We start from the raw sequence: 54,898 nt of genomic DNA on the forward strand, positions 1-54,898 counted from the left end.
GCACGCTCCCGCGCGGCGACGTGCCGGCCGGTCCCGCCGGCCGACGGCTCGCACCGGGCGCCATCTCGTGGTGGCGCCCGGTGCGGCGGCATCCGAGCACGAGCCCGAGCACGACCAGCAGCCCTCCGCCGCCGAGGACGAGCGGGAACAGCACGCCGGAGTCGCGGTCGTCCTGCTGCGCGGCCGGCCGCGGCGTCGCGGCCGGGGGCGGCGGCGTCTCCACCGGCCCGCTGGAGGTCTTGTTGATCTGGTTGGCGGCGACGAGGGTGCGGACCGCGTCGACCGTCCCGCGGCATTCGGGCGACCCGGTGGGGTGGGCGGCGCGGGCCGGCGAGCCCTGGATGAGCGCCCGCCGGACCTCCTCGGGGCTCAGCCTCGGGTAGCGGGAGCGGACGAGCGCGGCGACCCCGGCGACGATCGCGGACGAGGCGCTGGTCCCCGTCCCGACGACGTAGCCGTTGCTGGCGTCCGCGCTGACGATCTCGACGCCCGGCGCGCAGACCGCGGCGCCCGAGCGCCGGTTGCTGTCCTTCCAGAGGCGCAGGCGGCGGTCGAGCGCGCCGACGGCGATCACGCCCGGGTAGGCGGCGGGGAAGTTCTTGCGGTTCGCTCCGGAGCCGTCGTTGCCGGCGGAGGCGATGAGCACGACGCCCTTGGAGAGCGCGTACCGGATCGCCCTCTCCTGCGAGGGCGTGCCGTTGTAGGACTGGCGGCCGCCGCCGAGCGACATGTTGATGATCCCCGCGCCGTGGTCGACGGCGTACCGGATGCCCTGGGCCACCGCGTCGCGGTCGCCGCCGCCGTCCGGCTGCTGCCCGTTGTCGCGGCGCAGCGGGTCGTCGTTCTCCAGCGTGACGCGGACGGACAGGACGTTGCTGAGCGGCGCGACGCCCATCATGCCCTGCGACAGCTCGGGGCCGTGGCCGTGACCCGCGATGATGCTGGCCATGGACGTCCCGTGCAGGCCCCAGTAGCGGCTGCCCGGACGGCGTACGCCGCCGGTCAGGTCGGGGCCGGTGACGACGCGGCCGGTGAGGTCGGGGTGGCGCCGGTCGACGCCGGTGTCGAGGACGGCGACCGTGACGCCGCGCCCCCTGGAGTACCGCCACGCCTTCTGGGCGCGCAGGACGTCGAGGTGCCACTCGCGGGAGCGGATCTGGTCGGTCGGCGCGTTCAGCAGCGGCCCGGCCACGGCACCGGCCGACGCGCCGCGCACGGCCCGGTCCTTCGCGGGGGAGTCGGAGACGATCGCCGCGGGCACGGCCACGGCGGCGCCGAGCGTGAGCGCGGTGAGCGCCGCGGTCGTCCTGGCGCCGAGCCGGAGCAACGGCACGGCCGGTCGGGGGTGCGCCGGACGGCGCCGACCGGCTTCGGACACGCCGCCCCTCCCTCTGGCTGACCGCCGCGCTCCACGGCGGGTGACATTCTGCCACGCGAACCGCCCCTGGCCCGGGCACTCGGCACATTAGGGCACGGGCCCGGACAGCGCGGATCTTCCCGGACCAGCCTTCCGTACTCACGGGTAATCAAACCGGGCACGGCATGCTAACCCGAGCGCGCCGTCCGGGTCACTGTGATCCCGCACCCGTCAGTGCCCTCACCGTCAGGTCGTCGTAGCGCTCCCGGTCGGCCTTCTCCCGTCCGGCGAAGGTGCCGGCGACCGCGCACGCGAACCCGATCGGGATCGACACGAGGCCCGGGTTCTCCAGCGGGAACAGGTGGAAGTCGACGCCCGCGGGGAACAGCGACAGGCTCTCCCCCGTCACCGGATCGACCTTGCCGGAGACGACGGGGGAGAAGATGACCAGCACCAGCGACCCGACCAGGCCGCCGTAGATGCCCGCGACGACCCCGGCGGAGTTGAACCGGCGCCAGAACAGCGACAGCACGATCGCCGGGACGTTCGCCGAGGCGGCCATCGCGAACGCCAGCGCCACCAGGAACGCCACGTTCAGGTCGCGGGCGACCACCGCCAGGACGATCGCCAGCGAGCCGACGAGGAACGAGGCGAACCGCGCGACCGCGACCTCCTGCGACTCGCGCGGGCGGCCGAGCATCAGCACCTGGCCGAAGTAGTCGTGCGCCAGCGACGCCGACGACGCCAGCACCAGCCCGGACACGACCGCGAGGATCGTCGCGAACGCCACCGCCCCGATGAACGCCAGCAGGACGTCCCCGCCGGCCCGCCCGCCGACGTGCTGCCCGACGGCCTGCGCGAGCTGCGGCACCGCGGTGTTGCCCGACGGGTCCTGCGCCACGATCGCGGACCGCCCCACCAGGGCAGCGGCGCCGAAGCCGAGCGCGAGCGTCATCAGGTAGAACACGCCGACGAGGCCGATCGCCCAGGACACCGACGTGCGCGCGGCCCGCCCGTCCGGGACGGCGAAGAACCGCGAGACGACGTGCGGCAGGCCCGCCGTGCCGAGCACGAGGGCGAGCGCGAGGCTGATGAAGTCGAGCTTGTTGACGACGGTCCGGTAGGCGTCGCCCGGGACGTCCTGCCCGTACTGGAGCCCGGGGCGCAGGAACGCCTCGCCCTTCCCGCTCGCGTCGGCGGCCGACCCGAGCATCGCGCCGGCGTCGAACCCGAACCTGCCGAGCACCAGCGCCGTCAGCACCACCGCCCCGGCCATCAGCAGCCCGGTCTTGATGATCTGCACCCAGGTCGTGGCCTTCATGCCGCCGAACGCCACGTAGAGGATCATCAGCGCGCCGACCGCCACGATCGTGACGGTCTTGGCGGTGCCCGAGCCCATCCCGAGGAACGGCTCGCCGCGGTGGATGCCGAGCAGCAGCGACACCAGCGCCCCGGCCCCGACCATCTGCGCGAGCAGGTAGAACACCGAGACGGTCACGGTGGACACGGCCGCGGCCCGCCGCACCGGCGCCTGCCGCCGCACCCGGCGCACCAGCACGTCCCCCATCGTGAACCGGCCCGTGTTGCGGACCAGCTCGACCAGCAGCAGCGCGAGCAGCCACGCCACGAGGAACCCGATCGAGTACAGGAACCCGTCGTACCCGTTCAGCGCGATGATCCCGGCGATGCCGAGGAACGAGGCCGCCGACATGTAGTCGCCGGCGAGCGCGATCCCGTTCTGCGGGCCGGTGAACGTCCGCCCGCCCGCGTAGAAGTCGTCGGCGCCGCGCGTGGTCGCCCGCGCCCGCACCGTGATGGCCAGCGTGATCAGGATGAACGCCAGGAACAGCCCGAACGTCAGCGCGCGCCCCGTCACCGCAGCTCCCCGGCCAGGGGGTCCAGCCGCCTGCGCGCGTACGCCAGGTAACCCCAGGTCAGCGCGAACGTCGAGACGAACTGCAGCAGCCCCAGCAGCAGCGCGACGTTGACGTTCCCGGCGACCGTCCGCGCCATGAACCCGCGCGCGAACGCGGCCAGCCCGACGAACACGAGATACCACCCGAGGAACCCGGCCGCGACCACGACCGCCGCCCGCCGGAACCGCCGCCGCAACAGCAGGAACCTCTCATATCCCGCAACTGGCGCAAGTCCCCCCGCCATCGGTCTCCCCCTGCCCCTTCGTTACTCTCCGCGTCCTTTCGGTCGCCCTATGAGAGCAAAGATTCGCCGACCGCAAGCGCCGTTTGACGAGATCCGCATGACGGCGGCCGGAGACGGCCAAACGGCCGCCGCACCGGACCGGCGGCCGCGGCCGCGCAGGTGAGGAGGGGAACGGCGGTCAGCGTTCGTAGCGGCGATGGCCGCGCCTGGCCCGGAGACCGGCGACGATCGCGACGCCGAGAACCGCCAGGCCGATCTGGAAGACCAGTTCGATCCAGTCGATCCCGTTGGTGGTGGCGACGCCGACCGACTGCGCGATGGCCGTGCCGATGATCGCGGCGACGATGCCGACGAGCACGGTCAGGATGACGCCGATGGGCTGGCGGCCGGGCAGCAGCAGCCGGCCGAGCGCCCCGATGATCGCGCCGATCACGATCGCGCTGATGATGCCTGTGATGTTCATGTCCTGGCCTGTGCCCGTTCAGGCCCGAACGTCACCTTTTCGGGCCGTCCCCCATGGACCGGAGGTCGTCGAAGGTCAGCGCCGGGCCGCCGAGCTCCCCGGGGCGTCCGGCGCGCAGGCCGTCGATGAGCAGGTCGAGGTGCCGGTGCGCCAGTTCCTCGCCCGTCTCCCGCGGCAGCGGGCCGGGCAGCGGGCGCGACAACCGCACGAGCAGCATGCCGACATCGCCGTGGGTGACGTCCGGACGCAGGTCGCCGTCCTTCTGGGCGGCGGCGACGAGTTCCTTCATGACGGCGACGCCCTCGTCGCGGGTGGCGGCGATCTCCGCGTCGTCGAACGGGATCTGGTCCAGCAGGACGGGGAAGACGGCGCCGATGCGGATGTCCAGCACGCGGTGCATGTAGCGGACGAGGGCGTCGAAGGCGGTCTCCTCCTCGTCCCGCGCGCGCCTGACCTCGTCCCGGGTGCGCTCCAGGGCGTCCAGGGCGACGGCCCTCGTCAGCGCCTGCCGGTCCGGGAAGCGCCGGTAGAGGGTGGCGATGCCGGTGCCCGCGCGCCGCGAGATCTCCTCCAGCGGAGCGCCCGGTCCCTGCTCGACGAACACCTCACGGGCGGCGGCGAGGATCCGGTCGCGGTTGTCCCGCGCGTCGGCCCGCAGCGGCCGCTGCTTCGCACCCATGAACCCAGCGTAGTGGAGGCCCGACCTCCGAATCTACGTTATTCCGCCGCTAACCGGAGACATAACCTCCGGCCAGTGCTACCGTGCGAATAAGTGGAGAGAAAGCCTCCGGAAGGAAGAGATCATGGATGCCGCCACCCGGACTCCCGCCCGGACCCGCCCCGCCGAGCCGCTGACCGTCGACGCCACCGGTCCCGCGGACGTCCGCGCCGCGGTCCTCGCATCCCGCGAGCGCGGGCTGCCGCTGACCGTCCAGGCCACCGGGCACGGCACGGTCGTCCCGCCGGACGAGGGGCTGCTGCTGAGGACGTCCCGCATGTCCCGCGTCCTCGTCGACCCGTCCCGCCGCGTCGCCCGCGCCGAGGCCGGCGCCCGCTGGAGCCATGTGATCGCCGCCGCCGCGCCCCTCGGCCTGTCGCCGCTGTCGGGCTCGCACGCCTCCGTCGGCGTCACCGGCTACACCCTCGGCGGCGGCGTCGGCTGGCTGTCCCGCCGGTTCGGCTTCGCCGCCGACCACCTGCTGCGCGCCGAGCTCGTCACCGCCGACGGCCGGCACCTCACCGCCGACGCCGACCGCCACCCCGACCTCTTCTGGGCACTGCGCGGCGGCAGCGGCAACTTCGGCGTCGTGACGTCACTGGAGTTCCGGCTCCACCCCGTCTCGACGGTCTACGCGGGGGTCGCGCTGTTCCCGGCCGAACGGACCGCCGAGGTCCTCACCCAGTTCCGGGACGACGCTCCCACGCGCCCCGACGCGCTTTCCATCTCGGTGGCGCTGGCCAACCACGCGGACTACGGCCGGGTCGTCGTCCTCCGCGCCGTCTATGCGGGAACCGCCGAAGACGGCGCGCGCGCGTTGCGTTCCCTACTGAAGGTCGCGGGTCCGCCGCTGCATGACAGCTTCCGGACGATGCCCTACGCCGAGACCGAGTCACTGGGCGGCACCCCGCCACTGCACTTCCACCTGTACGCCGACCTACCCGACGCCCTCATCTCTGCGATCGCCCACAGTGACGCCTCGGGGATCGAGGTGCGGCACTGGGGCGGCGCCATGGCGTGTCCCGCCCCCGGCGCCGGCCCGGTCGGCCACCGGGAGGTCCCGTTCTCCCTCACGATCGAGGGCTCGGCCACGGACGCCGCTCCGCTCGCCGCCTTCGCGACCGGTGGCTCGTTCCTGAACTTCCTGCACGACACGTCCAGGACGGCCACCGCCTACACCCCGGAGAACTTCCGGCGGCTGCGCGAGGTCAAGCGCGCCTACGACCCGCAGAACGTGTTCCACCGCAACCACAACATCCGGCCCGCCTGAGCGGCTACCTCCGCACGACCCGCATCGGAAGGGCCCCGGCAGGACGGAACGTGATCTCCGCCCGGACGGGCACGGCCACGCCCGGTACCAGGTCGAGCCGGTGCGTCCGGGCGATGGTGGCGAGCACCAGGGTCGCCTCCAGCATCGCGAAACCGGCGCCCACGCAGATGCGGCGCCCTCCGCCGAACGGCAGATACGCATACCGGGGGTGTGTCTGCTCCCCCATGAACCGCTCCGGTTGGAAGCCCTCCGGATTCGGCCAGACCTCGGCGTTCCGATGGATCAGGTACGGCGGCACAGCGATCGTCGAACCTGCCGGCACCCGCACTCCGGCGACGTCGTCGTCTTCCAGAGCGTCACGCTCGATGGTCCAGGCAGGTGGACAGAGCCGCATCGCCTCGGACAGAACGGCCTTCGTCCAGGGCATCCGGTCGACGTCCTCAGCCGTCGGCTTCCTGCCGCCCAGAACCTCGTCTACTTCGTCCTCCAGGCGGTCCCTGGCCGCCGGGTACTTCGACAGGAGCATGAACGTCCAGGCGAGCGAAGCCGCCGTGGTCTCGTGCCCGGCCAACAACAGGGTGAGAACCTCGTCACGCAGCTCTGCCTCGCCGAACTGACCGCTCCCCTTGAGGAGATTCAACAGTTCGCCACCGGACGAGCCCTTCACGACCCGCTGGACCATGCCGTCGAGGTGCTCCATCGCACCCCCGAGCCCCGGCACCCGCTGATACACGCCGCGCTTCGCGGTCGCCCCGGGCAAGAAGGTGCCGACAACGGCCGCTCTTTGGAGCGCCTCAAGCGCCCGCCCCGTCTTCTCGGCTTCCCCTTCAAGCTCGCTGCCGAACAAGGCCCGTCCCACGATGCCCAACGTGAGGCGTCGCAGTTCCCCCGCCGCGTCTAGCGCGACCCCGTCGGGCCACCGTTCGACGGCTTTCGCGGCCGTATCGACCATCTGCGGTGCGAACCCGACGACATGACGCTGCGCGAACACCGGCTGCACCATCCGCCGATGCCGCCGCCACGTCCCGCCTTCACTGGTCAGGAGACCGTCCCCGAGAACGGCCCGGAGCGGCCGATACGTGAACGCCTTCACGTAGTTGTCCTGGTTGGCGACGAGGACCCGTTCGGCATGCTCGGGACGCGACAGAAGGAAGAACGCCCGGTTCCGTCCGAACGGCACCCGCACGGCGTCTCCGTAGCGTCTGGCCAAGGCCCCGTAGGTGTCAAGCGGGTTCCGGGCCATCCGGCCCCACCACCGAACAGCCTCGACCGCCCCCGGCCCCTGCGCACCCCGTTCGTCCATGCCTCAACCGTAGGAACCGTCCCAACCCCCGACAACCCACCACGAGCGCACGGCCGGCAGGCCACCAGGGCGGCGGCCCCGCCCTGGACAGAGCCATGCAGGCCGCCCTCCCGGACGCCCTGTGCGGCACCTGACCCGCTCTATCTCACTTTCAGTAGTCGATTGACCACATAAGGCCATCATCACGAGCTGACGTATCGTCACTCTCCGTGTAAGTCTTGTCGCGTGGCGTCACTCAAGCCGCAAACCACACCAGACGAACGGAGAGCCCCCCGATGGCCAATTGGAAAGCGCGCCTCCTCGTGACCACGACCGCCCTGGCCGCCTGCGCCACCGTGACCGGCCCCGCGGTCTCGACCGCCGCCCAGGCCGCCACGGTCACGACGCGCACCGCCCAGGCGGACCTGCCCCCAGGCGTCGTCAAGCTCAACGACGCAGAGGGCTGCCCCCCGGTCACCCTCTGCCTCTACCGGGACTACAACCGGCAAGGCCCGGCCTACGGCATCGGCGCCGGCTACAGGGTCGACCTCAAGGACCTGCCCATGGGCGACGACACCGCCGCCAACAACGTGTCCTCATGGGTCAACAACGCCCACGGCCTCGCCGTACTGATCGACGAGGCCAACGGCAAGGCCCGCCCCCTGTACCCCGGCCAGCCCCTGGAGGAGCCGCCGTCCGACAACGACACCGTCGACCTGGTCGACTGGGCCTGACGCCCTAGAGGCCGCACTCCTCCATTCCACTTCCCTTGCGCGCCGCCACGAGAACGACACGGTAGGAACCGGCCGTCCGCACTAGGCGCGGACGGTGACGCAAAGCAAGGGAGGACGATTTGGCCACACAAGTGCGCAAGCGCAGGAACAGGAAGTGGTGGGTGCTGGAAGTCGGCACCAACAAGGAGATCTCCGGGCCTTACGACACCAAGGAAGAGGCCGAGGAGGCGAGGGACGCTGCGAAAAGCTGACCTGCCTTTCTAACTGAACCACCGGCTCCCCGCGCTCTGCGCGGGGAGCCGGCTTGCTTCCCGCCATGCACCGCTCCGGCCCCCCGCCTCCGCGACCAGCGACTACAGATCGGTCCCCACCGGACGCTTGCGCAGTGGGCGCCGCTCAGGACGGTCAGTACCGCAGGCGTGCTCAGTACGAACGTATTCCGACAAACCCAATTATTCACAGCCGTGCTCAGCGCGGCCCTTAACAAAGGAAACCGATCGTGGACATCATCGCCATGCTCAAGCGCAACCGCATCGTCCTCGGCGTCGCGGCCTTCGTCAGCTTCATCGTCTTCGTCTCGGGCGATGGGGCCCACTTCATCTTCACCGCTCTGGGGGCCGCCCTGGTCCTCGGCGGCTACACGATCGTCCAGCGGCTGGCGAAGAACCCCGCCGAGGGAAAGAAGTACCTGGTGACCGGTGCCATCGTCCTCACGGCGATCGTCACCACCGCCATCAACAGCGACATCAGCGTCGACGCCGTGGGCCACACCGTCACCGGCATCGGCGGCACCGGCCTCATGCTGGTGATGTTCCTGCTCTTCAAGCACTTCTGGGCCGACGGCTCGAAGTGAAACCCCACCGGGGCTCGCGCCGAGCCCTGGTCCGACCTAAAAACGGCCCCCGCGGGGCCGTTTTTTGGTTCCCCGGGCTTCCCCGGTCAGCGACCGATGGCCGCGAGGACGTCGTTGGCGATGGCTTCGTCGATCCTGCCGTCGGGTGCGCCACCGACGCCGATGCCGGCGATGGGGAAGCCCCTGTACTTGACGGGGACGCCGCCGGGCAGCACCAGAGTGCCGGGGATCTGCTTGATCGTTTCGTTTCCGGTCAGGGCGCTCGTAGGCTGGCCGAACGCCACGGCGGTGTAGGCCTTGCGCTTGGCGGACTCGTACGTCTGCGGGCCCGCCTTACGGGTGCGGACCACGAGCCGGATGGTGCCGGCCCGTTCCATGATGACCATCGTCACGTGCTGGTTCCCGTGCCGCCGCGCCGAGTGCACCAGGGCCCTGGACGCCCGGACGAGCGCACTGTCGGACAGGACCCTTTCCGGTGCCGTGGCCTTGCCGTGCCCCCCGTGCCCGCCGTGCCCGCCGTAGGCGGTGACGGCGGCGGCCGGCGCCGCGGCCGACGCCGTCCCCGTACCTCCGAAGGTCCCGGCCGCGACCGCGCCCAGCGCGATGGCGCCGCCAACGAGATGCCTGATCGCCATGTCTCCCCCGATTCTTCAACTTGCCGCTACATAGAGTGATCGTCCAGGTATGGACGGTAATCGGGAGGCAGTCCGGGAACAACCCGCTGTGCGCAGAGCGCCGAGCAACACTCGGAAAACGAATCGCCATGGGTCCCCCAAGCGGGGCGCGAGCGGAGTTCCCTCAACCACGCTGACCTGCTGGTGACGCTCGCTGCACGACCGCACGGCCCGGCCGGTCGTCAGCTGAGCGCCAGGGCGAACACGAGGGCGAGAAGGAGAGAGTCGAGCCTGTCGAGGAGGCCGCCGGCCCCCGCGAGCCACGAGGCGGAGTCCTTGGCCTCGACCCCCCGCTTGACCATCGACTCCAGCAGATCCCCCAGCGGGGCGCCGACCGCCACCGCGACGGCCCAGGCGGGCGTGAACGCACCGAGCGCGGCCAGCGTCCCCAGTCCCGCGGCGGTCCCCGCGAGCAGGCCGCTCCAGTGCTTGGACGGCGACAGCCGGGAAAGGGGCGGCCCGCCCATCGACCGGCCGGCGAAGGAGGCGGTGATGTCGGCGATCGACACCGCGGCGAACAACGCCAGGACCTCCGGTCCGAGCAGGACCACTCCGGCCAGCGGCGCGAACCAGATCACTCCCAGCACCCCGAAGCACAGCCTGGAGAGGCCGCCGGCCGCGTCCCCGGCCAGCACCGGCACCAGGGCGACGGCCGCGAGGGTGAGGACGAGGACCTGGGGCAGATGCGCGGGCGCCGCCCAGGCCGTCACGGGCGCCACGGGCACGGCGACGGCGAGCACCGCGCGGTCCGGCCGTGGAAGATCGGTCAGGCCGCCGTATTCGAGGGCGCAGGCCACTCCCGCCGCAGCGGCGAGGACGGCCGCACCGCCGGGGCCCACGTCCAGCGCCACGACCACGACGGGCACGCCCACCGCCCAGGCGCACCACCGGAGCATGTACTCCCGCCGTTTGGACATCACGACCGCGATGCCGCCGACGAGCAGCGCACCGGCGAGGTAAGGGAGCGGATCCGCGATCCCGGTCACGCCATGCCGAGCGGGACGCGCAGGGCCTCGGCGACGGTGACCGCCACGCGGGCGTTCGCCGCGGCGTCGCGTACCGCGATCCGCACCGTCCTGCCCTCGAACGCCGGCGACATCGGCGACAGGTCCCGCAGGAACACGCCCCGCCGCCTGCACCGGTCGACGAGCCGGGACGCGGTGAGCCCGCCCCTGGGCAGCGTGAGCAGGACGAAGTTCGCCACCGACTCGCTGACGCGCAGGTTCTCGCCGGCGTCGGCGAGCGCGGCGGCGAGCTCGGCGCGCAGCACCGCCGTCTGGGCCCACCGCGAGGCGTAGTACTCCGGATCGCGCAGCGCGTTCACCGCGGCTATCTGGGCGGGCAGGCTCACCGCCCACGGCGGGGTCCAGCGGCGCAGCTCCGCCGCGATCGGCGGAGGCGCGGTGAGATAAGCCGCCCGCAGGCCCGACAGGGCGTACATCTTCGACAGCGATGTGCAGACGACGGCATTGCCGGCCTCAGCCGCGTAAGGCTCCAGCGTCTGCCCCGCGCCGACGTAACCGGCGTACGTCTCGTCGATCCAGAACCGGGTCCCGACCGGCGCGTCCTCCATCACCTTCCGCAGCCGGGCCGCGTCGGCATGGACCCCGGTCGGGTTGTTGGGATTGACGATGACCACGAGGTCATAGCGGTTCCGCAGGGCGCGGGCGAGACGTTCCGGGTCTATCCGCCAGCCCTCCGCGCGGTGCAACGGGAACCGGTCGGCACGGCAGCCGATCACCCGCTCGACGACATGCGCGTACTCACCGTAGGAGGGGTCGATCAGCAGGACCCGGCTGGAGGCGTCCAGCCAGCCGCGGAACGCACGGAAGATCAGGTCGGAGGAGCCCGCCCCGACGGCGAGGGCGCTCTCGGGCAGGCCCCGCCGACGCGCGATCTCCTCGACGAGACCGTCCGCCCGCACCGGCGGAGACGTGCGCGCGATCCAGTCCAGTCCGCGGGTCAGGGCGGCGACCGCGGCGGGCGCCGGCGGGAACCATGCGTCGAGCACGTCGGCGGGGACCACGTCACCGCTCGCGTCCAGGGTCTCGAACCCCCGTCCCAGCGCTTCGACGGACGCACCGCCGTGCGCGCACATCTCGTCCCCGGGCAGGAACGAGACCTCCAGGCCCCACCGCACCGTCCGTCCCAGATCGCGCAGCAGCGGCTCGTTACGTCGCAGGGTCCGGTCGGTGAGCTCGGCGACGTCGCCGGTGAGCAGCTGGAACTCGACGGCCCCGGAGCGCACCGCCGCCCCGGTGGACGAGAGCCCGAGCTCCAGGTACATCGGCAGCAGCTCGACCCGGCCCAGGGCCACGATGCCCCGGCCCCCGTGCCCCGCCACCCAGCGGAGCGCCGCGTACATCAGCAGCCTGCCGATCATCCCGCCCCGCAGGCTCGGATCCACGGCCAGGATCCGGATCTCGAACAGGCCGTCCCCGCACAGCGCCGGATGCTCGTCCCTCCGCAGGTGGCGGTCGATCGAGAAGCGGCCCGCCCACGGAGGCGTCACACTGATGAACCCGGCCGGCCGGCCGTGGCGGACCGCCACGATGTAGACGTTGCTCCCGTCGAGATCGTCGGTGAGCAGGCCGGCGTCGTTGGGGGCGTGCTGGCCGAGTTCCCGCGCGTAGACGTCGTGCCGGAGACGCCCGATCCACTCAAGGTCCGCTTCGGACGACATCCGAAGTTCCAGTTCGTCGACGACCGGCGCGGCGAATGAACCGGCGGCGGACGTTCCCGAAAGTTGCTGATCCGTAGTCATAGTCCTCACCTCGGGCGCCACTTTGCCGAGGTCCTCGCGCCGGCGCCTGGGTACCCGTACTCAGCCGCCCGGGGCCTTGTACTCAACAGCGCCGAAACCGGTGGTCCTGCTCGCGGTGCCATCGAGCCGGCGCGTCTGATTACATCGGGACTCCCGGACGCGCCAGGAGGAGACCTGTGACCGAGCACGCCACCGACAGCCAGGTCTGGGACCCCTACGGCACGCTTCGCCGGGTCCTGTGGGTCGGAGGCGGGCAGTGGGCCGGCAAATCCACCGTGACCCGGCTGCTGGCCGACCGCTACGGGCTGACCTGCTACAACTACGACTACCACGACGCCCGCGGCCACAACGACCGCCGGATCGCCCGCCGGATCAAGCTCGGCCAGCCACCCGCCGACCCCGACCCCGACGCCACCTGGGTGAACACCACCCCCCAGGACATGGCCGCCGAAACGCTCGCCGGCTTCCCGGTCCGCTTCGATTGGGCCCTGGACGACCTGCGCGCCCTCGTCTCGGGACGCCCCATCATCGCCGAAGGCTGGGGGCTTCGTCCCGAGCTGGTCGCGCCGATCTTCGACTCGCCCCGGCAGATGGTCGTCATGGTGCCCACCGAAGCGTTCCGTGACCGGCAACTGCGCGAACTCACCCGGGCCGCCGCCATCGGACACCGCGTCAGCGACCCCGTGCGGGCCCAACGCAACCGCCTCGAACGAGACCGGCTCGTCGCCGACGACGCCGTCCGCTCCGCCCGGCGCCTTGGCATCCGCGTGATCGAAGTGGACGGGACCCGCGACGCCGACGCCGTTGCCGACATCGTCGCCGACCACTTCCAGCCCTATCTCCCGCCCGCGGAGACCCGCATCCCCTGACCGGCTCGGTAGAGAGATGTGGCCCCTCCCGAGCATTCGGGAAGGGCCACACTCCTGAGGAGCGACCCCGTCAAAAGGTCGCCCGTGTCTCAGCCGACCGCCCAGACGAGCAGACCGTCGGCGACGTAGAGGTCCGGGGACCCGTCGGCGCACTTGTGGGCCTTCAGGCCGTGGTCCGAGAAGTCGGCCCACAGCTCCGTGTCCCCGCCGAGGCGCCGGAGGAAGGACTCGTCCTCACGCGCCTTGATCAGCGCGTTCCGCACGATCTCCTTCTTGGTGCTCCCCGTGACGCCCATGAGCAGAAGAGGTTCGATCTCCTGGTTGAGCCGAGGGCGCCTGATCGGCTCGACCGCCGCGACGTTCACCCACGAGGTCTCGTAGCGGGCGCCGTCGACGTCCTCGTTCTCGTACATCACGCAGTAGAACATCTCCAGCTGCGCGTCTTCGCCGATGCAGGCACGCGCCTTGTTCAGCGCCGTCTGCTCGATCTCCATCTTGTTGTCCCCCGTGAGGCCGCTGAACGTGAGAACGGTGACCGTCTCCTCGTCCTCGTTCACCTCGCTGAGGATGGTGGGTCCGACCTCCACGACGTCCACGACCGGCATGCCCTGGTCGGGCGCGACCTCAAGGGAGGCCTCCGGAGCGAAGCACGGACGCGCCCTCTTGAGCGCTGCCGCCTCCTTCTCCGCCCGGTCGGCTCCGGCGGGGTGCCAGAAACCGAGAGCTGCCAACGTCACCTGGATCTCGGCGATCGCCATATCTTCGTCCTTCACGTGAGGCTTTTTGATTGCTCCGGGAACGCGTTCCCCTCAGGCTGAACCGTACGGCATCGCGGGTGTCAGTCAAGCTCGTCACGGACGCGGGCCGACCGTGGCATCAGAAGGGTGCACACGCCGAACAAAGAGTGGCCATGTGCCGGGCAGGAAAAAGCCTCCGCGGTCGCACTTCCGTACTGTTCTCATGGCCGGATAGAACGGGCCCGGTCTTCCTTCAGCGGGTTTGCGCGGGCGGCACGATCTCGCCCACGACGCCCGAGGCGTCCAGGCGGACGACGGTGGGGCCGCGCTCGCATTCCCACGTGGTGACGTTGGCGAAAGTCGTCTCCCCGTGGCGCCAGAGCCCGCCATCCTGGTGGATGTGGCCGAACAGGTGCAGCTTGGGGCGAACCTGCCGCACCCGGGCCAGCAGGTCCTCACAACCGTGGCGTCCGGGGTAGGCGTTCGCGTCACCGATTCCGAGCGGAGGCCCGTGAGTGACCAGGACGTCGACGCCGTCAGGAATCAGGGCCCATTTCTCCGCGAGGGAACGGCCCCGGGGAAGATTGAACGCCCACTGGTTGAACTCCGGCTGCCAGGGGCTGCCCCAAAAGGTGACGCCGTTCATCTCCGTTCCGCTGTCCTCCAGATAGCGGATTCCACGATCGGCGAGAACGGCACGAGCCCGTGCGGGCTCGTCCATGAACATCCAGTCGTGGTTGCCCGCCACGACCACCTTCGCCCGATGCGGAAGGGCTTGCATCCAGTCCGCGGCGTCCTCGAGTTCTCTCAGGTCCTTGCCGCGCCGGCACAGGTCACCGGCGTGAACGAAGACATCTCCGTCGGGGACGGCGAGCTCGCGATGATAGGTGTGCGTATCGGCGACCGCCACAATCCGCATGAGGCGAGCGTACTGAGCCACCCCACCGCACTTGAAGACCGAAGGCGTGGCCGCCTGCCCGTAGGGCCTGAACAGGTCTCCACGGCTAGAGTGCGCGCGTGGGCTCAGTGATCGGGTTCGATTGGCAGGCGGTGGTCTACCGGGACTTCGACGTCGACCTGGACGAACCCGGCGAGCGCAGTGGCGCGGCACTGGAGGCGCTGCTGGCCGACCTGAACGTGGAGGTCGAATCCCCGTTCATCCTCGGCGACTGGGCCGACAGGCTGGGCGCCTCCGCGAACGCGGGGCCGGCCGCGCTGCTGGAGCGACTCACCCACCCGAACGTGCAGATCCGCCGGATCCTGGCCGTCGTGCTCACCTACCTGGACATGCCCGACGACGCGGTTCCCAGCATCCGCGCCAGGAGCGCGAACGACCCGGACGCCCCGACCAGGCTCGCGCTGCTGCTGGCCCTCGGCCGATACCCCCCGGCCCACGACTACCTGCGCCGCCGGCTGGATCGCGAGCCGTCCGACGCGCTGGGCGCCGCGCTCGGCCTGCTGCTCCACAGCCCCGAGACGGTGGACGACACGGTCCTCGACGCGCTCGCCCACTGTGACGGCGAGGCCGGATCGGCCCTGGCCGAACTGGCCTGGGGCGACCCCGAATGGGTCGGCCTCCCGACGGGCGGCTCCGTCGACGCCGTCGGCAGCTGGCTTCACCCCACGCCCGACCTGCACTCACGCTGGCTGGCCCGGATGCTGGCGCGGTTGAGGGACGGCCCGCCGAACCCAGCGGCCACCCACCTCCTGGTCGACACCGCGGACCGCCTGTTCCCGCGGTTTCCCGAACACGCCCCCGCCGTCGCGTCCCTGCTCCGGCACCCGGACCCCGCCGTACGGCGAGCGGCCGTGGCCACGAACCATCTGCCGTCCCATCCCGCATACGCCGATGCCCTCGCGGCCTGCCTGAACGACTCCGAGTTGTCGGAGAAGGCCCTCATCGCACTGACCCTGCGCAGCGACCCTCGATGCGTGCCCCCGCTCCAGCGGCTGATCGCCCAGGGCCCACTGGACCTCCAATTGCAGCACCGGTTCCGTGCGGCATCGGCGCTCGCGGAGCATCTCTGGCCGCAGGTCCGAGCGCGGCTCGCCAGATCCCCCTCCGCCTTCGAGGCCAGGGCCCTGCTGTCGTGGATCAGGGAATGGCCCGAGGGAGAACAGGCCGTCCCCGAGGTCACCGCCATCCTGGAAGGGCTGATCCCGCGGCTCGACGTCCCCGTCCCCGACAGCGGTGAGCTTGAGACCGCCGCCGCGTGCTGCATGTTCCTGCGCAGATGGGGCCTGGCCGACGAACAGGCACTGACCGTCCTCCGGCGGGTCGCGTCGGGCCCGGACCCAGAGACCGGCCTCGCCGCCATCCGCGCCCTCATGGGCCTCGGCGAACCGGCTGACGAAGAGGTCGTCGCCCTGCTGCTGAACATCCTGGAGCGCCACCACCAGTTCGGCCGCAAGGCTGGACGCCACGGATGGCGCTTCGACACCAACGCCTGCGACTGGCTCGGCGAACTCGGCCCCCGGGCCCGCGCGGCCGTCCCCGCCCTGCGCGCCGTCCGCGACGACCCCACCGAACCCGCCCGCGCAGCCGCGGCCTTCGCCCTCTGGCACACCACCCGCGACGCCGGCGAGGCACTCCCCGTACTGATCGAACAGATCCCCGCCGACCCGGTACGTACGCTGTACGACCTCAGCCTGATGGGCGACGCGGCCCGCCCCGCCCTCCCGATCCTCCGCGACTACGCCGAAGGCGAGGGCGACGTGGCAAAACACGCCCGCCAAGCCCTCAGACGCATCGCTCCCGAGGCACGATGACACCGGCGACTTCACCCGGTGCGCCCGGGCGTTGGATTCTCGATAGCGGAAACAGCAAGGGCCCGGCGCTGCCGGGCCCTGCTTGTTCGGGAGGTGCCAGCGCGCTGGAACCCCCGGGTGTGTAGGTGGCGGATGGATCACCCCCTGCGGAAGGTCACCTTCCCGCCTTCTTCGCGTATGTCCAGGGCGTCCTCTTTCCACTGACCGGAGACCTCGACATCACCGCCCCCAGTGCTGATCAGGAGCTCGGTGGGGTTGTCCGCCCGAACACTGGCATTCCCGCCATGCGTGTAGAGGTGGACCTTGCCGGCGGCCCTGCCCACGTCGATCGGGCCGGACCTGGTGTTCAGGGCACCGAAGGTGAGTTCTTCGATCGTGATGCCCTTTCGACCGTCCAGGTGCACCCAGTTCGAAGGGCCGGTGACGGTGATGGTGCCTCTGCTGGTCGCGTCCATCTGGCTGACGCTGAGCGGTAGGCGAACGTTGATGATCTTGATCCGCGACAGGCCACGCCGATGACGGCCCTCAACGGTGTCGGCGTAGGCGTCAGGGAACAGGAAGGCGCGGTCGGGCACCCTCGTGAGTCCGCGTCCGCGGTAGTCGAGGACGACCTCGATCTCTTCTCGGTCTTCCACGACGACGACCACGTCAGCGGCTCCGCCGTTGATGACGACGGCCCTGTGGGTGTGGAGCATGGTGATACGACGCTGCATGTCGAATCTCCTAAGTGAGGTGGAGCGGTCTTCGATCACGCCTCGTCGCCCGAAAGACCAGGCCGGATGCAGGCTCGTGACGATCTGCCTGATCACGTTCGACCATCACAGACGCACCAGCCTGTCCGGAGGGTGCCCGCGCGAACGGCGCGCGCCCCGTGACCGACAGATTCGCGCGGAGTGCCCTCCGGGTCTGGGACCCACGGGGTTCCCCAGGAGCGCCCCCTCAGCCGATCTTTCGGCAATCTCCCCCGCGGCCTCCAACGGTGCTCGACCAGAGTCACGCCCTGGTGCTCGTCGTCGAACGGGCTAGAGGCTCCGGCGTCGCCCCCTCAGGGCGCGCCTTTACGGTGAAAGGTCAGGGCAGGGCCGGCGGGCGTGGCGCGGCGCGCGGTCCGGTGACCGGCGCCCACCCCGCACGCTCCGGGCGGCCTGGCGCGGGGCCGCGCAGCGGCATGAGCGCCGCCGCCCCTTGGCTGGGAAGCCGGGACGCTGCGGCTCACGCACGCGGTGAAGCGAATCAAGGATCGCGACAAGAACAGCGGCCGCAAGACGCGCATCGTGCTCAGCGAGTTGAAGACGGCCAAGTCACGGCGGACTCTCGTGCTCACCCCAGAGATCATGAGCAAGCTCCGTGCACTGCACGCCGACCAGGCGAAGGCACGGCTCGCGCTCGGTGAAGCCTGGCAGGATCACGGGCTGATCTTCCCGTCCGAGGTGGGCACGCCTACCGACCCGGACAACTTCTCGCACACGTTCTCCAAGCTGGCCCAGCGCGCGGGACTCGGTCACTGGCATCCGCATGAACTGCGGCACTCGGGGGCCTCGTTGATGCTGGCGCAAGGCACGCCGCTGCATGTGGTCTCGGAGATCCTCGGGCACGCGGGCATCGCCATCACGAAGGACACCTACGGTCACCTGATCGTGGACGACAAGCGCGCGGCGGCCGAAGCCATGAGCGGCGCACTGTTCGGCGGCTGATTCCCGTGGCTCCCACGGTGGCTCCCACGGTGCTGCAAAAGCCCCCTTCCAGCGCTGGGAAGGGGGCTTTGAGCTGGGAGCCGGCGAGGGGACTTGAACCCCTAACCTTCTGTTTACAAGACAGATGCTCTGCCAATTGAGCTACGCCGGCGGGCTCGTCCCGCATCGTAGTCGACTTGGGGGCTCGGGGGGATCCGGGGAGGTTTTCTGGGGTGGGTGTCGATCTGCGGGGGGACTCGTTCGTGTAGGGGGCGGGGCGCCGGGCGCGCAGGGGCGGGCATCGCGGGGAAGGACTAGCAGGGGTGGCTGGTGGTCGTGGAGGAGGAGAGATGAAGTCCTACGTGCTCAACATCATCCAGCCGGTCGGGGAGGTGCCGCCGCCGGAGGTTTTGGAGCCGATCATGGCGCGGCTCGCCGAGGTTCGGCGGGATCTGGAGCGGCAGGAGTGCTGGGTGTTCGGGCGGGGGCTGGAGCAGCCGGAGGAGAGCACCGTCGTGTGCATGCGGGGGGACGAGGTGATCGCGACGGACGGGCCGTGGACGGAGGGCAAGGAGCACGTCGGGGGCCTCGCCATCGTCAGGGTGGAGAACCTGGACGCGGCGCTGAAGGTGGCGGCCAGGTTCACGCACGTGACCGGGTTGCCGATCGAGGTGCGGCCGTTCCTCGGCGAGGGGTGATCGAGCGGGTCTTCCGGGAGGAGCACGGGCGTGCGGTGGCCGTGCTGGTCCGGGTGTTCGGCGATGTGGACGTCGCCGAGGAGGCGGTCCAGGAGGCGTTCGCCGAGGCGGTGCGCCGGTGGCCGGAGGACGGGGTTCCGCCGAGTCCCGCGGGGTGGATCATCACGACGGCGCGGAACAAGGCGATCGACCGGTTGCGGCGGGAGGCCGCGCGGGCCGGGAAGTACGCGCAGGCCGTGCTGCTCGACGCGGCGGAGCCGGTCGAGGCGCCGGTGGTGGAGGACGATCGGCTGCGGCTCATCTTCACGTGCTGCCATCCGGCGCTGAGGATGGAGGCGCGGGTTGCCCTGACGCTCCGGCTGCTGGGCGGGCTGTCGACGGCGGAGATCGCGCGGGCCTTTCTGGTGCCGGAGAAGACGATGGCGCAGCGGCTGGTGCGGGCGAAGGCGAAGATCCGGGACGCCGGGATCCCGTACCGGGTGCCGGAGGAGGGGGAGCTGCCCGGACGGCTCTCCGGCGTGCTGGCGGTCGTCTACCTGGTGTTCAACCAGGGGTACGGCGGTCGGGAGGAGCTGGCGGCGGAGGCGGTTCGGCTCGGGCGGGTGCTGCGGGAGCTGATGCCGGACGAGCCCGAGGTGCTGGGGCTGCTGGCGCTGATGCTGCTCATCGAGTCCCGCAGGGGCGCCCGGCGGCGGGACGGGGAGCTGGTGCTGCTGGCCGAGCAGGATCGCGGGCTGTGGGACCGGGGGCTCGTCGAGGAGGGGCAGGCGCTGGTGCGGCGGTGCCTCCGGATCGGGCGGCCCGGGCCGTACCAGATCCAGGCGGCGATCAACGCGGTGCACGGGGACGCGGCGAAGGCCGAGGACACTCGGTGGGATCAGGTTCTGCAGTTGTACGACCAGTTGATGGTCGTGGCGCCGAGTCCCGTGGTGGCGCTCAACCGGGCTGTGGCGGTCGGTGAGGTGCAGGGGGCCGAGGCCGCGTTGGAGTTGGTCGAGCGGCTGGAGTTGGGCCGGTACTACCTGTTCCACGCGGTGCGTGCTGATCTGCTGCGGCGGCTGGGACGGGACGGGGAGGCGGCCGAGGCCTACGGCGAGGCCTTGAGGCGTACGGAGGACGAGGCCGAGCGGGCGTTTCTCAGGAGGCGGCGGGCCGCGGTCTCCGGTTGAAGGTCTGGCCGGCGACGAGGGCGCCGAGGGCGACGGTGAAGCCGACGACCTGCCACGGGGTGAGGGTCTGGCCGAGGATCAGCAGGCCCGCCAGGGTGGCGACCATCGGGTTGGTGAGGCCGAGGAGCGAGACGGACGTCGGGGGCAGGCGGTCGATGCCGCGGAACCACAGCGCGTAGGCGATCGCGGTGCCGACGATGCCGAGGTAGGTGAAGCCCAGGAGGTTCTCGCCGGTCAGCGAGGACGGGGCGCCTTCGAGCGCCAGGGTGAGCGGCAGGAGGACGAGGCCGCCGACGGTGAGCTGCCAGCCGGTCATGACCAGGGGCGACTCGGGGCGTCCCCACTTCTTGGCCAGGACGATCGCGGTGGCCATGAGGGACGTCGCGGTGAGCATGGCGCCGATGCCGAGGGGGTCGAGCCGGGCGTCGGCGCCGAGGGTCAGCAGCGCGACGCCGCCGGTGCCGGCGAGGGCCGAGTAGAGGACGGCGCGGGCCGGGCGGATCCGCAGGACGCCGATCGACAGCAGCGCCACGACCAGGGGCTGGACGGAGCCGATCGTCGCGGCGACGCCGCCGGGGAGGCGGTAGGCGGCGAAGAAGATCAGCGGGAAGAACGCGCCGAAGTTCAGCAGGCCGAGGACGATCGACTTCCACCACCAGTCGCCGCGCGGCAGGCGGCGGGTGGCGGCGAGCAGCACCAGTCCGGCGGGCAGGGCGCGCATCGTGGCGGCGAGCAGGGGGCGGCCGTCGGGCAGCAGCGTGGTGGTGACCACGTAGGTGGTGCCCCAGCTCGCGGGAGCGAGGGCGGCGAGGGCGAGGTCGGAGGCGTAGCGGGTCCGCAGGACCGGGGCCGGGAGGGCTGTCGTCTGGTTCACCTCAACGTCAATTATCTGAACGTTGAGATTATTTCCGATCTCAGGCGCGGAGGCGGCTGATCTCGTACAGCGCGATGCCCGCGGCGACTCCGGCGTTGAGCGACTCGGCCCGGCCCGGCATCGGGATCGTGACGAGCATGTCGCAGGTGTCGGCGACGAGCCGTCCGAGGCCCTTGCCCTCGGAGCCCACGACCAGCACGAACGGACCGGACGCGAGTTCCAGGTCGGCGACGGTCACGCCGCCGGCGGCGTCCAGCCCGGCGACGAAGCAGCCGGCCTTCTGGTAGGCCTTGAGCTGGCGGGAGAGGTTCGTGGCCTGCGCGACCGGGATGTTCGCGAGGGTCCCCGCGGACGACTTCCAGGCGCCGGCGGTGACGCCCGCCGCGCGCCGCTCGGGGACGACCACGCCGGTCGCGCCGAACGCGGACGCGGAGCGGACGATCGCGCCGAGGTTGCGGGGGTCGGTGATGCCGTCCACCGCGACGATCAGCGGGGCCGTGCCCTTGAGCAGGTCGTCCGGGTGCGCGTAGCGGTAGGGCTTGACCTGCAGCGCGATGCCCTGGTGGACGGCGCCGTCGGTCAGCCGGTCGAGCTCGTTCTTGCCCGTCTCCAGCAGCGGGATGCGGCGGTCGGCGGCGATCTGGATCGCCTCGCGCACCCGCTCGTCGGTGCCGGACGTGACGTACAGGGCCGTGCCGGGGACGCCCGCGCGCAGCGCCTCGACGACCGGGTTGCGGCCCGTGACCAGCTCGGGGACCTCGCCGGTCGCGCGCCGCGCGCCCGCGGGACGTCCCGCCGGGCGGTTCTCCGAGGGGGCCTGGGCGCGGCCGCCCGGCCCCAGCGTCGGCGTGCCGGTGCGCTTGGAGCTCTTGACGGCGCGGGCCTTCTGGCGCTTGCCGTGCCAGTGCCGGTCCTCGGCCTTGGGGGTGGGTCCCTTGCCCTTGCGCTTGGCCATTGTCGGTTACGCCCCTCGCGACGATTGCGTGCTCGCCCCTGCCGGGCGGCTCAAGATCTCAGCGGACGGCGACGAACCCCCGCGAACGTTCGATTTTATCCGCAGCGCGGGGTGCGCCATGCACGTCAGCCGCGCTTCAGTTCCCACCGGGGGCCCTGCGGGGTGTCCTCGACGAGGACGCCGGCCGCCGACAGGCTGTCGCGGATGGCGTCGGCCGCCGCGTAGTCCTTGCGGGCGCGGGCCGCCTGCCGCTGCTCCAGCGCCACCTTGACCAGGGCGTCGACGACGGGGTGCAGGTCGTCCTCCCCCGAGGCCCGCCACTGCGGCGAGAGGGGGTCGATGCCGAGGACGCCGGCCATCGCCCGGACGGACGCCAGGTGGCCGTGCACCGCGTCGAGGTCGCCGGACGCCAGGGCGCTGTTGCCCTCCCGGACGGTCTCGTGCAGCACCGCCAGCGCCTGCGGGACGCCCAGGTCGTCGTCCATGGCGGAGGCGAACGCGGACGGGACGGAGGACGGCGAGCCGGCCCCCACCTGCTCGGAGGCCCGCGTCACGAAGCCCTCGATCCGCTGGTAGGCGGAGACGGCCTCGGCCAGGGCGGCGTCGGTGTAGTCCATCAGCGACCGGTAGTGCGCCGAGGCGAGGTAGTAGCGCACCTCGGCGGGGCGGGCCCTGCCCAGCAGGTCGGGCAGCAGCACCACGTTGCCGACCGACTTGCTCATCTTCTCGCCGTCCACGGTGAGCAGGCCGTTGTGCAGCCAGTAGCGCGCGAAGCCGTCGCCCGCGGCGCGGGACTGCGCGATCTCGTTCTCGTGGTGGGGGAAGATCAGGTCGACGCCGCCGCCGTGGATGTCGAACGTCGGGCCGAGGTACCTGGTCGCCATCGCCGAGCACTCCAGGTGCCAGCCGGGGCGCCCGTCGCCCCAGGGCGTCTCCCAGGACGGCTCCCCCGGCTTGGCGCCCTTCCAGAGCGCGAAGTCGCGCGGGTCGCGCTTGAGGTCCTCGTTGGGGGTGTCGCCGGCGGAGCGCATGTTCTCCAGCCGCTGGTTCGACAGCGCGCCGTACTCGTCCGCCCAGGACTTGACGTCGAAGTACACGTCGCCGCCCGCGGCGTACGCGTGGCCGTTCCCGATCAGCCGGCGCATCAGGACGATCATCTCCGGGACGTGCCCGGTGGCGCGCGGCTCGATCGTCGGGGGCAGGCAGCCGAGCAGGTCGTAGCCCTGGGTGAAGGTGCGCTGGTTGCCCTCGGCGACCGCGAACCACGGCACGCCCCGCTCCGCCGCCACCGCGATGATCTTGTCGTCGACGTCGGTGACGTTGCGGGCGAACGTCACCTCGTAGCCGGACGCGCGGAGCCAGCGCAGCAGGACGTCGTAGATGACGCCCGAGCGCAGGTGCCCGATGTGGGGTGCCGCCTGCGGGGTCGCACCGCACACGTACATCCCCACGCGGCCCTCTTCCAGAGGCTCGAACGTGCGGACGCTACGGGTACCGGTGTCGTAAAGGCGCAGGCTCACGGGTTCAGGTTATTGGATCGGCGTCCGGCTACGTGGCGCATCGCACAGGCCGGAAGACGCCATCGTGCCGCGGAGGTCATTCCACCGGGAACGTTTCCGCCAGCCGGGCGGCGAACGCGGCGGCGTGCGGACCGAAGCCGCCGTGGTCGCCGGGGTAGGTCTCGGCGGACGTCCCGAGCCGCTCCGCCAGTTCCAGCGCGGCCCGGTGCGGCGGCTCGCCCGCGGACCCCTCCCCGGCCGCCGGGACGATCCGGACGGGCGACCCGCGCAGCGCCTCCACATCGGGCCTGTACCGCCCGAAGCCCGGCACCTCGTACCCGACGAAGAACTCGGTGTTCCTCTCGAAGCGGGCGAACATCTCCTGCATCTCCGGGCTCGGCGGCTCCTGCTCCTCGGCGGGTCCTCCCTCGGCGGAGCCGTCCTCCTCGTCGCCGCCGCCCATGCCCAGCGCGGCGCCGAACGTCCCCATCGCGGGGCCGACGCCGCCGTCGCGGTAGGCGCGTTCCACGTCCGCCATGACGGTCTCCCAGTGATCCGCGTCCGGCAGCAGGGTCAGCAGCGGCGGCTCGTGGGCGACCAGCGCGCGCACCTGCTCGGGATGCCGCGCGGCCAGCTCCAGCCCGATCTGCGCGCCGGAGCTGTTGCCGAACACGTAAGCGGGGCCGTCCGCGACCTCGGCGAGCAGGCGGGACGCGTCGTCCGCGTGCGTCTCGACGCGCTGCTGCTCCGGCGGCCCGTCGAGCGGGCTGCGCGAGTTGCCGCGCCGGTCGTACGTCACGACCGTGTACCGGTCGGCGAGCAGGTCGGCGAGGCCGGCGTAGCCCGCCGCGTCGTAGATCCCGCCGCAGATCAGCAGCAGGACGGGCCCGGATCCGCGCACCTCGTAGTGGAGGGTCGCGCCGGGGACGTCAAGCTTTCCCATCGGTGTCTCCTTCGTCGAGCCGGGCGGCGCGGGCTTCGAGGTAGCGCCGCTCGGGCAGGCTTGTCGTGCCGCGGGCGGCGTCCCGGTACGCCTCCCGCGCGGCCGGCGCGTCGCCGGCCTTCTCCAGCAGGTGGGCCCGGACGGCCGCCAGCCGGTGGTGCCCCTCCATCCGGGTGTCGCCGTCCAGCGTGCGCAGCAGGTCCAGGCCGGCGGACGGCCCGTCCACCATGGCCAGCGCGACGGCCTCGTTCAGCGTGACCATCGGGTTGGGCGACAGATGGGCCAGCAGCCGGTACAGCGCGAGGATCTGCGGCCAGTCGGTGTCCTGCGGCCGGGCCGCCTCGGCGTGGACGGCGGCGATCGCGGCCTGCACCTGGTACGGGCCGGGCGGCGACCAGGTCAGCGCGTCGGTGATCAGCTCGGTCCCCTCCCGGATCTCCTCGGCGTCCCAGAGCGTCCGGTCCTGCTCGGTGAGCGGGACCAGCAGCCCGCCGTCGGCGGTGCGGGCCGCGCGGCGCGCGTCGGTGAGCAGCATCAGCGCGAGCAGCCCGGCCGCCTCGCCGTCGCCGGGCAGCAGCCGGTGCAGCGCCCGGGCGAGCCTGATCGCCTCGGCGGTGAGGTCCGCGCGCCGCAGGTCGGGCCCGCTGGACGCGGTGTACCCCTCGTTGAAGATCAGGTACAGCACGTGCAGGACGGCCCGCAGCCGCTCGTCGCGCTCGTCCGGCGGCGGGGTCCCGAACCGCGCCCCCGCCGCCTTGATCTTCTGCTTGGCGCGGCTGACCCGCTGCGCCATCGTCGCCTCCGGGACGAGGAAGGCGCGGGCGATCTGCGCCGTCGTCAGGCCGCCGACGGCCCGCAGCGTCAGCGCGACCTGCGAGGACGGCGACAGCGCCGGATGGCAGCACAGGAACAGCAGGGTCAGCGTGTCGTCGCGGTCGGCCGCACGGTATTCATCCGGGCCGGGCTCGGCGGGCTCCTCCGCGGCCACGGCCGCCTCGCGGTCGCGGCGGGCCCGCTCGCTGCGCCACTGGTCGGTGAGCCGCCGGGTCGCGACGGTCAGCAGCCAGCCGCGCGGGTTCTCCGGAACGCCCTCCCCCGGCCACTGCACGGCGGCGGCGAGCAGCGCCTCCTGCACGGCGTCCTCGCACGCGTCGAAGGCGCCGTGCCGCCGCACGAGCGTGCCGAGCACCTGCGGCGCGAGGTCGCGCAGCAGGTCCTCGACGACCGGGGGCGTCCTCACATCTCCGTCCCGGACTCGTGCATGAGCGCCCTGACCTCCATGTAGCCGCCGTACTTCACGTCGGGCCAGCGGGAGGCGATCTCCACGGCCCGCGCCTCCGTTTCGCAGTCCACGGCGACGTAGCCGGCGAAGTGCTCCTTGGCCTCCAGGAACGGGCCGTCCGTCACGGCCGGCTGCCCGTCCCTGCCGACCACGGTCTTGGTCAGGGACGGGTCGGCCAGCGCCGCCCCGCCGACCAGCTCGCCCGACTCCGACAGCTCCTTCATGATCGCGTCGACCTCGCCGAACAGCGCGGTCCGCTCCTGCTCCGTCAGGTCCTCCAGGAAGCCGGGGCGGTTGTAGATCATCAGCATGTACTTCACGGTCGTCTCCTCGTTGTCGGGCGGCCCCGTCTCCGGGCCCGTCAGAGAAGGATCGGAGCGGCCGGCCCGTTCTCGACACCCCCGCCGAGAAAATCTTCAGAAATCTTCGATCAGGTCTCTGACCTGGTGGCACAGGACGCTGAACGCCAGCGCGTCCGGCATCCGGGAGGCGACCGTCGCCAGATCGTCCCGGCCCGGACGGGCGTGGACGGTCACCAGCCCGCTCCCGATCACCACGTCCTGGACGGCGCTCCAGGGCAGCCGCTCGCCGTCCTTCCCGACACCGTCCAGGTCCACGGTGAACGGACCGATCCGCACGGTCTCCCCCGCCTTCACCGCCGCCAGGTGGCGCGGGACGATCCGGGCCGTCACCTCCTGGGCGACGGCCACGCCGAGCGTCCGGACTTCGGGGAGGTCGTCGCCGAGCCGCAGCACGCTCCCGTCGTCCGCGACGACCGTGAAGCACCACCGGACGCGCCCGCCGGGCCCGTCCGGCACGCCGGCGACCGTCACCGAGACGAGCTCGTCCCACGTGTGGGCGCCGCCGCCCGGCCCGGTGACCGCCAGACCGCCGGTGTGGAGGACGGCGACGCGGGCCCGGACGCGGGGGCGGTCCCGTCCCGCGATCCAGCCGGCGGCGGCCGCGTACCCCATCGACAGGAGCAGCGCCGGCACGCCCACCCACCACACGTGGTCGTGCAGGTACACGACGGCCGCCGGGATGAGCGCCGCGGCGGCCAGGCACAGCAGCGCCAGCCACGCCCAGGTGCGGCGGGCCGCGGCCCGTCCGTCGAAGATCCTGACCGGTTCGCCGAGCCGGTCCCGCGGGGGCGCCACGGAGGCGCTACCCGGCCGCGCGGGCCCGCGTGACCCGCACGAACCTGCCGCACGCCATCGGTGCCTCCCTCGCCTGTCGTCACCAATACCGTACGTCTCCCCACTTATCGTGCGCAGCGTCACAGTGATCACTAAGAAGTTGCGGTTCGGCGGCGTCCTGGCTGGTTAATCTCGGCGGAGGACCCCTCCCTTCCGGAACGAGAGACATGCCGACTGATCCGACCCGGCCCTCCTACACCGCCGTGCAGCGGCGGCTGCTGACCACCGTCGCCGGCCTCGTCGTCGCCGCGCTGGCGGGCGGCGCCTTCGCGCTGACCTACGACGTGCTGCGCGAGCTCGCCGTCGCCGGCGGGGTGAGCCGCCGCTGGGCGCCGCTGTACCCGGCGATGGCCGACACCCTCACCGCCGTGACGATCCTGTCCCTCGTGATCACGCGCAACGCCCGCTGGTGGACGCGGCTGCCGCGCTGGACACTGCTGGTCCTGCTCCTCGCCGGGGGCGCCGCGGCGTCCGTCCAGCACTCGGTCCGGGGGTTCGGCCCGCTGCCGGACGACGCGGTGCGGACGGGCGTGGCCGTGGCGCCGCACGCGATGCTCGTGATCGCCGTCTGGCTGTGGCTGACGATGGTCAAGCAGATCCGGGTGGCCAGGCCCGCCGCCGGGGAGGAGGCGCCGGTCGAGGCGCAGCGCGGCCACGTCAAGGTCCTCGGGCCCGCGGCGCCGCCGCTCGCGCTGGAGGCGCCTCCCGCGCAGGAGGCCGGGCCGGAGCGCATGCCCGAACCGGAGCATGAGCCCGAGCCGGAGCGCGAGCCGATCCTGCCGTTCGAGGACGAGCCCGAATGGCCCGCCGCCGACAGCCCCGAGCCCCTCCCGGAGAACCCCCGGCCCCTCGCCGAGGAGCCCGCGCCCGCGGCGGAGGAGCTCGCCCCCTTCGCCTTCGAGGAGAGCCTGTCGTCGGAGCCGGCGCCGCCGCTCGACCCGCTCCCGCAGCCGCGCCGGCCGCTCGACGCGGTGCCGGACCGGCTGCCGACGGACGTCGAGCTCGTCCGGGGCCGGGACGGCGCCGCCGAGGAGCCCCCGCCCGCCGCGACGACCCGCCCCGACATCGTGGTGCCCCCGCCCTACGACACCGGCGAGGACGAGGACGACGGCCCGCCCGCCGACCGCGCCGAGGACCCCGACGCCGGAGACCCCGACACGGGCGACCCCGGGACGGACGACCGTCCGGCGAAGGGCGACTGGAACCCGCCGCCGTCCAGCAACTTCCGCAGCGGCCCCGTCCCTCCCGCCGAATAGGGAACGGGCCCCGGCACGGCAACCTCGGCCTTTGCCCTGATCTGAAAAGGCTCCTTTCCTCCCACCCGGGCTGATCTACCCGCACCGGGTGAAAGGGAGGCGGCGGAGGGAAGGTATGCCTCCATGACGACCGTTTCATGGGTCGAGGGCAGCCAGGACGGCGGCTTCGGCATCGAGAACCTGCCGTACGGGATCTTCTCGCGCCCGGGAGAACTGCCGCGCGTCGGCGTGGCGATCGGCGACCGCGTCCTCGACCTGGCGGAGATGTCGGCCGCGGGCCTGGTGGAGGACCGGCGCTACTTCGCCTCCGGGTCGCTGAACGCCTTCATGGTCGCGGGACGCGCCGCCTGGCGGGCGAACCGGGAGCGGGTGACGGAGCTGCTCACCGACGAGGCGTACCGCGAGCGCGTCGAGCCGCACCTGATCCCGGTCGCGGACGTGGAGCTGCAGAGGCCGTTCGAGGTCGCCGACTACGTCGACTTCTACTCCTCGGAGCACCACGCGACGAACGCGGGACGGATCCTGCGGCCGCAGGGCGAGCCCCTGCCGCCGAACTGGAAGCACATGCCGGTCGCCTACCACGGCCGCTCCGGGACCGTGTATCCGGCGGGGACGCCGATCATCCGGCCGTCCGGGCAGCGGCGGGCGAAGGACGACCCCGAGCCGTCCTACGGCCCGTCGCGGCGCCTGGACTTCGAGGCGGAGGTCGGCTTCGTCGTGGGCGTCCCCTCCCCCGCGGGGCGCGGGGTCCCGGCCTCCGCGTTCCGTGACCACGTGTTCGGGTTCGTGCTGGTGAACGACTGGAGCGCGCGCGACCTGCAGATGTGGGAGTCGCAGCCGCTCGGCCCGTTCCTCGGCAAGTCGTTCGCGACGTCGGTCTCGTCGTGGGTGGTGCCGGTCGCGGCGCTGGAGCAGGCGCGCGTCCCGCCGCCCGTCCAGGACCCGGCGCCGCTGCCCTACCTGCGCTGCGACGAGCCGTGGGGCCTCGACCTGCACCTGGAGGTCCTGATCAACGGGCGGGTGGCGGCGCGGCCGAAGTTCGCGTCGATGTACTGGACGCCGCCGCAGCAGCTCGCGCACGCGACGGTGAACGGCGCCCCGCTCCGCACCGGCGACCTGTTCGCGTCCGGCACGGTCTCGGGTCCCGAGCGCGGGGAGCGCGGCTGCCTTCTGGAGCTCAGCTGGAACGGCCAGCAGCCCCTGCCGCTGGACGACGGCACGGAGCGCACGTTCCTGGAGGACGGCGATACCGTGACCATCCGCGCCCAGGCGCCGGGCGCCTCCGGTTCCCGCATCGCCCTCGGAGAGGTGACGGGCACCGTCCACCCGGCTCTCTCGTAGCGGCGCCCGTCAGGCGGGCGGGAGGACGAGAGCGTTGGCGATGGCCGCGAGGCCCTCGCCCCGCCCCGTCAGGCCCAGGCCGTCGGTGGTGGTGGCGGAGACGGTGACCGGCGCACCGGACAGCGCCTCGCTGAGGGTCTTCTCCGCCTCGGCGCGCCGTCTGCCGATCTTGGGGCGGTTGCCGATGACCTGGATGGCGACGTTGCCGATCGTGTGACCGGCCTCGTCGACGCGGCGGGCGACCTCGCGCAGCAGGTCGACGCCGGACGCGCCCGACCAGCGCGGGTCGGAGGTGCCGAAGACGGCGCCGAGGTCACCGAGACCGCAGGCCGAGAGCAGCGCGTCGCAGGCGGCGTGCGCCGCGACGTCGCCGTCGGAGTGCCCGGCGAGGCCGTGGCCCTCGCCCGGCCATTCGAGCCCGGCGACCCACAGGGGCCGGGGCTCGGACGCGAACGGGTGGACGTCGGTACCGACGCCCACCCGAGGGAGCCTGAAGTTCAACGCGGCCGGCCTCTCAGCTGGCCAGGACCTCGTCGAGCAGAGCCTCTGCCTTGTCCTCGTTGGTCTTCTCGGCGAGCGCGAGCTCGCTCACGAGGATCTGGCGCGCCTTGGCGAGCATCCGCTTCTCACCCGCGGACAGACCGCGCTCCTTGTCGCGCCGCCAGAGGTCGCGGACGACCTCCGCGACCTTGTTGACATCGCCGGAGGCGAGCTTCTCAAGATTCGCCTTGTACCGGCGCGACCAGTTGGTGGGCTCCTCGGTGTAGGGTGCGCGAAGCACCTCGAACACCTTCTCCAGCCCGTCTTGGCCGACGACGTCCCGGACGCCCACGTCCTCGACGTTCTCGACCGGGACCCGTACCGTCAGGTCACCCTTGTCAACCTTCAGGACCAGGTAGGTCCTGTCCTCACCCTTGATGGTGCGAGTCTCGATGGCCTCGATCCGAGCAGCCCCATGGTGGGGGTAGACGACGGTGTCGCCGACCTGGAAAGTCATGTGACAAGTACCCCTTCCGCTAGAACCAGGGTAGCACGGAAACGAGCGTGCCCGAACCCGCCTTCCCGACAAATGCGCAGGTCAAGCCACATATTGAGGTATTGACAAACCCCTTTATTGGTGCATCGGCGACCAGTTCCCCTCGCTCAGCGTAGCCGGAATAACACCGCGATCCCACCCCCGCGCCCTTACCGGCAACCGGCCCCCGGATACAAGCATCATTCCGCCGACGGTGCTGACGGGTTCCATACTGGGATGTGAGCACCCTGGGCCGCGCGGGTACGAAGCGCCCGGAAGGGTCTCAATAGGACACGGCGTCGGGACGCGCGTCCCGCGGGAACACCGATCGGCGAGGGAGGTGCCGCGTGAGGCCGGACGGCGGCGACCCGGAGCCCGACGACTACGGGCTTCCGCGCGTTGACGTCGTCGTGCCCGACGACGCCCGCGAGCTGGAGCGGGACGTCGCCGCCTACCACCGGGAGCGGCGCCGGAGGCGGCGCAGGGCCCGGGTGCGGCGGCTGTACCGCCCGCTGACCCGGTTCGGGGTCGCCGTCCCGATCATCGCGGGCGCGCTGCTGGTCGCGCTGCTGAGCGGCGTGCTGATGACCGCGTTCGGCCCCCGTCCCGCGCCGCGGCCGACGACCGCCCAGCTGGCCCCGCGCCCCACCGCGAGCCCCGGCAGGGTCGGCGGGCTGCTGCCCGACCGCCGGGTCGACCTCGTGACGGCCGGCCGCGCCTCCCGGCCGCTGCGGGACCTGCGCCCCGGCGTGATCGCCATCGTCCCGCCCGGGTACCGGTGCGAGGGCCTGGTGGCGGAGCTGGCCGGCCGGACGCAGGAGTACACCCTCACCTTCTGGCTCGTCGCCGACCCGCGCCCCGCGGGCGCCAGGAAGCCCCTTTCCCTGAAAGACCTCAAGGCGTGCGCGGGCACCGCCCACAACGGGACGCCGCAAGTCCTGGAGGACCGCGCCGGGGTCCTGGCCGGCGCCTACTCGCCCGCACCCGGCACGCCCGGCCCGACGGGCACCGGCGTCACCGCCGTCTTCGTGCGGCCGGACGGCGTGGTCACCGAGGTCGTCCGGGCGCCCGTGCCCGGCCCCGCACTCACCGGGAAGATCAAGGGTCTCGGTTCCGGTTAGGTCTCCCGCCAAGCGTGTCGGCCACCCCGGGGAGGGGTTTCCGGCAGGACCTCGCTACGCTTCCCCTGGCGTATCTCACGCCCGTCCCACAATTCTCTGAAGCCACCTCTTCATCTGATATTTCGCGAGGAGACCGCCGCCGTGATCCGAAACAGCCGTCGAATGGTCGTGCTCGCCGTCGCGGGCGCCGTCGCCATCGCGCCGGTGGTCTCCGGCTGCGGCGCGGGCGAGAAGCCCCAGACCGCCGCCCCCACGCAGCTCACCGAGGGCGTCAACGTGTCGGTGCCGAAGGACAGGCCGCAGGCCCCGCAGATCGACCTGCGCGACATGTTCCTGCTGGGCCCGGAGGCGGGGCCGCCGATCCCCGCGGGCACGTCCATGGCCCTCTACGGCGCGATCATCAACCAGGTGCAGGGCCGCCAGGACCGCCTGGTCTCCGTCAGCTCCCCGGCGTTCGGCGGCGAGGCGAAGATCGAGGGCGGCGCGCTCACGCTGCCCCCCGCCGCCCCGGACGGGACGGGCAGCTTCACCAAGCTGCTCGGCAAGCCTTCGGCGGCCCCCACGCCGCAGCAGCAGGGCGGCAAGAAGAAGACGCAGCAGCCGGGCGCCACTCCTACCGGCGGCACGCCCTCCGGCCCCGCCGCGCCGTCCGGCGGCGCCACCCCGGCGCCGACCGGCCAGGGCGCGACGCCGAACGTGTCCGAGACCCCGACCTCGCAGAACACCGCGGGCCCGCAGGGCGGCGGTCCGTCGGCCTCGCCGGCCACCGGCGGGGAGATGCCGCTGGTGGTGCTGCCCCAGCTCAACAAGGAGCTGCTCGCCGGGTCCACGGTTCCGCTGACGATGCGGTTCGAGCGCGCCGGGTCCGTCGAGTTCCAGGTGCCCGTCGTGGCGCGGCAGGACCAGTTCAGCACCTACCCGCTGCCCATGACCCCCGCCACACCGCAGTCCCCCGGCGGCCAGACGCCGGGCGGCCAGACGCCCGGCCAGACCCCGGGCGGAGAGGCGAGCACGTCCCCGTCCCCGGGCGCTGAGCAGGGCGGGCCGGAGTCGTCCCCGTCCCCGGGCGCCGTCCAGACGCCGGCCACCGAAGAGACGCCGACCGCCGGCTGACCCGCCGAACCAGCCTCCGTACACATGAAGAACGGCCCGCCCCGGATGGGACGGGCCGTTCTTCATGTCCGCTAGGGCTCGAACTTGTAGCCGAGGCCTCGGACGGTGACGATGTAGCGCGGTGTGGAGGGGACTTCCTCGACCTTGGCGCGGAGGCGCTTGATGTGGACGTCAAGGGTCTTGGTGTCGCCCACGTAGTCGGCGCCCCACACACGGTCGATGAGCTGCATCCGGGTGAGGACGCGGCCGGCGTTGCGCAGCAGCACCTCCAGCAGCTCGAACTCCTTGAGCGGGAGCTGGACGGGCTCGCCGCCCACGCTGACGACGTGGCGTTCCACGTCCATCCGGACCGGCCCGGCCTCCAGCGTCGCGGGCGCCGGCTCCTCGACCTCGCCCTGGCGGCGCAGGACGGCCCGCATGCGGGCGATCAGCTCCCGGGTGGAGAACGGCTTGGTGACGTAGTCGTCGGCGCCGAGCTCCAGGCCGACGACCTTGTCGACCTCGCTGTCCTTGGCGGTCAGCATGATCACTGGGACGCTGGAGCGCGCCCGCAGCTCGCGGCACACCTCGGTGCCGGGCAGCCCGGGCAGCATCAGGTCGAGCAGCACGAGGTCGGCACCGTTGCGCTCGAAGATGTCCAGCGCGTCGGGGCCGGTGGCGGCGACGGCCACCTCGAAGCCCTCCTTGCGCAGGTTGTACGAGAGTGCGTCGCTGAAGGACTCCTCGTCCTCCACGACGAGCACGCGGGTCACGGTGTTGCCTCCCGGGCGGTGTTCTGTGGGGCTGGAAACGCGGTGGCGCCGGCCGCCGGGCGGCGCGGCGTGTCGATCAGAGGGAGCCGGATCGTGAACGTCGACCCGTGCCCCTCCTTGCTCCACACCGTGACGTCGCCGCCGTGCTTGCTGGTGACGTGCTTGACGATGGCGAGGCCGAGGCCGGTGCCGCCGGTCTGGCGGGAGCGGGCGGGGTCGACCCGGTAGAACCGCTCGAAGATCCGCTCGATCTCGGCCTCCGGGATGCCGATGCCCTGGTCGGTCACGTTGATCTCGACGTGCGTCTCGTCGCACCGGCGGGTCGAGACGACGACCCGGGTGTGCTCGGGGCTGTAGGCGACGGCGTTGTCGACGAGGTTGCGCAGCGCGGTGACCAGCAGCTCCTGGTCGGCGCGGACCCGCAGCCCGTCCTCGCCGCCGGCCGCGAGCTGGATGTCCTTGGCGACCGCCTTGATCTGGCACCGTTCGAGCGCCTCCGCCATCACCTCCTCGAGGGTGACCGGGGTGAGCTCGGGCAGCGGCTCGTCCCCCTGGACGCGCGACAGCGTCATCAGGTCCTGGACGAGGTTGTTCAGGCGCACCGACTCGTACTGCATCCGGCCGGCGAACCGGCGGACGGCGTCGGGGTCGTCGGCGGCGCTCTCGACCGTCTCGGCGAGCAGGGACAGCGCGCCCACCGGGGTCTTCAGCTCGTGACTGACGTTGGCGACGAAGTCGCGGCGGATCGCCTCGGTGCGGCGCATGTCGGTGAGGTCCTCGGCGAGCACGAGGACGAGCCCGTGCGAGCCGAGCGGCGCGACGCGGACCGCGAACCAGCGCCCGTCGGCCCGGCGGCGGGCGCCGTTCGGGCCGACCTGTATCTCGGTCTCGCGGATCTCCCCGTCGCGGCGGACCAGCCGGGTCATCGCGATCACCTCGTCCACGACGAGGTGGTCGCCGCTGACCAGTCCGTACGCCCGCGCCGCGGAGCTGGCCCGCAGCACCCGGTCCTCGCCGTCCACCACGACGGCCGAGGACCGCAGGACGCTCAGGACCGAGGCGACGCCCGGCGGCAGGCTGCCCACCGGGTTCGTCGCTACCGCCGTCCGCTGGGCTCGCTCGCTCACCCGCACCGCCAATCCAGTCGCGAGCCCGATCGCGAGCCCGGCGAGCCCTGTCAGGCTCGCGACAATCTCGACCTCCACACCTCGGATCGTAAGCGGCGATCGGAGTAACGCTTCCCCCCTGCCCTGGTCAGCGCCTTCTCGTTACCCGAAAGTTCACCTTTCCCTTCGGATGCGTTCATGCCCGTGGGGCAAAGTGTGGCGTGGGCGAGTCCGCCCTGCCCGCCCGCCATGCCCGCCCGCCCCCGTCCACATCGAAGGATTCTCAAGTGCGCGACGCCTACCACGAGGAACTCGACTCCCTCACCGACAGCCTGGTGGAGATGACCCGCCTCGTCCGGTCCGCGATGGCCCGCGCGGTGACCGCCCTCCTGGACGCCGACCTGCGGCTGTCGGAGGAGGTCATCAGCGGGGACGAGCACGTCAACAAGATCGACGCCGACATCGAGGCGACGGTGTTCGACCTGATGGCCCGCCAGCAGCCGGTCGCCGGCGACCTGCGGACCCTGATCACCGCGCTGCGGATGAGCGGCGACCTGGAGCGCATGGGCGACCTCGCCGTGCACATCGCCAAGACGGCCCGGCGCCGCCACCCCGAGTCGGCCGTCCCGCCGGAGCTGCAGGCGACCGTGCTGGAGATGGGGCAGATCGCCGAGCGGATGATCGCCAAGACCGGCAGCGTGATCGCGTCCCAGGACGTCGAGATGGGCCTGGAACTGGACGCCGACGACGACCAGATGGACCGCCTGCACCGCCGCCTGTTCGACATCCTGCTGTCCCCGAAGTGGCGGCACGGCGTCGAGCCGGCCGTGGACATCACGCTCGCCGGGCGCTACTTCGAGCGCTTCGCCGACCACGCCGTGCACGTCGCGGAGAACGTCGTCTACCTGGTCACCGGCCAGCGTCCCGAGGAGATCGTCGACTCGGCCTGATCCGGTCGCGCCCGCGCGTCCGCGCGCCGGCGGGGCACGAAGGGCGCGCGGGGTCTGGACGGCTTGATCAACGTTCGTTAGCTTGCGCGTCATGAGACCGATGCGGGCACTGGTGCGGGCGGTGGCGTCGGCCGGGGTGTGCGGGGCGGTGGCGGCGGCGTCCCTCGGGATGCCCGGCACCGCGTCGGCGCGGGCGACGCCGGGGGCGCACCGGCCGGCCTGGCATGTGACTCCGACCGGCAGCGAGGCGCGGTTCCGCGGCCTGGCGGCGGTCGGTCGCGAGACCGCCTGGCTGGCGGGCGGCGGCGGGACCGTGCTGCGGACGACCGACGGCGGCCGCACGTGGCGCGATGTCGCCCCGGCCGGCGCGGAAGGCCTGGAGTTCCGCGACATCGAGGCGTTCGACGCGCGGCGGGCGGTCGTGCTGGCCATCGGCGAGGGCGACGCGTCCCGCGTCTACCAGACCTCGGACGGCGGCGTCACCTGGACGCTCGGCTTCAGGAACGACGATCCCCGGGCGTTCTACGACTGCCTCACGTTCTTCGACTCCCGGCACGGGCTGGCGGTCAGCGACCCCGTGGACGGCCGGTTCCGGATCATCTCGACCGGCGACGCGGGCCGCAGCTGGCGGGTGCTGCCGTCCGAGGGCATGCCCCCGGCGCTGGAGGGCGAGGCCGGATTCGCCGCCAGCGGGCAGTGCCTGGTGAGCCACGGGCCGCGGGACGTGTGGCTGGCGACGGGCGGGGCGTCCCGCTCGCGCGTGTTCCATTCCGGGGACCGCGGCCTCACCTGGACGGTCGCCGACACCCCGCTGCCGTCCAGTCCGTCCCAGGGCGTGTTCGCCGTGGCGTTCCGCGACTCCCGGCACGGCGTCGCGGTCGGCGGCGACTACCGGCCCGGACAGCCGTCACCGGCGGCCGCGGCGACGACCGGTGACGGGGGCCGCACGTGGCGTCCCGCGCGCCGCCCGCCGGCCGAGTACCGGTCGGGAGCTGTGTGGCCGGTGTACTCGGGCCCGGCGGCGTTGGCGGTGGGGCCCACGGGCAGCGACGGCAGCCTCGACGGAGGCCGCACGTGGACCCGGTTCGACACCGAGAGCTTCGACACCGTCGACTGCGCGCCCGACGGCGGCTGCTGGGCCGCGGGCGAGAAGGGCCGCGCCGCCCGCCTCACCATCACCCGCTAGGCGGGTTCTCCGCTAGACGGATTCCCCCAGGAGGGACCGGAGGAGGTCGCGCAGGGACTCCTGCTGGGCCGGGGCGAGCGTGGTCAGCGGCGAGTCGGCGTCGAGGCGTTCGAGGACGTCGGCGCGGCAGCGTTCGCCGTCCGGTGTGAGGACGATCTGCTTGGCGCGGCGGTCGGTCGGGTGGGGGCGGCGCTCGACGAGCCCCTGCCCTTCGAGGCGGTCGACCAGGAAGGTCGCGTTCGACGCCTCGCACGCCATGCGGTGGGCGAGCTCGCGGGCCGTGATCGGCTCGGAGAGCTCGCGGAGCGCGACGACCTGGGCCGCGGTCATGCCCACCTCGTCGGCGACCCGCCGGGCGTGGACGTCGAGCCGCTGCGCGAACCGGTGGACCAGCTTGCACACGTCCCGTTCCATCTGCTCGCCCATGCCCCGAGTGTAGCGCCTGTGCTTCGAATCATGATATTGCTAATTCGAATCATCCGAGTTCGAAGTAAATGGAGCGCGCGTGCCCCCCTCACTCCTCTCCCTCATGCTGGTCGTCTTCGGCCTGACGACCGGCGAGTTCGTCATCGCGGGCATCCTGCCGGACGTGGCGGCGGACCTCGGCGTCTCGGTGCCCGCCGCCGGACGCCTGGTGAGCGCCTACGCGCTCGGCATGATCGTCGGCGGTCCGGTCGTCACCGTCCTGACGGCGCGGGTGCCGCGCAAGACGCTCGTCACCGGCCTCATCGCCGTGTCGATCCTCGGAAACCTCGGCTCCGCCCTGGCACCGAACTACCCGGTGCTGCTCGCGGCGCGGTTCGCCGCGGGACTGGTCGTGGCCACGTTCTTCGCGGTCGCCATCGCCACCGCCGCCTCCACGGCCCCCGCGGGCCGGGAGTCCTCCACCATCGCGAAGGTGGCGCTCGGGCTGAACCTCGGCATCGTCCTCGGCGCCCCGCTGGGCACCATGATCGGCCAGACCCTCGGCTGGCGGGCGACCTTCGGCGCGGTCGCCGCGCTCACCGCTGTGGGCCTGCTCATGGTGCTGCGGTTCGTGCCGGCCCTGCCCGCCGCCGCGACCGGTCCGCTCTGGGGCGAGCTGCGCGTGTTCGCGGGACGGGACGTCCGCCTGGCGATCGCCCTCACCGCCCTGGGCAACGTGGGCGTGGTGACCGTCTTCACCTACATCGCGCCGCTGCTCACCGAGGTCAGCGGGTTCCCCGAGGGCGCCGTCCCGGTGCTGCTCCTGGTGTACGGCGCGGGCGCGGTCGCGGGCAACTTCCTCGGCGGCCGGCTCTCGGACCGGGCCCTGATGCCCTCACTGGCCTGGCTCCTCGGCGCGCTGGCCGGCGCCCTGGCGCTGTTCTGGGCGGTGGCCGGGATGCGGCCGCCGGCCGCCGTGATGACGTTCGCGCTCGGCCTGCTGGCCTTCGCGATCCTCCCGGGTATGCAGACCCGCGTCCTGACCACGGCGGGCGCGGCCCCGACGCTGGCGGTGGCCGTGAACGCCTCGGGGTTCCAGGTCGCCGCCGCGTTCGCCGGCTGGCTCGGCGGGACGCTGATCGGGCACGGGCCGGGCCCGCGCTCGCTCTTCCCCGTCGCGGCCGCGCTCACCGTCGCCGGCCTCGCCGTGGCCGTGCACATCCACCGCGACGACCGCGCGGCCGTCCACGCGAGCGCCGGCTCCGAGTGACCTCGCCGGTCCGCGTTCGGCATGCGAGGGGCCGCCGGGAGGCGGCCCCTCGTGGGCTACTTGCGCTTGCCGCGCCTGGACTTGCGCTCGTCCTTCGGGTCGGGGCTCTTCGCGGCGGGCTTGGGGGCGCTCCCGCCCTTGGCGGCGCCCTGGTTCTTGACGGCCTCGATGGCGGCCTTCGCGGCGGCCGGGTCGAGGTACTCGCCGCCGCGCTTGAGCGGGGAGAAGTCGTCGTCCAGCTCGTAGACGAGCGGGATGCCGGTGGGGATGTTCAGGCCGACGATCTTCTCGTCGGAGATGTCGTCCAGGTGCTTGACCAGGGCGCGCAGGGAGTTGCCGTGCGCGGCGACCATGACGGTCTTGCCTGCGGCCAGGTCGGGGATGATCGAGTCGTACCAGTACGGCAGCATGCGGTCGACGACGTCGGCGAGGCATTCCGAGCGCGGGATCAGCTCGGACGGCAGCTCGGCGTAGCGCAGGTCGTTGACCTGGGACAGAGGGTCGTCGTCCTTGATGGGCGGCGGCGGGGTGTCGTAGGAGCGGCGCCAGATCATGAACTGCTCTTCGCCGAACTCCTCGCGCGTCTGCGCCTTGTTCTTGCCCTGGAGGGCGCCGTAGTGGCGCTCGTTGAGGCGCCAGGAGCGCCTCACCGGGATCCAGAGCAGGTCGGCCACGTCGAGGGCGATGTTGGCGGTGCGGATGGCCCGCTTCAGCAGGGAGGTGTGCAGCACGTCGGGGGTGATGTCGGCGTCGAGCAGCAGATCGCCGCCCTTGGTCGCCTCGCTCTCGCCCTTCGCGGAGAGGTCGACGTCCACCCAGCCGGTGAACAGCCCTTCCGCGTTCCAGACGCTTTCGCCATGCCGGAGCAATACCAGGGTCGCCATGGCACCAGAGCCTATCGGCCCCCCGCGCGTCACTCGCGGTTGGCCGGGTCCGCGAAGGAGGCGAAGGCCTGGAGGTTGGCGAGGCTCTCGCCGCGCTTGACGCGCCAGTCCCACTCGCGCTGGATGGACGACTTGAACCCGCGCTCCAGCGCCTTGTCGAAGTTCTCGTCGGAGTAGGTGAGGACGCAGCCGAGGAGGCGGTCGATCTCCTCCGGAGACACCGATTCGAGCGGGACCTTCCCGACGAGGTGGACGTCGCCGACGTCGTCCAGCGCGAAGGCGACCCCGTACATGCGGCCGTTCTTCTCCAGGAGGAACCGGTAGAACTCGGCGTGGTTCTCGTCGGGACGGCGGCAGAAGAACGCCTCGACGTGCAGCGAGTGGTCGCCGGCGATGAGCCACGTCATGGTGGCGAGCTTGTGCTGGCCGGGGAGCTTGACGAAGAACGCGTTCTCGCGCGGCTCCTCGAACTCCAGCTCGTTGGACCTCAGCGTCTCGCGGATGGTCTCGGCGATGGTCACGTGTGCTCCCCCCTGGAGGGCGGCTCCCCCGCGCCCCCGGTCGGCTCGGCTAGACGGTGGCCCGCGCGACCGCGGTCGGCACCGGCATGGCACCGGTATACACGTCCAGAAGGCGGTCGACGGTGGCGTCCCAGCCGAAGTCGTGGGCGTGCCGGACGGCGCCGCGGGCGAGGCGGGCGTGCAGGCCGGGCTCGTCGTGCAGACGCCGCAGGACGGTGGCGTAGTCGGCGGGGTCGTGGCCGGAGACCAGCACGCCGGACTCGCCGTCGGAGACCGCCGTGCACAGGCCGCCGACGCGGGAGGCCACCACCGGGGTGCCGCAGGCCTGGGACTCGACGGCGACGAGTCCGAACGACTCGCTGCGGGACGGGACGACGGTGACGTCCGCGGCGCGGTACCAGTCGGCCAGCTCGCGCTGCGGGGCCGGCGGCTCGAAGCGCATGACGTCGGAGATGCCGAGTTCGGCGGCGAGCAGTTGCAGGCCCGCGGGGCGGCACAGCCCGGAGCCGCTCGGTCCGCCGACGACGGCGACGACGAGACGCGAGCGCAGCGCGGGGTCGTCGGCCAGCATGCGGGCGACGGCGCGCAGCATCACGTCGGGCGCCTTCAGCGGCTGGATGCGGCCGACGAACAGCAGCACGTAGGCGTCGCGGGGCAGGCCGAGGCGGCGGCGGGCGGGGCCGGTCCGGTGCGGCAGGAGGCCGGTGCCGCGGGCGATGAGGGGCGACTCGGGGCGGAACAGCGACAGGTCGACGCCGGGGCTGACGGTCGCGACGCGGGAGGGGTCGGCGCCGTAGAGGTCGACGAGCTCCCCGGCCTCCTTGGCGGTGTTGGCGACGAGCTGGTCGGCCGATGCCGCGACCTGCTCCTCGCCGAGGACGCGCTCGGCCGGTTCGGGCTTGTCGTCGTCGGCGAGGGCCGCGTTCTTGACCTTGGCCATCGTGTGCATGGAGTGGACGAGCGGGACGCCCCACCGTTCCTTGGCCGCCCAGCCCGCCTGGCCGGAGAGCCAGTAGTGCGTGTGGAGGAGGTCGTAGTGGCCGGGCTCGTGGGCGGCCTCGGCGCGCAGCACACCGGAGGTGAACCCGCACAGGTGCCGGGGAAGCTCGGCCTTGTCGAGCTCTTCGAACGGCCCGGCGACCACGTTGCGGACGAGGACGCCCGGCGCGAGCTCCACGACGGGCGGAAGGGCCCGCGAGGTCGCGCGGGTGAAGATGTCCACCTCGACGCCCCTGGCGGCGAGCCGCTTGGCGACCTCGACCACGTAGACGTTCAGCCCGCCCGCGTCGCCGGTGCCCGGTTGGTCCAGAGGGGACGTATGCACACTGACTGTCGCAACCCGGCTGATACGACGCGACACCCGACACCACCTCCGACAGTGCAACCTACCGACCGGGTTTCGTGTTCCCTCGGTCAGGGGGACAAGCGCGACCGTCCGGCACAGTGACGCACCTCACCCGGGTCGGACGCGCGGATAGGCTGCCGTCCGGGCTTACTCTGCCGATCCACGCTCACCCACCCGGAAGACTGGACGCATGCGCAAGACGGCGATAGTGACCGGAGCAAGCAGCGGCATCGGGGCCGCCACGGCGAGGCGTCTGGCGGCCGAGGGGTTCAACGTCGTGCTCGCCGCACGGCGCCGCGACCGGCTCGACGCCCTCGCCGAGGAGATCGCCGAGAGCGTGCCGGGCGCGGGGAGGGTGGCGCCGTTCACCCTGGACGTCACCTCGCAGGAGTCGGTGGACGCGCTCGCCGCGGCCGTCGGCGACTGCCACGTCCTGGTCAACAACGCCGGCGGGGCGCTCGGCCTGGACAGCGTCGCGACCGCCGACCTCGACGACTGGCGGTCGATGTACGAGAGCAACGTCATCGGCCTCGTCCGCGTCACCAAGGCGATCCTGCCGAAGCTGGTCGAGAGCGGCGCGGGCCACGTCGTCAACATCACCTCGCTGGCCGGGCACGTCCCCTACGAGGGCGGCGGGGGGTACAACGCGGCCAAGTACGCCGCCTACGCGGTGAACGAGGTGATGCGCCTGGAGCTGGTCGCCGAGCCCGTCCGGGTCACCGAGATCGCGCCGGGCCTGGTGAAGACCGAGGAGTTCTCGCTGGTCCGCTTCCGCGGGGACGAGGAGAAGGCCGCCAAGCCGTACGAGGGCGTCCCCGAACCGCTGGTCGCCGACGACGTCGCGGACTGCGTCGCCTGGGCCGTCACCCGCCCGCCGCACGTCAACATCGACCGCATCGACGTCCAGCCGCGCGTCCAGGCCGCCCCGCACAGGCTTCACCGCGAGTAGGTTCCTCACCGCGAGGGCGCGACGGCGCTCCAGGGGAGCGTGACCTCGCCGAGGCGCCACCGGTTCCGGCCGCCGTACGGGGGCCGCGCCAAGACGGGATGGGTCCGCGCCAGCAGCGACACCGCCTCGATCCAGCGCGCGCGGGGGCCGAACGCCGAGTGGGGCGCCGCGGTCGCCCAGCAGCGGTCGAACGCGGTCAGGAACTCGTGGACGGGCTCGCCGGGGACGTTGCGGTGGATCAGCGTCTTGGGCAGCCGTTCGGCCAGTGCGGACGGCCGTTCGAGCGAGCGCACGTGGGCCGCGAAGGTGATGGTCCGGGGGCCGTCCGCGGTGAGGGTCACCCAGACGGCGCGGCGCCCGATCTCGTCGCACGTCCCCTCGACGAGGACGCCGGAGGGGGCGAGGCGTGCCCGCAGGTCGTCCCATGCGCGCCACGCCGCGGCCTCGTCGTACTGCCGCAGGACGTTGAACGCCCGCACCAGCACCGGCGGGCGCGGCACCGGCAGCTCGAAGCCGCCGCGCCGGAAGGACAGGCCTTCGTGGGGGCCGGTGGCGGCCGCGAAGGCGACCCCGGCGGCGACCCGGGCCGGCTCGATCTCGATGCCGACGACCTCCAGCCGCGGCGACACCGGGCGGAGCCGCGAGTACAGCTCGAAGGTGGTGACCGGGGACGCGCCGTAGCCGAGGTCGACGGCCAGCGGCCGCACGCCCGAGCGCAGCGCGGAGGTCTGGGTGGCGGCGATCCAGCGGTCGATCCGGCGCAGCCGGTTGGGGGCGGTGGTGCCGCGGGTCACCTCCCCCCGCGGCCTCGGGACAGGGGGCACGGGGTAATTGTCGGCGGTCCTGCCCTATGCCTCGTACATCAGTTCACTTCGTGAGATCGCACCCACTGAACCAGATTCGGTAAGTCATCGGTTACGGTGCTGCCGACGCCCCGTCCCCCGGAGGAGTGCCGATGCTCGACCTGGCGACCCTGCACGAGGCCATCGCCGCCGCGATCCCCGACCGCGAGTGCCTGGTGTGGCGCGAGCGCCGGGCCACCTGGCGCGAGGTCGCCGACCGGACGCGGCGGCTGGCGAACGTCCTGCACGCCCACGGCCTCGGCGTGCGCGCACGGGATGGCGGCGGCGCGGCGCACGAGCCGTGGGAGTCGCCCCACGACCATCTCGCCCTCTACCTGCACAACGGGCCCGAGTACCTGGAGGGCCTGGTCGGCGCGCACAAGGCGCGGGTCGCGCCGTTCAACGTCAACTACCGGTACGTGGACGACGAGCTGGCCCAGCTGTTCGCCGACGCCCGGCCGGCCGCCGTCCTCTACCACGCGCGGTTCGCGGACGTGATCGGCCGGGTCGTCGGCAGGCTCGGCACCGCCCCGCTCCTGCTCCAGGTGGCGGACGGCTCGGGCTCCGCCCTCCTCCCCGGCGCCCTCGACTACGAGGACGCGCTCGCCAAGGCGTCCTGCGAGCCCCTCCCCGTCCGGCCGAGCCCGGACGATCTCCACATCCTCTACACCGGCGGCACGACCGGGCTGCCGAAGGGCGTGCTGTGGCGGATCGGCGACCTGATGACCGGGCCGCTCGGCATGCGGCGCCGCGACGGAGCGCCCGTCACCGACCTCGGCGAGGCGGTCGAGCGGGCCGTCCGCAGCGACGTCCGCGTGCTGGTCGGGCCGCCGCTCATGCACGGCGGGGGCACGTGGTCGGCGCTCGGCGGCTGGTGCGGCGGCGGCTGCGTGGTGTTCCCCGACCGGGTGGACGGCCTGGACGCCGCCGACCTGATGGCCACCGCCGAGCGCGAGCGCGCCACCCGGATGCCGCTGGTCGGGGACGCGTTCGCCCGTCCGATCGTGGCGGCCCTGGAGGCGCGCCCGCACGACCTCGGCTCCCTGCGGACGCTGGTCAACTCCGCCGCGGGCGTCAGCCCGGGGGTGAAGGCGCGGCTCCTCGAACTCCTCCCGCACGCCCGGCTCGTGGACGTCCTCGGCTCCTCCGAGAGCGGGTTCCAGGTGACCCGGCACGGCCCGGACGCGCGGACGTTCCGCGCGGCGCCGGGCACGGTAGTGCTCAGCGCGGACCGGTCCCGGCGGCTCGCGCCCGGCGAGGACGAGCTCGGCTGGCTGGCCAAGGGCGGCGACGCGATCCCGCTCGGCTACCTCGGCGACCCGGTGAAGACGGCGTCCACCTTCCTCACCGTGGACGGCGAGCGCCTCGTCGTCGCGGGCGACCGGGCCCGGCTCCTCGCCGACGGCACCGTCGAGGTGCACGGGCGCGAGGCCACCACGATCAACACCGGCGGCGAGAAGGTGTTCGCCGAGGAGGTCGAGACCGTCCTGCGCGGCCTGCCCGGCGTCGCCGACGCGCTGGTGGTCGGCCGCCCGAGCGAGCGCTGGGGAACGGAGATCGTCGCGGTGGTCGGCCCGTCCGGCGCCCCGTCCGACCAGGAGCTGCGCGAGGGCTGCGCCGCCCATCTCGCCCGCTACAAGATCCCGAAGGCGTTCGTGCGGACCGACCGCGGGCTGCGGCTGCCGAACGGCAAGGCCGACTACGCCGCCGCGCGCGAGCTCCTCGACTGAACGGGATTCAGTCCGGCCCTGTACCGGGCGCCCCCTGGCACGGGATCATTGCGGGATGCCGGATCTGAAGCTCCTGCTCGCCGACCTCGCCGCCGAGGGCGACTCCGTCGACGCCCTGGTCGCGCCACTGGCCGCCGGCCGCTGGGCGGACCCGACCCCCGCCGAGGGCTGGACGATCGCGCACCAGATCGCGCACCTGGCCTGGACGGACGCGCAGGCGGTCGTCGCGGCCACCGACGCCGCCGCGTTCGCGGGGATCGTCGAGGAGGCCATGGCCGACCCCGGCGGCTACGTCGAGGCCGGCGCGCGGGAGGGCGCCCGCGAGGAGCCCGCCCGCCTGCTCGCCCGCTGGCGGGAGGGCCGTGCCCGGATGGTGGACGCCCTGGCCGCCGTCCCGCCGGGAACGCGCCTGCCCTGGTTCGGCCCGCCGATGAGCGCCGCGTCCATGGCGACCGCGCGGCTCATGGAGACCTGGGCGCACGGCGAGGACGTCGCCGACGCGCTCGGCGGGCGCCGCGAGCCCACGCACCGGCTCCGGCACGTCGCGCACATCGGCGTCCGCACCCGCGACTTCGCGTTCCGCAACCGGGGCCTGGAGCCTCCGGCCGAGGAGTTCCGCGTCGTCCTGCGGGGGCCGGACGGCGACGAGTGGACCTGGGGCCCGCCGGACGCCCGCCAGTCGGTGACCGGCCCCGCCCTCGACTTCTGCCACGCGGTGACCCAGCGCCGCCACCGCGCCGACCTGGACCTCACGGCGACCGGCCCCGACGCCGACCGCTGGCTGGACGTGGCGCAGGCCTTCGCGGGCCCGCCCGGCGCCGGCCGCGCACCGGCGCCCGGCTGAGCGGGTCCCGCGCCTGAGAGATTCGCCACTGACCTCCGCGTTCGCGTTCGCATCGCTCGGCGGTGGAGAAGTCGATCGTATGACAGTTCTCATCGCATACGACGGTTCTGACGACGCGCAGGCGGCCGTGGAGTACGTCGCGCGCCACCTGCGCGCCGAGCCGACCGTGATCATGACCGTGTGGGAGCCGCTGCTGACCCAGATCTCCTGGGCGCCGCTGGCCGCCGCGGTGCCCGTGGCGGGCAGGATCGACGAGGGCGAGCAGTACGAGGAGGAGAAGCAGGCCGAGCGGCTCGCCCGGCAGGGCGCCGACATCGCCGCCAAGGCGGGGCTGAGCGACGTGGCGGTGCGCGCCGAGCGCGGCGGCGGGCCGGTGTGGGCCGCGATCGTGGACGTGGCGGAGGAGCTGAACGCCTCCCTCGTCGTCACCGGTTCGCGCGGTCTGGCGGGGGCCCGGTCGGTGATCCTGGGCAGCGTGTCCACTCGCGTGCTGCACCATGCCCACCGCCCGGTCCTGGTGGTGCCGCCGCCGAAGAGTGACGACGAGGGCTGAGCGCTCCCCCGAGGAGCGCTAGAGCGCTCCCACGGCACGCTCGAAGGCGTCGTAGGCGGCCTCGGTGAACAGGACGAAGCGGGCGTCCATCACCTGGGTCGGGGTGCCCCGGACGGTGCCGACCGCGATGCGGGCGGCGTCGTCCAGGGGCCAGCCGTAGATGCCGGCCGACACGGCGGGGAAGGCGATCGAGTCGACGCCCAGCTCGTCGGCGACGCGGAGGGACTCGCGGTAGCAGGAGGCGAGCTGGTGGGAGCGGTCCTCGGAGGAGGAGTACACGGGGCCGACGGTGTGGATCACCCACGCGGCGGGCAGCAGCCCCGCCGTCGTGGCCACCGCCTGGCCGGTCGGCAGGCCGCCGCAGTAGTGGGACGAGCGGAGCCGGCGGCACTCCTCCAGGATCTCCGGACCGCCCCTGCGGTGGATCGCGCCGTCCACCCCGCCCCCGCCCAGCAGCGACGAGTTCGCCGCGTTCACGACCGCGCCGACCCTCTGCTCGGTGATGTCGCCGTGGACAAGAGTGATCTTCATGTGCCGCCGATCCTCAGAAGTACCGAATCCCGTCAGAGAACAAGAATTCTCGTCCGCGGCGCACGCGAAACGCGTTCGGGCGCTTCCCGGCGGTACGCTCATGGCGGACGAGCCGCCGGGGGGCGGTGTGGCCCGTCCGACTTCGTCCGGCCGGACGCAGGGGGGTGTCCATGCGGAACGCCGGGCGTGACCAGTGCTGGCAGACCCCACAGCAGACGATGCACGATGGCGTGAAAGTCGCGGAGGTACCCCCTTGAAGATTCTCCTCGCCGGAGCGACCGGAGTAGTCGGCCGCCGGCTGATCCCGCTGCTCGTCCAGGCGGGCCACGAGGTCGCAGGGACGACACGCCGAACCGAACGCACCGGCATGGTGCGCGACCTCGGGGCCGCGCCGGTCGTGCTGGACGTGCTCGACGCCGCCGCGGTGCGCGACGTCATGGAGGCCGAACGCCCCGACGCCGTGGTCCACCAGCTCACCGACCTCAGCGCCGAGGACTTCGACGCCAACTCGCACCTGCGGATCGTGGGCACCCGCAACCTGGTCGACGCGGCGAAGGCCGCCGGCGTGCGGACCATGGTCGCCCAGAGCATCGCGTGGCTGTACGTGCCGGGCGACGCGCCCGCCGTCGAGACCGACCCGCTCGACTCGCACCTGCCGCCCTACGCGGGCATCGCGGCGCTGGAGGAGGCGGTCTCCGAGATGCCGCACGGCGTCGTCCTGCGGTACGGGGCGCTCTACGGTCCCGGCACCTGGTACGCCCCCGACGGCGCGATCGCCGAGCGGGTGCGGGCGGGCGTCCTTCGCGAGGCGCCGTCCTGGACGTCGTTCGTGCACGTCGACGACGCGGCGTCGGCGGCGCTCGCCGCGCTGGAGTGGCCCGCCGGGCCCGTCAACGTCGTCGACGACGAGCCGGCGACCACGGCGGACTGGCTGCCGGTCTACAGCGCGGCGCTCGGCGCGCCCAGCCCGGGAAGCGCCGGCAAGCACGCGGCCGCGACGGGCCGTCCGGCGTCCAACGCCAAGGCGCTGAGCCTCGGCTGGAAGCCGCGGGTCGCGTCCTGGCGCACCGGTTTCGCGCGGATGGACGTGCCCGTCCGGAGCGACTGACCCCCCGGTCAGCCGAACTGGAACGAGCGCTTGGCCAGTCCGAGCCAGTAGCCGTCGATGACCGACCGCCGTCCCGAGGCGGCGTCGGCGTCGGCGCCGAGCGCCACGAACAGGGGCGCGAAGTGCTCCGTCCGGGGGTGCGCGATGCGCGCGGCCGGGGCCTTGGCGCGGAAGTCGAGCAGCGAGTCGACGTCGCCGCCCCGCACGGCCCGGTCCGTCCACTCGTCGAACTCCGCCGACCACGCGGGCGGCGCCGCGTCCGGGTCCGGGCGCATCTCCCGCAGGTTGTGCGTGGTGAAACCGCTCCCGACGATGAGGACCCCCTTGTCGCGCAGCGGCGCGAGGCTCCGCCCGATCTCGAAGAGGCGCTCGGGCTCCAGGGTGGGCATCGACATCTGCAGCACGGGGACGTCGGCGTCCGGATACATCTCCACGAGCGGGACGTACGCGCCGTGGTCCAGCCCCCGCTCCTCGTCCTGGTGGACGCCGGGGATCAGCTTGCGCACGTCGTCGGCGAGGGCCGGCGCGCCGGGCGCGTCGTACCGGACGCTGTAGTAGCGCTCGGGGAAGCCCCAGAAGTCGTACACGAGCGGCACCGGCCGCGTCGCGCCGATGCTCAGCGGCGCCTCCTCCCAGTGCGCCGACACCATGAGGATCGCCTCCGGCCTCGGCAGGTCCGCCGACCAGCGGGCCAGTTCGGCGGTCCACCGGTCGTCGTCGGCCAGCGGCGGCGCGCCGTGGCTGAGATAGAGCACCGGCATCGTGGTCATGTCCACCCTCCCTTTACTTGAGAGTTCAACCATACTCGACATCATTGAACTTTCAAGTCTTGAGGGTTCAAATGCCGGGTAGACTGGGGGCATGGCCGAGACGATGACCGGCGACGGGACGACGACCGACGAGACGACGACCGGCGAGACGACGACCGGCGAGACGGCCGATGAGGCGAGGGGCGGCGAGGCGGCGGCCGAGCCGCGCTGGCTCGACGACGACGAGCAGGAGACCTGGCGCGCCTTCCTGTGGACGTCCCGGCTGCTCGGCGAGGCGCTCGACCGCCAGCTCCAGCGCGACTCGGGCCTGCCGCACGCCTACTACATGATCCTGGCGATGCTGTCGGAGGCGCCCGGCCGCGCGCTGACGATGACCGAGCTCGCCGAGATCGTCCACTCGTCCCCGAGCCGCCTGTCGCACGCGGTGAACCGGCTGGAGGAGGCCGGCTGGGTGAGCCGGTGCAAGCCCGCCGCCGACCGGCGCACCACGATCGCCAGCCTCACCGACGAGGGCTTCGCCGTCCTCGCGAAGGCGGCGCCGGGCCACGTCGCCGAGGTCAGGCGGCACCTGTTCGACCCGCTCACCCGCGAGCAGATGCTGGCGTACCGCGAGATCCTGCACGCCCTCCTCGGATCCCTCGACCCGAACCGCGAGGCGCCGTGCGCCCGCGAAGGCTAGACGAACTCCACGCCGTGTGACTTCGCCTTGGGGTGCGTGGCGGCGAGCAGGCGCATGCCCTCCTCCTCCAGCGCGGCGCGCTCCGGCGCCGGGACGGGGGCGAACGGCTCGATCCGCAGGACCGCCTCGCCGCGCCCCTTGTCGATCTTCCACATGCCGTGGACGAAGCCGTCCACGAGGAACGTCGCCCGGATGATGCCGTTGACGGTGAAGACGCGCTTGCGGTGCTCCTCGGAGATGATCCGCGCCCGGTCGGCGTGGGACAGCAGCAGGTTGTCGAAGTCGGGGACGAACCGGACCGGCGCCTCCGCGCCGAGGCCGGGGCGCGGCGCGTCCGGCAGGTCGTACAGCGTCCGGCCGTTCTCGTCGCGGAAGGTCACCAGCTCCGGCCCGAGCCGCTCGACGACCTCGCCGAGGCGCGTCAGCCCGGCCCACTGCTGGACGTCCTGGACGCTCGCGGGCCCGAACGCCCCCAGGTAGCGCCGCACGAGGTCGTCCAGGGACGGGTCGGGCGCCGCGGGCCCGAGCCAGTTCTCCAGCGTCGTGTGCCGGGCGGTCCCGGACGAGCCCCAGATCCCCCGCGGCGGGACCTGCACGAGCGGCAGACGGCAGCGGACGGCCCACGCCAGCAGCGCCGGGTCCTCGTCCGGCCACCGTTCGGCCAGCAGCGCGCGCAGGTCCTTGTCGGAGCGCGGTTCCTCCTCCAGCAGGGCCCGCGCCCACGCCGTGACGGCCTCCAGGTCGAGGTGCCCCAGCTCGGCCGCCCGCGCCTTCAGATAATTGTCGAGGATCACCTGGGTGATCGGCCGCAGCGCGCGGGCGTCGCGGGCGCTGACCAGGTGCAGCGTCCCGCGCATCAGGACCATCCGCAGCGCCCGGCGGTCGGCGATCAGCTCCCCGGCCTCGTCGAGCGCGTAGTCCGCGAGCCGCGTCCACAGCCCGATGTGCGGCGGGTTCGGGGCCTGCGCCTGCAGGCCGACCAGATGCTCGATCGCCTCCAGCGCGGGCATGGCGTGCCGCTCCAGCAGGAGCTGGCGGGCCAGCAGTGCGCGATTGAGCGCGCGTCGTCCCAGCTCAGTCGTCATAACGGGTGACCAGCTCCTGCCAGCTCGGCGCGGGACCGGGCGGTTCCGGCCGGTCCGCGAGGTTCATGGCGTCCAGGATCAGCGCCAGGTAGCGGTGCCGCAGCCGGTTCATCCGCTCGTCGTCCCCGATCCGGATGCCGTGCAGGTGTTCGAGGATCACCGAGACGTCGCCGACCTCGATCCCGGGACGCAGCGCGCCCGCCTCCCGGGTGCGCTCCAGCAGCCGCCGCGTCGCGACGTGGATCTCCCGGCCCTTGCGGCTCATGTCCTCGGTGACCTCGAAGCCGCCCGCCAGCCGCATGGTGAGCGAACCCGCTCCGATGTCCAGGCAGCGGCGCATGAACGCGGCGAACGCCTCCCACGCGTCGCCGTCGTCGTCCAGGGCCGCCTCCACCTCGGCGAGGTAGCGGTCCATGCCCTCGTCGGCCAGCTTCTGGAGCAGGTCCTCCTTGCTCTTGTAGCGCCGGTACAGCGCGCTGATCCCCACCCCGGCGTGCTCGGCCACCGCCGAGATCGGCGCGCCGGGGTCGGCGGTGAACACCGCCCGCGCCGCCTCCCTGATGAGTTCGTCGTTGCGGGCGGCCTGCGCTTTCCGCCCGCTCATGGGCTCCCGTGCCGTCTCCATGCCCTCCATCGTAGCGGAACGAAAAGTTCCGTTCTACGTAGCGCGCCAGGAGCGCCTTGACTCGCCCGCCGTCCGCCCTCATTATGAACATACGTTCATGAACAAGCGTTCACACCGAGGAGACCTCATGACGGAGATCGTCAACACCCACCAGGCGGAGGCGTGGAACGGGTACGAGGGCGAGCACTGGGCCGAGAACCACGACCGGTACGACGCCATGAACGGCGGGTTCAACGACGCCCTGCTGGACGCGGCGCGGATCGGGCCGCGCGACCGGGTCCTCGACATCGGCTGCGGAAACGGGCAGATCACCCGGCTCGCGGCGAGGCGGGCGTCCCTCGGCGCCGCGACGGGCGTCGACCTGTCCCGGCCGATGCTCGCCCGCGCCCGCTCCCTCGCCGAGAAGGAGGGCGTCGCGAACGTGGCCTTCGAACGGGGCGACGCGCAGGTGCACCCGTTCCCCGCGGGCGGCTTCGACGTCGCCGTCAGCCGGTTCGGGATCATGTTCTTCACCGACCCGGTCGCCGCGTTCGGCAACGTCCGGCGGGCCCTGCGCGAGGGCGGCCGGCTGGCGTTCCTGTGCATGACGCCGCTCGCCGAGAGCGAGATGGGAGCGGTCATGGCCGCGCTCCCGCCCCTCGACCGGGCCCCGGTCGGGCACGACGGCGGGCCGCTGTCGCTCGCGGACCCGGGCCGCGTCCAGGAGATCCTCGGGGCCGCCGGGTTCCACGGCGTGTCCAGCCGCAGGGTCGAGGCCGACCAGATCTGGGGACGCGACGCCCGCGAGGCCGGGGAGTTCCTTGCCGGGTGGGGCCCGATCCACTACAACTACGGCGCGGGCGACGGGGTGCGCGACGCCCTGGTCGAGGCGATGCGCTCCTTCGAGCGCGACGGCGCCGTCCGCCTGCGCGCCACCGCGTGGCTGGTCACGGCACGGCGATGAAGAGGGTCGTGGTCCTCGGCGGCTACGGCACGGTCGGCCGGGAGGTGGTCGCGGGGCTGCTCGGGCACGTCCCCGAGGTGGTGGCCGCCGGGCGCGACCTCGCCAAGGCCCGCACCGTGGCGGGGGCGCTCCCGCTGCGGTTCGACCTGCGGAGCGACGACCCGGGGCGGCTCGCCGCCGACGCCGTCGTCATGTGCGCGGAGACGGGCAACGTGCGGGTCGCCGAGGCGTGCCTCGCCCGGGGCGTCCACTACGTCGACGTGTCCGCGTCGCATGCCGTGCTCGCCGGGATCGAGAAGCTGGACGGGCTCGCCGTCGAGCGGAACGCCACGGCCGTGCTGAGCGTGGGCCTCGCCCCCGGCGTCACGAACCTGCTGGCCCGCGAGTCCGGCGGCGGGGACGTGGACATCGGCGTCCTGCTCGGCGCCGGTGAGCGGCACGGGCCGTCCGCCGTGGACTGGACGCTCGATTCACTCACCGACCTCGGAGAATCGTGGCGGATACGGTTCCCCGCGCCCTACGGCGTCCGGACCGTGCACCGCTTCCCGTTCTCCGACCAGTACACCCTGCCCGGACGCGTCCGCACCGGCCTCTGCCTCGACTCGCGCGCCATGACCGCTCTCCTCCCCCGCCTCGTCCCGTTCCGGAACCTGGCCCCGCTGCGGGCCGCGTTCCGCCGCGTCCACATCGGCGGCGACGGGTTCGCGGTGGCGGTCGCGTCCGGCGGGACGGTGCGCTCGTTCGCGGGACGGCGGCAGAGCCGCGCGACGGGCCTGGCCGCCGCGATGGTCGTCCGGGAGCTGGACGGCACGCCGCCCGGCGTCCGTCACATCGAGGACGCCGTCGGGCCGGACTTCCTGCCCGGACTCGCCGCGCACGGGTTCGAGCTCGCTCATTACGATGCGGGGTGATGTCACCTCGAAGAGCGGCGGCGCTGGGCGCCGGCGACCGCACCCTGCGCGACCACCTGATCGCCACGGCCGAGCGGATGATCGCCGAGCGCGGGACGGCGGGCCTGACCGTCCGGGCGATCGCGCGGGAGGCCGGCGTCGCCGACGGCGTCCTCTACAACCACTTCGCCGACAAGGAGGAGCTGCTCGCGCACGCGCTGCGGGCGCACGCCGAGTCGGTCGCGCGGCCGCTCGGCCCCCTGCCCGAGCCCGGCACCGGCACGGTCGAGGAGAACCTGCGCGCGTACGTGGCGTACGGTCTCGCTCTGCACAACGGGGTGCTGCCCGCACTGGCCGGGCTGGTCGGGCACCCGGCCGTCCTCGCCCGGTTCGCGGCGCTGAGCGGCGGGGGCGACACCTGGAGGGAGCGGCTCGCCGCCTACCTGCGCGGCGAGCGCGACCTCGGCCGCCTCGCCCCGGAGGCCCGGGTCGAGGCGGCGGCCTCGCTGATCGTCGGCGCGTGCCACGAGCCGGTGCTGTCGGTGCTGTTCCAGGGCCGGGGCCTCGCGCACCGCGTGTCGCCGGACGTCGTGGACGACCTCGTCGCGACCGTCCTCAACGGCCTCGCCCCCCGCTAGGGCGCCCCGCTCCTCACGACGCCATCGCCTCCCTGACCTCCGCCAGCGTGCGGTCCGCGATCGCGTTGGCGCGCTCGTCGCCCTCCGCCAGGACCTCGCGCAGGTACGCGCGGTCGGCGGCCAGCTCGGCGCGGTGGGCGCGGATCGGGCGCAGGAACTCGTTCACCGAGTCGGTCACGACCTTCTTCAGCGCCGCCGAGCCGCCGTCGCCGATCTCGGCGGCGACGGCATGCGGGTCGCGGCCCTGGCAGAGCGCGGCGAGCAGCACCAGCCCGGAGACCTCCGGGCGGGTCTCGGGCGCGTAGGCGATGGTCCGGTCGGCGTCGGTCACGGCCCGCTTGATCAGCCGCGCCGTCTCGTCCTCGGTGGCGGAGAGCGCGACGGCGTTGCCGCGGCTCTTGCTCATCTTGCGGCCGTCGGTTCCGAGCAGGAGCGGCGCGGACGACAGCAGGGCGTCCGGCACCGGGAAGACGGGCCCGTAGCGCTCGTTGAAGCGGCGCGCGACGGTCCGGGTGATCTCCTGGTGCGGGAGCTGGTCCCTGCCGACGGGCACCAGGTTGGCCTTGCAGAACAGGATGTCGGCGGCCTGGTGGACGGGGTAGGTGAACATCAGCCCGCTGACGGCCGCCTGCCGGGACGTCGCGATCTCGTCCTTCACCGTGGGGTTGCGGCTCAGCTCCGCGATCGACACCAGCGACAGGAACGGCAGCATGAGCTGGTTCAGCGCGGGGACGGAGCTGTGCCGGAAGATCGTCGCCTTGGCCGGGTCGATCCCGGCCGCCAGGTAGTCGGCGACCAGGCCCTCGACGTACTCCGACAGGTGGTCGGCGACGTCCCGGTCGGTGAGCACCTGGTAGTCGGCCACCAGGACGAACAGCTCCACGCCCGCGCGCTGGAGCCGCACCCGGTTGGCCAGGGTGCCGAAGTAGTGCCCGAGGTGCAGCGGGCCGGTGGGGCGGTCGCCGGTCAGGATCCGGAAGGCTCCGGGGTCGACCGCGATGCGTTCTTCCAGCTCGCGGCTGCGGGCTTCGGGGGTGGTGTCCATGGGGTCCTCCTCGTCGGGTCTCCGGCCGTCCGCCGGTCCGGGCCCGGTTCGCCGAGGAGGAGAAAGGGCCGTCCAGCGGACGGCCCGATCGCATGCGTCGTTGCGGCCGTCCTAGGACGGCCACCAGCCGAGACATGCGGTGCGCTTCACGCCTCCATGCTAACCCACCGAATATGCGGGCTGCCAGATAATCTAGAACGGAATCATCTTGGGTAGGCTGGACGCATGACCTCGATGGCCCCCGCCCGCACGCAGACGGACCTGTCCTTCCTGCTCGACCACACCAGCCACGTGCTGCGCGGCCGCATGACCGCGGCGCTCGCGGAGATCGGGCTGACGCCGCGCATGCACTGCGTCCTGGTGCACGCACTGGAGGAGGAGCGCACCCAGATCCAGCTCGCCGAGATCGGCGACATGGACAAGACCACCATGGTCGTGACCGTGGACGCGCTGGAGAAGGCC

Annotated in this window: 59 protein-coding genes and 1 tRNA gene (1 of these 60 cut by a window edge); 26 read left to right on the forward strand and 34 right to left on the reverse strand. The window is 72.7% G+C overall.

Annotated features, from left to right (window positions below; genetic code table 11):
- From AB0K37_RS05725 to AB0K37_RS05745, 5 genes are all read right to left on the reverse strand, one after another.
- Positions 1-1,378: S8 family serine peptidase (locus AB0K37_RS05725; protein ID WP_363975354.1), on the reverse strand; the 1,378-nt coding region annotated here is incomplete at its 3' end.
- A 190-nt stretch (positions 1,379-1,568) separates the two neighbouring features.
- Positions 1,569-3,233 carry a cation acetate symporter gene (locus AB0K37_RS05730; RefSeq protein WP_363975357.1) on the reverse strand — a complete coding sequence of 555 codons (1,665 nt, stop codon included), beginning with the start codon at positions 3,231-3,233 and terminating at the stop codon, positions 1,569-1,571.
- Positions 3,230-3,469: a DUF485 domain-containing protein gene (locus AB0K37_RS05735; RefSeq protein ID WP_363975360.1), complete on the reverse strand. Its 240-nt coding sequence runs from the start codon at positions 3,467-3,469 to the stop codon at positions 3,230-3,232. Before AB0K37_RS05735 ends, AB0K37_RS05730 begins: the two co-directional genes overlap by 4 nt.
- Positions 3,470-3,695: 226 nt before the next feature.
- Positions 3,696-3,980: a GlsB/YeaQ/YmgE family stress response membrane protein gene (locus tag AB0K37_RS05740; protein ID WP_363975363.1), complete on the reverse strand. Its 285-nt coding sequence runs from the start codon at positions 3,978-3,980 to the stop codon at positions 3,696-3,698.
- 31 nt (positions 3,981-4,011) lie between these two features.
- Entirely contained in the window at positions 4,012-4,659 is a 648-nt protein-coding gene (locus tag AB0K37_RS05745; protein ID WP_363975366.1) for a TetR/AcrR family transcriptional regulator, read from the reverse strand.
- Between the two features lie 124 nt (positions 4,660-4,783).
- Between AB0K37_RS05745 and AB0K37_RS05750 the strand changes: the two genes are divergently transcribed.
- Positions 4,784-5,968 (forward strand): FAD-binding oxidoreductase, encoded by a 1,185-nt coding sequence (locus tag AB0K37_RS05750; protein WP_363975369.1) that lies wholly within the window; start codon positions 4,784-4,786, stop codon positions 5,966-5,968.
- A 4-nt stretch (positions 5,969-5,972) separates the two neighbouring features.
- On the opposite strand, the gene AB0K37_RS05755 is transcribed toward AB0K37_RS05750, so the two are convergent.
- Positions 5,973-7,271, reverse strand: a complete 1,299-nt coding sequence (locus tag AB0K37_RS05755; protein WP_363975372.1) for a cytochrome P450 — start codon at positions 7,269-7,271, stop codon at positions 5,973-5,975.
- 275 nt (positions 7,272-7,546) lie between these two features.
- Here AB0K37_RS05755 and AB0K37_RS05760 point away from each other — a divergent pair, with 275 nt between their 5' ends.
- From AB0K37_RS05760 to AB0K37_RS05770, 3 genes are all read left to right on the forward strand, one after another.
- Positions 7,547-7,984, forward strand: coding sequence for a peptidase inhibitor family I36 protein (locus tag AB0K37_RS05760; RefSeq protein WP_363975375.1), 438 nt, complete (start codon positions 7,547-7,549; stop codon positions 7,982-7,984).
- A 119-nt stretch (positions 7,985-8,103) separates the two neighbouring features.
- Complete coding sequence (locus AB0K37_RS05765) at positions 8,104-8,235, forward strand: hypothetical protein (protein WP_363975377.1); 132 nt, start codon at positions 8,104-8,106, stop codon at positions 8,233-8,235.
- A 248-nt stretch (positions 8,236-8,483) separates the two neighbouring features.
- Positions 8,484-8,837 carry a hypothetical protein gene (locus tag AB0K37_RS05770; RefSeq protein WP_363975380.1) on the forward strand — a complete coding sequence of 118 codons (354 nt, stop codon included), beginning with the start codon at positions 8,484-8,486 and terminating at the stop codon, positions 8,835-8,837.
- Positions 8,838-8,923: 86 nt separating this feature from the next.
- Here the strand turns inward: AB0K37_RS05770 and AB0K37_RS05775 are convergent, their stop codons facing one another.
- The 3 genes from AB0K37_RS05775 to AB0K37_RS05785 all read right to left on the reverse strand — a co-directional run bounded on the left by AB0K37_RS05775 (position 8,924) and on the right by AB0K37_RS05785 (position 12,194).
- On the reverse strand, positions 8,924-9,472 hold the full coding sequence (locus AB0K37_RS05775) for a heme-binding protein (protein WP_363975383.1): 549 nt from the start codon (positions 9,470-9,472) through the stop codon (positions 8,924-8,926).
- A gap of 221 nt (positions 9,473-9,693) precedes the next feature.
- A complete protein-coding gene (locus AB0K37_RS05780) occupies positions 9,694-10,497 on the reverse strand; it encodes a phosphatidate cytidylyltransferase (RefSeq protein WP_363975386.1) in 804 nt (267 codons plus the stop codon).
- On the reverse strand, positions 10,494-12,194 hold the full coding sequence (locus tag AB0K37_RS05785; RefSeq protein ID WP_363975389.1) for an aminotransferase class I/II-fold pyridoxal phosphate-dependent enzyme: 1,701 nt from the start codon (positions 12,192-12,194) through the stop codon (positions 10,494-10,496). The genes AB0K37_RS05780 and AB0K37_RS05785 overlap by 4 nt, the downstream gene beginning before the upstream one ends.
- 257 nt (positions 12,195-12,451) lie before the next feature.
- Between AB0K37_RS05785 and AB0K37_RS05790 the strand changes: the two genes are divergently transcribed.
- Positions 12,452-13,144, forward strand: a complete 693-nt coding sequence (locus AB0K37_RS05790) for a hypothetical protein (protein ID WP_363975392.1) — start codon at positions 12,452-12,454, stop codon at positions 13,142-13,144.
- 89 nt (positions 13,145-13,233) lie between these two features.
- Here AB0K37_RS05790 and AB0K37_RS05795 read toward each other — a convergent pair whose 3' ends face one another.
- Both AB0K37_RS05795 and AB0K37_RS05800 read right to left on the reverse strand, forming a co-directional pair.
- Positions 13,234-13,917, reverse strand: coding sequence for a hypothetical protein (locus tag AB0K37_RS05795; protein ID WP_363975395.1), 684 nt, complete (start codon positions 13,915-13,917; stop codon positions 13,234-13,236).
- 217 nt (positions 13,918-14,134) lie between these two features.
- The gene (locus tag AB0K37_RS05800) at positions 14,135-14,800 is read right to left on the reverse strand and encodes a metallophosphatase domain-containing protein (RefSeq protein ID WP_363975398.1); all 666 of its coding nucleotides are present in this window, start codon (positions 14,798-14,800) and stop codon (positions 14,135-14,137) included.
- 98 nt (positions 14,801-14,898) lie between these two features.
- Here AB0K37_RS05800 and AB0K37_RS05805 point away from each other — a divergent pair, with 98 nt between their 5' ends.
- A complete protein-coding gene (locus AB0K37_RS05805; RefSeq protein ID WP_363975401.1) occupies positions 14,899-16,650 on the forward strand; it encodes a hypothetical protein in 1,752 nt (583 codons plus the stop codon).
- A gap of 137 nt (positions 16,651-16,787) precedes the next feature.
- On the opposite strand, the gene AB0K37_RS05810 is transcribed toward AB0K37_RS05805, so the two are convergent.
- Entirely contained in the window at positions 16,788-17,459 is a 672-nt protein-coding gene (locus tag AB0K37_RS05810) for a hypothetical protein (protein ID WP_363975404.1), read from the reverse strand.
- Between the two features lie 414 nt (positions 17,460-17,873).
- Here AB0K37_RS05810 and AB0K37_RS05815 point away from each other — a divergent pair, with 414 nt between their 5' ends.
- Complete coding sequence (locus tag AB0K37_RS05815) at positions 17,874-18,344, forward strand: site-specific integrase (RefSeq protein ID WP_363975407.1); 471 nt, start codon at positions 17,874-17,876, stop codon at positions 18,342-18,344.
- 78 nt (positions 18,345-18,422) lie between these two features.
- Here AB0K37_RS05815 and AB0K37_RS05820 read toward each other — a convergent pair.
- Positions 18,423-18,495: transfer RNA gene (locus AB0K37_RS05820), tRNA-Thr, on the reverse strand.
- 178 nt (positions 18,496-18,673) lie between these two features.
- On the opposite strand from AB0K37_RS05820, the gene AB0K37_RS05825 reads away from it, so the two are divergent.
- Both AB0K37_RS05825 and AB0K37_RS05830 read left to right on the forward strand, forming a co-directional pair.
- Positions 18,674-19,021: a YciI family protein gene (locus AB0K37_RS05825; protein WP_363975409.1), complete on the forward strand. Its 348-nt coding sequence runs from the start codon at positions 18,674-18,676 to the stop codon at positions 19,019-19,021.
- Positions 19,018-20,190, forward strand: coding sequence for a sigma-70 family RNA polymerase sigma factor (locus AB0K37_RS05830; RefSeq protein WP_363975412.1), 1,173 nt, complete (start codon positions 19,018-19,020; stop codon positions 20,188-20,190). Before AB0K37_RS05825 ends, AB0K37_RS05830 begins: the two co-directional genes overlap by 4 nt.
- Here AB0K37_RS05830 and AB0K37_RS05835 read toward each other — a convergent pair.
- The 7 genes from AB0K37_RS05835 to AB0K37_RS05865 all read right to left on the reverse strand — a co-directional run bounded on the left by AB0K37_RS05835 (position 20,159) and on the right by AB0K37_RS05865 (position 26,900).
- Entirely contained in the window at positions 20,159-21,064 is a 906-nt protein-coding gene (locus tag AB0K37_RS05835) for an EamA family transporter (protein WP_363975415.1), read from the reverse strand. The two genes, AB0K37_RS05830 and AB0K37_RS05835, sit on opposite strands and share 32 nt — an antisense overlap.
- Positions 21,065-21,104: 40 nt before the next feature.
- Positions 21,105-22,019, reverse strand: a complete 915-nt coding sequence (gene rlmB / locus AB0K37_RS05840; protein WP_363975418.1) for a 23S rRNA (guanosine(2251)-2'-O)-methyltransferase RlmB — start codon at positions 22,017-22,019, stop codon at positions 21,105-21,107.
- 125 nt (positions 22,020-22,144) lie between these two features.
- Positions 22,145-23,539 carry a cysteine--tRNA ligase gene (gene cysS, locus AB0K37_RS05845; protein WP_363975421.1) on the reverse strand — a complete coding sequence of 465 codons (1,395 nt, stop codon included), beginning with the start codon at positions 23,537-23,539 and terminating at the stop codon, positions 22,145-22,147.
- A 76-nt stretch (positions 23,540-23,615) separates the two neighbouring features.
- A complete protein-coding gene (locus AB0K37_RS05850; RefSeq protein WP_363975424.1) occupies positions 23,616-24,461 on the reverse strand; it encodes an alpha/beta fold hydrolase in 846 nt (281 codons plus the stop codon).
- Positions 24,448-25,701 carry a sigma-70 family RNA polymerase sigma factor gene (locus AB0K37_RS05855; RefSeq protein WP_363975427.1) on the reverse strand — a complete coding sequence of 418 codons (1,254 nt, stop codon included), beginning with the start codon at positions 25,699-25,701 and terminating at the stop codon, positions 24,448-24,450. The genes AB0K37_RS05850 and AB0K37_RS05855 overlap by 14 nt, the downstream gene beginning before the upstream one ends.
- Positions 25,698-26,054, reverse strand: coding sequence for a YciI family protein (locus AB0K37_RS05860; RefSeq protein WP_363975569.1), 357 nt, complete (start codon positions 26,052-26,054; stop codon positions 25,698-25,700). Before AB0K37_RS05860 ends, AB0K37_RS05855 begins: the two co-directional genes overlap by 4 nt.
- 105 nt (positions 26,055-26,159) lie before the next feature.
- Positions 26,160-26,900, reverse strand: a complete 741-nt coding sequence (locus AB0K37_RS05865; RefSeq protein ID WP_363975430.1) for a DUF6585 family protein — start codon at positions 26,898-26,900, stop codon at positions 26,160-26,162.
- Between the two features lie 206 nt (positions 26,901-27,106).
- On the opposite strand from AB0K37_RS05865, the gene AB0K37_RS05870 reads away from it, so the two are divergent.
- Both AB0K37_RS05870 and fahA read left to right on the forward strand, forming a co-directional pair.
- Positions 27,107-28,195 (forward strand): DUF2637 domain-containing protein, encoded by a 1,089-nt coding sequence (locus AB0K37_RS05870; protein WP_363975433.1) that lies wholly within the window; start codon positions 27,107-27,109, stop codon positions 28,193-28,195.
- Between the two features lie 123 nt (positions 28,196-28,318).
- The gene (gene fahA, locus AB0K37_RS05875; protein ID WP_363975436.1) at positions 28,319-29,536 is read left to right on the forward strand and encodes a fumarylacetoacetase; all 1,218 of its coding nucleotides are present in this window, start codon (positions 28,319-28,321) and stop codon (positions 29,534-29,536) included.
- Between the two features lie 9 nt (positions 29,537-29,545).
- Here fahA and ispF read toward each other — a convergent pair whose 3' ends face one another.
- Together ispF and AB0K37_RS05885 are read right to left on the reverse strand one after the other, a co-directional pair.
- On the reverse strand, positions 29,546-30,016 hold the full coding sequence (gene ispF / locus AB0K37_RS05880; RefSeq protein WP_363975439.1) for a 2-C-methyl-D-erythritol 2,4-cyclodiphosphate synthase: 471 nt from the start codon (positions 30,014-30,016) through the stop codon (positions 29,546-29,548).
- Between the two features lie 34 nt (positions 30,017-30,050).
- On the reverse strand, positions 30,051-30,533 hold the full coding sequence (locus tag AB0K37_RS05885; protein WP_021599843.1) for a CarD family transcriptional regulator: 483 nt from the start codon (positions 30,531-30,533) through the stop codon (positions 30,051-30,053).
- A 365-nt stretch (positions 30,534-30,898) separates the two neighbouring features.
- On the opposite strand from AB0K37_RS05885, the gene AB0K37_RS05890 reads away from it, so the two are divergent.
- A complete protein-coding gene (locus AB0K37_RS05890) occupies positions 30,899-31,672 on the forward strand; it encodes a hypothetical protein (RefSeq protein WP_363975442.1) in 774 nt (257 codons plus the stop codon).
- Between the two features lie 141 nt (positions 31,673-31,813).
- Positions 31,814-32,785, forward strand: coding sequence for a hypothetical protein (locus AB0K37_RS05895; RefSeq protein ID WP_363975445.1), 972 nt, complete (start codon positions 31,814-31,816; stop codon positions 32,783-32,785).
- Between the two features lie 71 nt (positions 32,786-32,856).
- On the opposite strand, the gene AB0K37_RS05900 is transcribed toward AB0K37_RS05895, so the two are convergent.
- On the reverse strand, positions 32,857-33,537 hold the full coding sequence (locus AB0K37_RS05900) for a response regulator transcription factor (protein WP_185031642.1): 681 nt from the start codon (positions 33,535-33,537) through the stop codon (positions 32,857-32,859).
- Positions 33,534-34,742 (reverse strand): ATP-binding protein, encoded by a 1,209-nt coding sequence (locus AB0K37_RS05905; RefSeq protein WP_363975448.1) that lies wholly within the window; start codon positions 34,740-34,742, stop codon positions 33,534-33,536. The genes AB0K37_RS05900 and AB0K37_RS05905 overlap by 4 nt, the downstream gene beginning before the upstream one ends.
- 188 nt (positions 34,743-34,930) lie before the next feature.
- On the opposite strand from AB0K37_RS05905, the gene phoU reads away from it, so the two are divergent.
- Together phoU and AB0K37_RS05915 are read left to right on the forward strand one after the other, a co-directional pair.
- Entirely contained in the window at positions 34,931-35,593 is a 663-nt protein-coding gene (gene phoU, locus AB0K37_RS05910; RefSeq protein WP_345173003.1) for a phosphate signaling complex protein PhoU, read from the forward strand.
- A gap of 91 nt (positions 35,594-35,684) precedes the next feature.
- A complete protein-coding gene (locus AB0K37_RS05915; protein WP_363975451.1) occupies positions 35,685-36,779 on the forward strand; it encodes an oxidoreductase in 1,095 nt (364 codons plus the stop codon).
- Positions 36,780-36,791: 12 nt separating this feature from the next.
- Here AB0K37_RS05915 and AB0K37_RS05920 read toward each other — a convergent pair whose 3' ends face one another.
- The gene (locus AB0K37_RS05920; protein ID WP_363975454.1) at positions 36,792-37,205 is read right to left on the reverse strand and encodes a MarR family transcriptional regulator; all 414 of its coding nucleotides are present in this window, start codon (positions 37,203-37,205) and stop codon (positions 36,792-36,794) included.
- Positions 37,206-37,284: 79 nt separating this feature from the next.
- On the opposite strand from AB0K37_RS05920, the gene AB0K37_RS05925 reads away from it, so the two are divergent.
- Positions 37,285-38,454 carry an MFS transporter gene (locus AB0K37_RS05925; protein ID WP_363975457.1) on the forward strand — a complete coding sequence of 390 codons (1,170 nt, stop codon included), beginning with the start codon at positions 37,285-37,287 and terminating at the stop codon, positions 38,452-38,454.
- Between the two features lie 56 nt (positions 38,455-38,510).
- Here AB0K37_RS05925 and AB0K37_RS05930 read toward each other — a convergent pair whose 3' ends face one another.
- From AB0K37_RS05930 to mshA, 3 genes are read right to left on the reverse strand one after another with little or no spacing between them, the layout of a single operon-like run.
- Entirely contained in the window at positions 38,511-39,338 is an 828-nt protein-coding gene (locus tag AB0K37_RS05930; protein WP_363975460.1) for a phosphoglyceromutase, read from the reverse strand.
- 29 nt (positions 39,339-39,367) lie between these two features.
- Positions 39,368-39,859 (reverse strand): YbjN domain-containing protein, encoded by a 492-nt coding sequence (locus AB0K37_RS05935; protein WP_363975462.1) that lies wholly within the window; start codon positions 39,857-39,859, stop codon positions 39,368-39,370.
- Positions 39,860-39,908: 49 nt separating this feature from the next.
- Positions 39,909-41,219, reverse strand: a complete 1,311-nt coding sequence (mshA, locus tag AB0K37_RS05940) for a D-inositol-3-phosphate glycosyltransferase (RefSeq protein WP_363975465.1) — start codon at positions 41,217-41,219, stop codon at positions 39,909-39,911.
- A gap of 175 nt (positions 41,220-41,394) precedes the next feature.
- Between mshA and AB0K37_RS05945 the strand changes: the two genes are divergently transcribed.
- Positions 41,395-42,153, forward strand: coding sequence for an SDR family NAD(P)-dependent oxidoreductase (locus tag AB0K37_RS05945; RefSeq protein WP_363975468.1), 759 nt, complete (start codon positions 41,395-41,397; stop codon positions 42,151-42,153).
- A gap of 5 nt (positions 42,154-42,158) precedes the next feature.
- Here AB0K37_RS05945 and AB0K37_RS05950 read toward each other — a convergent pair whose 3' ends face one another.
- Positions 42,159-42,977, reverse strand: coding sequence for a class I SAM-dependent methyltransferase (locus tag AB0K37_RS05950; RefSeq protein ID WP_363975471.1), 819 nt, complete (start codon positions 42,975-42,977; stop codon positions 42,159-42,161).
- Between the two features lie 131 nt (positions 42,978-43,108).
- Between AB0K37_RS05950 and AB0K37_RS05955 the strand changes: the two genes are divergently transcribed.
- The 3 genes from AB0K37_RS05955 (at position 43,109) to AB0K37_RS05965 (ending at position 46,122) form a co-directional block, all read left to right on the forward strand.
- Positions 43,109-44,725, forward strand: coding sequence for an AMP-binding protein (locus AB0K37_RS05955; RefSeq protein ID WP_363975474.1), 1,617 nt, complete (start codon positions 43,109-43,111; stop codon positions 44,723-44,725).
- Between the two features lie 55 nt (positions 44,726-44,780).
- Positions 44,781-45,569, forward strand: coding sequence for a TIGR03084 family metal-binding protein (locus AB0K37_RS05960; protein WP_363975477.1), 789 nt, complete (start codon positions 44,781-44,783; stop codon positions 45,567-45,569).
- Positions 45,570-45,648: 79 nt separating this feature from the next.
- On the forward strand, positions 45,649-46,122 hold the full coding sequence (locus AB0K37_RS05965; RefSeq protein WP_363975479.1) for a universal stress protein: 474 nt from the start codon (positions 45,649-45,651) through the stop codon (positions 46,120-46,122).
- An 18-nt stretch (positions 46,123-46,140) separates the two neighbouring features.
- Here the strand turns inward: AB0K37_RS05965 and AB0K37_RS05970 are convergent, their stop codons facing one another.
- Positions 46,141-46,653, reverse strand: a complete 513-nt coding sequence (locus AB0K37_RS05970; RefSeq protein ID WP_363975482.1) for an O-acetyl-ADP-ribose deacetylase — start codon at positions 46,651-46,653, stop codon at positions 46,141-46,143.
- Positions 46,654-46,906: 253 nt separating this feature from the next.
- On the opposite strand from AB0K37_RS05970, the gene AB0K37_RS05975 reads away from it, so the two are divergent.
- Positions 46,907-47,761, forward strand: a complete 855-nt coding sequence (locus AB0K37_RS05975; RefSeq protein ID WP_363975485.1) for an NAD(P)-dependent oxidoreductase — start codon at positions 46,907-46,909, stop codon at positions 47,759-47,761.
- Positions 47,762-47,769: 8 nt separating this feature from the next.
- Here the strand turns inward: AB0K37_RS05975 and AB0K37_RS05980 are convergent, their stop codons facing one another.
- Complete coding sequence (locus AB0K37_RS05980) at positions 47,770-48,531, reverse strand: class III extradiol ring-cleavage dioxygenase (RefSeq protein ID WP_363975488.1); 762 nt, start codon at positions 48,529-48,531, stop codon at positions 47,770-47,772.
- 91 nt (positions 48,532-48,622) lie between these two features.
- Between AB0K37_RS05980 and AB0K37_RS05985 the strand changes: the two genes are divergently transcribed.
- On the forward strand, positions 48,623-49,210 hold the full coding sequence (locus AB0K37_RS05985) for a MarR family transcriptional regulator (protein WP_363975491.1): 588 nt from the start codon (positions 48,623-48,625) through the stop codon (positions 49,208-49,210).
- On the opposite strand, the gene AB0K37_RS05990 is transcribed toward AB0K37_RS05985, so the two are convergent.
- Positions 49,207-50,295 carry a winged helix DNA-binding domain-containing protein gene (locus AB0K37_RS05990; protein WP_363975494.1) on the reverse strand — a complete coding sequence of 363 codons (1,089 nt, stop codon included), beginning with the start codon at positions 50,293-50,295 and terminating at the stop codon, positions 49,207-49,209. The two genes, AB0K37_RS05985 and AB0K37_RS05990, sit on opposite strands and share 4 nt — an antisense overlap.
- A complete protein-coding gene (locus AB0K37_RS05995; RefSeq protein WP_363975497.1) occupies positions 50,285-50,920 on the reverse strand; it encodes a TetR/AcrR family transcriptional regulator in 636 nt (211 codons plus the stop codon). The genes AB0K37_RS05990 and AB0K37_RS05995 overlap by 11 nt, the downstream gene beginning before the upstream one ends.
- 127 nt (positions 50,921-51,047) lie before the next feature.
- Between AB0K37_RS05995 and AB0K37_RS06000 the strand changes: the two genes are divergently transcribed.
- Genes AB0K37_RS06000 through AB0K37_RS06010 form a run of 3 tightly spaced genes read left to right on the forward strand, consistent with a single transcriptional unit; the run spans position 51,048 to position 53,391 of the window.
- Positions 51,048-51,863: a methyltransferase domain-containing protein gene (locus AB0K37_RS06000; protein ID WP_363975500.1), complete on the forward strand. Its 816-nt coding sequence runs from the start codon at positions 51,048-51,050 to the stop codon at positions 51,861-51,863.
- Positions 51,860-52,774 (forward strand): saccharopine dehydrogenase NADP-binding domain-containing protein, encoded by a 915-nt coding sequence (locus AB0K37_RS06005; protein WP_363975503.1) that lies wholly within the window; start codon positions 51,860-51,862, stop codon positions 52,772-52,774. Before AB0K37_RS06000 ends, AB0K37_RS06005 begins: the two co-directional genes overlap by 4 nt.
- Positions 52,774-53,391, forward strand: coding sequence for a TetR/AcrR family transcriptional regulator (locus tag AB0K37_RS06010; RefSeq protein ID WP_363975506.1), 618 nt, complete (start codon positions 52,774-52,776; stop codon positions 53,389-53,391). Before AB0K37_RS06005 ends, AB0K37_RS06010 begins: the two co-directional genes overlap by 1 nt.
- 13 nt (positions 53,392-53,404) lie before the next feature.
- Here AB0K37_RS06010 and trpS read toward each other — a convergent pair whose 3' ends face one another.
- The gene (gene trpS, locus AB0K37_RS06015) at positions 53,405-54,436 is read right to left on the reverse strand and encodes a tryptophan--tRNA ligase (RefSeq protein ID WP_363975509.1); all 1,032 of its coding nucleotides are present in this window, start codon (positions 54,434-54,436) and stop codon (positions 53,405-53,407) included.
- Between the two features lie 225 nt (positions 54,437-54,661).
- Here trpS and AB0K37_RS06020 point away from each other — a divergent pair, with 225 nt between their 5' ends.
- Positions 54,662-54,898, forward strand: the start of a protein-coding gene (locus tag AB0K37_RS06020) for a MarR family winged helix-turn-helix transcriptional regulator (protein ID WP_345172959.1). The gene runs 252 nt beyond the window's last position; the window shows 237 of its 489 coding nt (coding positions 1-237); the start codon lies at positions 54,662-54,664; its stop codon lies beyond the right edge, outside the window.

This window comes from Actinomadura sp. NPDC049753 (genome assembly GCF_040674655.1).
Lineage (GTDB): Bacteria > Actinomycetota > Actinomycetes > Streptosporangiales > Streptosporangiaceae > Spirillospora > Spirillospora verrucosospora.

Excerpts from the sequence above, each read along its gene's own strand:
- AB0K37_RS05740 (WP_363975363.1), bottom strand. The coding sequence starts at position 3,980 with ATGAACATCACAGGCATCATCAGCGCGATCGTGATCGGCGCGATCATC.
- AB0K37_RS05745 (WP_363975366.1), bottom strand. The coding sequence starts at position 4,659 with ATGGGTGCGAAGCAGCGGCCGCTGCGGGCCGACGCGCGGGACAACCGC.
- AB0K37_RS05750 (WP_363975369.1), top strand. The coding sequence starts at position 4,784 with ATGGATGCCGCCACCCGGACTCCCGCCCGGACCCGCCCCGCCGAGCCG.
- AB0K37_RS05755 (WP_363975372.1), bottom strand. The coding sequence starts at position 7,271 with ATGGACGAACGGGGTGCGCAGGGGCCGGGGGCGGTCGAGGCTGTTCGG.
- AB0K37_RS05760 (WP_363975375.1), top strand. The coding sequence starts at position 7,547 with ATGGCCAATTGGAAAGCGCGCCTCCTCGTGACCACGACCGCCCTGGCC.
- AB0K37_RS05775 (WP_363975383.1), bottom strand. The coding sequence starts at position 9,472 with ATGGCGATCAGGCATCTCGTTGGCGGCGCCATCGCGCTGGGCGCGGTC.
- AB0K37_RS05785 (WP_363975389.1), bottom strand. The coding sequence starts at position 12,194 with ATGTCGTCCGAAGCGGACCTTGAGTGGATCGGGCGTCTCCGGCACGAC.
- AB0K37_RS05800 (WP_363975398.1), bottom strand. The coding sequence starts at position 14,800 with ATGCGGATTGTGGCGGTCGCCGATACGCACACCTATCATCGCGAGCTC.
- AB0K37_RS05825 (WP_363975409.1), top strand. The coding sequence starts at position 18,674 with ATGAAGTCCTACGTGCTCAACATCATCCAGCCGGTCGGGGAGGTGCCG.
- rlmB (WP_363975418.1), bottom strand. The coding sequence starts at position 22,019 with ATGGCCAAGCGCAAGGGCAAGGGACCCACCCCCAAGGCCGAGGACCGG.
- AB0K37_RS05850 (WP_363975424.1), bottom strand. The coding sequence starts at position 24,461 with ATGGGAAAGCTTGACGTCCCCGGCGCGACCCTCCACTACGAGGTGCGC.
- AB0K37_RS05860 (WP_363975569.1), bottom strand. The coding sequence starts at position 26,054 with ATGCTGATGATCTACAACCGCCCCGGCTTCCTGGAGGACCTGACGGAG.
- AB0K37_RS05870 (WP_363975433.1), top strand. The coding sequence starts at position 27,107 with ATGCCGACTGATCCGACCCGGCCCTCCTACACCGCCGTGCAGCGGCGG.
- fahA (WP_363975436.1), top strand. The coding sequence starts at position 28,319 with ATGACGACCGTTTCATGGGTCGAGGGCAGCCAGGACGGCGGCTTCGGC.
- AB0K37_RS05885 (WP_021599843.1), bottom strand. The coding sequence starts at position 30,533 with ATGACTTTCCAGGTCGGCGACACCGTCGTCTACCCCCACCATGGGGCT.
- AB0K37_RS05915 (WP_363975451.1), top strand. The coding sequence starts at position 35,685 with ATGAGACCGATGCGGGCACTGGTGCGGGCGGTGGCGTCGGCCGGGGTG.
- AB0K37_RS05920 (WP_363975454.1), bottom strand. The coding sequence starts at position 37,205 with ATGGGCGAGCAGATGGAACGGGACGTGTGCAAGCTGGTCCACCGGTTC.
- AB0K37_RS05930 (WP_363975460.1), bottom strand. The coding sequence starts at position 39,338 with ATGGCGACCCTGGTATTGCTCCGGCATGGCGAAAGCGTCTGGAACGCG.
- AB0K37_RS05945 (WP_363975468.1), top strand. The coding sequence starts at position 41,395 with ATGCGCAAGACGGCGATAGTGACCGGAGCAAGCAGCGGCATCGGGGCC.
- AB0K37_RS05955 (WP_363975474.1), top strand. The coding sequence starts at position 43,109 with ATGCTCGACCTGGCGACCCTGCACGAGGCCATCGCCGCCGCGATCCCC.
- AB0K37_RS05960 (WP_363975477.1), top strand. The coding sequence starts at position 44,781 with ATGCCGGATCTGAAGCTCCTGCTCGCCGACCTCGCCGCCGAGGGCGAC.
- AB0K37_RS05965 (WP_363975479.1), top strand. The coding sequence starts at position 45,649 with ATGACAGTTCTCATCGCATACGACGGTTCTGACGACGCGCAGGCGGCC.
- AB0K37_RS05970 (WP_363975482.1), bottom strand. The coding sequence starts at position 46,653 with ATGAAGATCACTCTTGTCCACGGCGACATCACCGAGCAGAGGGTCGGC.
- AB0K37_RS05980 (WP_363975488.1), bottom strand. The coding sequence starts at position 48,531 with ATGACCACGATGCCGGTGCTCTATCTCAGCCACGGCGCGCCGCCGCTG.
- AB0K37_RS05985 (WP_363975491.1), top strand. The coding sequence starts at position 48,623 with ATGGCCGAGACGATGACCGGCGACGGGACGACGACCGACGAGACGACG.
- AB0K37_RS05990 (WP_363975494.1), bottom strand. The coding sequence starts at position 50,295 with ATGACGACTGAGCTGGGACGACGCGCGCTCAATCGCGCACTGCTGGCC.
- AB0K37_RS05995 (WP_363975497.1), bottom strand. The coding sequence starts at position 50,920 with ATGGAGACGGCACGGGAGCCCATGAGCGGGCGGAAAGCGCAGGCCGCC.
- AB0K37_RS06000 (WP_363975500.1), top strand. The coding sequence starts at position 51,048 with ATGACGGAGATCGTCAACACCCACCAGGCGGAGGCGTGGAACGGGTAC.
- AB0K37_RS06005 (WP_363975503.1), top strand. The coding sequence starts at position 51,860 with ATGAAGAGGGTCGTGGTCCTCGGCGGCTACGGCACGGTCGGCCGGGAG.
- AB0K37_RS06010 (WP_363975506.1), top strand. The coding sequence starts at position 52,774 with ATGTCACCTCGAAGAGCGGCGGCGCTGGGCGCCGGCGACCGCACCCTG.
- trpS (WP_363975509.1), bottom strand. The coding sequence starts at position 54,436 with ATGGACACCACCCCCGAAGCCCGCAGCCGCGAGCTGGAAGAACGCATC.